This is a genomic window from Desulfogranum japonicum DSM 18378 (assembly GCF_000429945.1).
GTDB lineage: Bacteria > Desulfobacterota > Desulfobulbia > Desulfobulbales > Desulfobulbaceae > Desulfogranum > Desulfogranum japonicum.
In genome coordinates, this window is record NZ_AUCV01000002.1 from 1 (window position 1) to 57,671 (window position 57,671).

Genomic DNA, 57,671 nt, shown 5'->3' on the forward strand with positions numbered 1-57,671 from the left:
CGGCTCTCCGACTCTGAGGACGGACGATGTTTCCTTACGATGCGCTACCATGTGTAGTCTCCTTTCCTCCAGCAGCATTACCTGCCTTCATTGGTACTATGAGGCTATCCGACTCCCTGTGCCACATTTGCCTTCCTACCTCTTCAGTTGTCCGGCATACTCTTTGACTTCAAAAGAAGCACAGGGCCTCCCGGGTTGCCGTGTATTCACTATGTCAGACATGCCATGGTCTCTGACCCCGAGGAAGCAGATGGCAACTTGCCATAGCGCTGGCACCTGTGTTGATTTCCACTTTTATTACAGTGTGATCCTTCCTGACGCGACAATTTCGGGGCTCAATCCCTTCAACCTTACGGCTTACGGCCTATCTGCTCGATGTCTTACGCTTAAAACACTATGTTACCACGGTGCCTCCAAAGACTTGCTACCCGGTGGCTGGCCAACCTTCCGGGGCGGGGGTCACACCCGCTGAAATACACGACCTGGCCCGGCCGCACAATAAATCTGTCCCCTTTTTTTCACAAGCTTGTTTTGCCCCAAACAGGTATCAAAAAGAGATCATGGTGTCTTGGCAAGCTTAGAAAAATTAATCTGTCGCCCGTGTTGCAAGCAAAGTTGCCACCCGTTCTACCAGTTTGCGGAAATCTGTGATGAAAGTGGGCTGGGCGTTATTTCCTCAAAAAATAATCTATCGCCTTCTTCGTTATCAGTGCGAGGAAATAGTTCTGTCCCCTTTTTCCCTTTTCGTTGTTTAGGTCGACTCCTTTTTCGTTCTTGTGATATAGTCTCGAATATATGGGCGAACATTATAGATCCATACTGTAAAGAAAAATGAGTACCCCCCTCCAAGACCTATAATCGACTGCAATATAATAAGCAAATAAGAGTTCCAATTTGGATGTGCATATTGGACTGATATGCGAATGTGTAATATTAAGATAGTCCAAAGGATAGAAATTATAAGCGCAGCCCATGTTGCCAATCGTTGAAAACCTTTTCCGTTAAATTTTTTCCAGATTCTTATTTTTTCATGATCAGGCAAGTCAGCCAATTCTGGAATAGCTTTTGGGGAAACGATAAATTTGATTTTCATTGCTTTGCCCTTATCCATTCCATATATTGAAAAAAACGATCAAGTCGGAATCGCAAGTTGAAGCAAAAGAAACCGCTCATTGGGCTAATTATTTTGAAATTGAGGTTTATTTTGATTAGCCTTTCCGCTTCTGGATGCGATAAGTAAGTTTACCCTTTTTAGAGGGTAAACTCATATCCCGCTTTACTTAGAGCATTTGTTATTACACCCTTCATTTGATAAAATCATGCAACCAATATCAAAGGGAACTGTATACCCTATCCCTATCCCAGTTGCTGCTACTGCGTAACCCGCTGCTATGCAGGCAGCGCCACCAGCATAACTACAGCCTGTGGAGCATCCTTGGTTAAGTGAATTTATATAATCAGGATTTACAGGTACATTGGAAACAGGGGTATAGTCATAGTGTCTATAATGTTCCATTCGGTCTTCCACTCCAAAAAGATTATCCCAAAATCCATCGTAGGTCTTGAGCCCCCATGGATCGATCCAATTAACAGGATTCCCCCCAACAAACCCATACAGATTAATCCCACCTTCTTCCCCAAGCGGGTCCCGATTCAGCCACCGTTCCTGAGCAGGATAATAAAACCTATATCCATAATACACCAGTCCCAGCCCACTGTCATATCGTTTAGTAGAAAAGGTAAAGGGTTGTTCAAAGTCTCCGCTCTGACTGACCAGTTGGCCGAAGGTATTATACCGATACTGAGCAACCTGTTGCTGATTTGCATCCAGCACAGCAATAATATTGCCTTTGCCATCATACAATGGGTGATAATTCTCCCCACCGCTGGCAATATTGATCAATCCACCGATACCACCGCCAAAGTTTTTACCCCAGGTATATTCACGGAGCACTGTGTTGTTGGTATCTCTATCCTGTAGGGCAAGCCTGCCATGGCGAACAATGTGGGTTTCATCAACCAGGTTATGGCCCTCAAACTTCTGGATTTTGGCCAGAAAGGAATCAAAGCGATAGGTGTAGACGGTTCGGTGCCGGATATTGTCCGCATCAGTATAGCTGATTTCATGGAGCCGGTTAAAGGCATCATATTCTGCCTGGAAGCGGTATCCTTCCCTGGTATAGCCTTCAACCAGGTTGCCGTCGTAATCATAGACAAAGTCCTGGTCAGGATTGGTGGTGGCAAGCAGCTGGTTGACCATGTTAAAGGAACCTTCTGTTACCAGATCCTGCTGGGAAGGTAAGGGGAGGCCACCGGTCAGGGTTTCTGAATCTCGTTGATCCTGGTTGTTGTAGGTAAAGGTGGTTGCGTTGAATACGCCTGCAGTGCCGGTGTTTTCCACACCTGTCAAACGATGCATGGCATCGTAGCTGTAGGTGGTAGTTGCATCGCCTGGTCTGGTCAGCGATTCAATCAGGGAAGTATTACCTTTGTACCCATAGCTGAACACTTGGCTATCGGTCTGAATCTGTTCTAAACGACCAAGTGTATCGTAGCCAACCTGCTGTGTCTGCCCTCCCTGGGGAGTAAGGCTTTGCAGACGACCAAGCTCGTCATAGGTATAGGTGATGGTGTCGTCTTCCCAAGGGCCATCCACGGTGGCAAGCTGGGAAGCATCATTATAGGTGAGGGTAGTGGTACCGGAACCGTCCACAATAGTGGTGAGCCGATTATAGGTGTCATAGGTAAAACTCACATCAGGGGTCTGGTCCTGATGATCAATGGTGAGCAGATTACCCATCCTGTTATAATAATAGCGGGTATTAATCCCCCGTGCATTGGTGGATGTCTCCACCAGCCCACGGTTATTGTAGGTGTATTGCTGGGAGTGGCCATCAGCATAGGTTTTGCTGACCAGATTCCCGGTAGTATCATACTCAAAACTGGTCTGATTGCTGTTGGGGTCAATAAAGGCTGCCAGGGTTGAGCAGGATTTGCCGTACAGGAATCTTTCAATTCCGCCTTCATTATTAACAGCACGTTCCACCAGTTTCTGGCCGTTATAGATGTAGTCTGTAGTGATACCTGAACGTTCTGTAGATTTGGTCAGCAGGTGCGGATAGATAAGAGAATTGTATTCATACTCCGCCTTTTTGCCATCCGGGTAGGTGACAGAAGTCAGGTGATCCAGGTTATCGTAGGTATAGCTTAGGGCCATTCCATCGATCTCACTGGAAGTCAGTCTGCCTTTTGCATCATAGCTGTATTCTGCCAGTACTTGACTATCCCGTTCAACACGGGCCAGGCGGTTATCAGAACCATAAATAAAGCTGGTGACCTGGTTGAGCGCATTAGTAATGGAGCGGATCTGGCCATTGCCATTATAGCTGGCGGTGGTTCTGTTACCTGCCAGGTCGGTATATTTGGTGACATCGTGGGTAGTGTTATACTCCAGGATGATTTCACCAAGGCCGTTGGAAACATTCACCACATCAACCCCATTATCTGCATAGGTAAGGGTGGTGACTTGGTTGTCTGGTTCCTTGATGGTAGCCATACGGCCTTTGTCTGTATAGGTGAAGGTATAGCGACTGCCTGAGGCGTCGGATTCAGAAAGTTTTTGGCCTGTGGTGGAATCATAGGTAAACTGTCTTCGTTCCCCGTTAGGGTAGGTGATACTGCTAATTTCACGACCTTGATTGGTATTGGTGAAATAATAGAGAGTTTTGGGCACTGAGGTTGAGCTGTTGTTCAGGCTTGGCGTGTACTCCTGGTAATGCTCGGGTAAAACCCTCCAGGCATAGGCACCTATGGCTACATAATGGAATTCCTCTTTTCCTCCATCCGGATGGGTGATGGTGAGCCTCTTATTAAAACTCATTTCAGCCCCTGGAGCTGGGTAGTTGGTCTGCGGGTAGCTGCTATTTGTATTTCGCTCCAGATTGAATTCTGTACGGCTCCCAGCATTAACCAGGGCGCTGAGATAGCCGTTACTGTCATACTCCATCTGGGTTTTGAACCCGCCCATGTCAGTGATGGAGGTCATATACTGATCGCTGTTATAGGTGAACCTGACGTTACGGCCAAAAGGGTCGTTCACTTGCTCCAGCAGGTTTTCCTCATTGTATTGCAGGGTAGTGGTATTGCCATCCTCATCGGTCAGGCTGGTGAGCAGGTCACCGGTATAATCAAGGGTTAAATGGTGACCGTATTGATCTGTTATAGCAGAGAGAAAGATGTTGCTGTTGGCAGTGACAGACTGATAATGATAGATTATTCCTGATTGAAGGGTGAGTTTGTATTGGTTTTTCGCCTGTTGGGTGAGAGTGTCAAAACGTTGGTACGCGTATTGAAAAGTCCCATCATCATTTTTCGTGTAGGTGTCTTTTCTTCCTCCCGGCATAATGATGGTGACATTGCCGGTGTCATCTACAGTAACATAAGAGCGATAGCCCAGGTTCCACTTGTTCCCTAATATGGAATCCGTACGCACGACGCGTTTGTTGCTGTAGTTAAGGGTCAGGTTGACTGAGGGTCCAAGAGCTGGATCGTAACGCAGAGGAAGATCCCTGACGTAGAGGTTAAGGTCCACAGGGTTTACCGCCCATACCGGGGAACCATTACCACAGTTACAACATGCAGTATTTCCCTTTGGACATTTGTCATCATCTGGCTTGGGGCTATTGGAATCACCGACAGGAGTAGCAGAAGCATGCCCGCCCATAATTGTCGCAGCTGATTGTCGAGAAAGTATTGGCAATCCTGCTGTGATATCAGTGCTGAGTGCAATATTATTGTACTCTCCTCTGAAATTTGCCAGGGCCATGGCAGTTATGTGCTCTGTGCTGCCATCATACAGTTGCACTGTATCCTGCTCTATTTTCTGGAGCACAGTAAAGTGACCAACTGGTTTGCCTTTCAGGTGCACGATTACCGGCAGGTCAAGTTCTGCAAGTTGCTCGGAGGTCACCTGGTAGGCTTGCAGGGGCAGGGATACTGTCTCTGCAATTCGGAGCAAATCACTGACTGACTGTCCCTTGCTGAGTTGCCCACGCATTTCCAGGACAGCTTGCGCCTGTTTTTCACTTCCCTGCAGCTTGAGTAGATGGGCAAGGGATTGCAGGCCGCAGTCATTGACAGAGGCCAGGGCATGGGAACAGGTAAAGAGAAGCAGCAGGGTAAGGCGAAGAATAGTGTGCAGCATGGTTCGTTGTGATGGTGTTTTCATATGCATCATGACGGCGGCCCCTTAGCGAAAGGTAACAGGAAGCGACCAGGAGGCAGCGCGGTCGTCCGAGGTGATCAGGTTAACGGTGAAGATATGTTTTCCGGCCGGGATTTCCGAGGCATCAAAGGTAATAGTTGCCGGGGTTTTGGTGGTCTGGTATTCCGCAGCAAACGTATGATCGATAAAGACCATGGTTTCCGAAAGATTGGTGTCGGGAATACCTTGTTTGAGGCTAACAGTGAATTTGACCTTCTTGCCGAGCGCGGCTTTATCTGTAGCATTCTTGAAGCTCACCTCAAAAGCAGGTTCTGGCAGCAATGGCTCACTGTAGAGCGCATAGTAACTGGGCTGGTTGCTGTTAGCGGCTTGCAGCGGGTACTGGGGGTAGTGCTTCTGGCTGATCTCCATAGGTCCGTCGATAACAATGGCATTGGCGGGTAAGGAAAACCCGTCAAATACCAGGTACAAGTCATCTCGATTGGTTAAATCGATCCTTCCTGTGGTATCCTTCCCATCCCAGGAAAGTGAATGGCTGCCAGGTTCAAAGATCTGCCAGGGTGCCAACGTGATATAAATAGGTCCCCCATCAAGGATTCCGACACGTACACGGCCATACGCCTTGGTATGCAGGGTGAAATCAAGCGTTTTTTGATTGTACTGCATGTCCTGGGCAAAGACTTCTTTCCCCCAATTGTCATCGGTGGCGCTATAGGTATTGCTCCCCTTACGGGCCGTATTTGCCTCGATCACAGGAACATACACCCCGCCAGGGCAAGGCTCGCCATCATCATCCAGGCCATCCCAGGTCTGGCTGTATTCGCCTCTATCCATCTGCGTATTGGCAACCAGAGTTCGAACGATATTTCCCCTGAGATCGCAGATAAGTACAGTTGTCTCTGCAGCATCGAGTAACTCAAAGGAGACAGTGGCAGCATCTGCAGCATCATCAGATTTAGCAGCTTGAGCAGTTCGCAGCTTCTTTTGCTTACTGGCTATAACCTGATTATCAAGACTGACCCGGGAGACGACCTCTTGCCCGGCAAATGCTGTCGGAGAGACGCCTATGGTAATGGCGAGTACGAGAAAGAAGAACTGTTTCATAGTTGTACCTTATATGGCTGTTCTGGTGATATTGCCCGATTATGTGACAGCGTGTGCTTTTGTGTGGAAAAAAACTCCCTGGCAGGGGCCAGTGTTTTCAGTCGTCCCTGATTCAGCACTGCAACCCGATCTGCCATGTAGGCGGCTTCCCGCATATCGTGGGTGACATAGATCGTTGTTATGCCCAGTTGATCAAGCAGGGTACGTACTTCCTGTAGGAGGGTATTTCGCAGATCAGTATCCAGTGAAGAAAATGGCTCATCCATTAACAATATATCCGGGGCCTGAGCCAGGGCGCGTGCCAGGGCCAGGCGTTGTTGCTCCCCTCCGGAGAGTTGGCCTGGATATTTGTCCGGGTACGGGAGATGTACCAGGTTGAGCAGGTGCATGATTTTTTCTTGCCGTTGTCTGCGTTTCACGGATTTGGGCAGGACAAAAGCAAGGTGTTGCCTGGCGGTCATGTGGGGCCAGAGCGCTAGGTCCTGAAAAACCATGGCGATCTTTCGTTTATATGGAGGAACCAATTTGTTTGCTGCACTGACAGTGGCACCACCCATTTGGATGGTGCCTGACTCAGGTTGCTCAAATCCGGCGATGAGGCGAAGGGTGGTAGTCTTGCCGCAACCTGAAGGGCCGATGAGTGCCAATTTCTCTTTTGGAGCCAGGCTCAACGAAAGTTTTTCCACAATCCCGAAGCAGATATTACTCAAGCAGATTGCAGGCACAGGTCTTTTTAAATGGATAAGCGAGGTCATGCGGCACCTCTGGCAGTGGTAAGAAAAAGCATGGTGGAAATACAGAGTGTGGTGAACATGAGTATCAGGGAGAGGGCGGCCACCAAGGAGCCGGCTCCGTAATGCATAAGCGTATATATTTTTAAAGAAGCAGTAGATAGCCCAGGTGGAATGACCAGCAGGGTCGCCCCCAGTTCTCCCATGGAAAAAATAAAAACAATGCACCAGCAGGTGCAGAGCGGTTTCAGCAACAGGGGGAGTTCAATCCTGGTTAATCGTCTCCACAGGGAAGATTCACAGAGCAGAGCAGCCTCAAGCTGATGGGGATGCACCTGCTTCAGCCCTGCAGACAGAATGCGAACGGCAAATGGTATAAAACGACCCATACAGGCTAACAGAAGTATGGCTGTTGTGGTGTATATCATCTGTGTTGCCGATGTATTCCAGGTATAAATCAAGCCGATACCAAACAGCGTGGCTGGAAAGGCAAAGGGCAGATAGGTTACAAAGCCCTGTACAGAAGTGTTTCGCGACGACTCAACATGCCTGGCAACCAGATAGGCCAGGATAGTAGTAGCAGTTGCTGCCAGGGACGCTGTGAGGAGGCTGGCTCCGATTTCCTTATAAGAAGTTTTCAAGGCCATGAGATAATTTGACCAGCTACCAGCCTGTTGCACGAGGGCAGCAACGGGCAGCAATACTGTAAGGCAAAGTATCAACAGGCAGAAGATTGCTGCTGCTGTTTTGACAATCAGCCGGGAGTGATATTCACTGTGCTGTCTGGCATGGCTGATGGCAACGAATTCTTTCCCTGCAAGCATCCATTGCTGCCAACCAAGCAGGAGGACTGCAAGCAGGATGGTTGGAGCACAAAGGGCTGCTGCTCCGGCTTCGTCGTAGAAGGCGGAAAATCGTGCCATGATTTCAACCGGAAAGGTTGATATCCGAAACATGGAGCTGACGCCATAATTAAAAAAACTGAAGATGAAAACAAACACTCCACCACTGATGCAATAGGGTTTGAGCAGCGGCAGGGTAATCTTTAAGAGAGCGGCCAGGGGATGTCGCGACAAAACTGCAGCTTCTTCCATGGAGTGTTGCATTGTCTGCAGGCCGGTTATCACAGGCAGGATAACCAGCGGCAGGTAACATAACCCCAGCACCAGGGCAACGCATGGTACTGTGTACAACTCAAAAGGGAGCATGCAGCAGGGCAGGTGGGTTGCAAAAAATCCCTTTTCCCCCCAGAGTGCAATCCAGGCAAGGCCATGCACATGGGGTGGAATAAACAGGGGCACAAGATAGAGCATTCGGCACAACGTATTGCCTGGAAAGGATATGCGGGAGACAGCCAGAGCAAAAGGAATCCCCAACACACATGCGACCAGGGTCGCACCGCAGGCTATGCCACCACTACGTGCCAGGAGAATCCAGGTACGCAGATCGCCGAAGACTGCCTGGTAATGGCCAAACGACAACTGGCCTTCCTGGATCAGGCTCTTGACCAGCATAATCCCCGGCGGCAGCAAGGCTACAACCGAAAACAGGAGTATACCTGCAATGGTCAGGGGCGTTGGCAGGCCTGGTATTCTGCCCTGTCTGTGACTCGCAAATGCCATCGTTTCAGCGCATAAAAAGTTTCTGCACTGCCTGTACAGATTCTTCCATCATGTCTGTGGTTCTGCCAAAATCCACCTGCGCAGCCTTGATGTCTTCCTGTCGGAATTGTCCTTTGGGCACGGTTATGCCAGGACGCAGGGGAATCTGGGCAGACTCGGAACTGCAGAGTTTGCTTTCAACCTCTCTACTGAGCATATAGTCGATGAGCTGTTTAGCTTCAACAGCGTGGGGTGCTCCCTTGATCATGGCAATGGTATTGGGGATAAGCAGTGTCCCAGAACCGTCCTGGTCAGGAAGGATAGGTTTGATTGGTTTTCCATTCAGAACACCAACATTCACATCATCGGTATCTGTGATACCCCATGGCGCAGTCCCCTCGGCCACCATATCGCGGACCACGGAGTTACCGTCAACGATACGCACTTCATTGGCGATGAGATCCTGGAGAAACTGCTCAGCAGGTGCAGCGCCCCACATATCGAACAGTGTTGCCACATGGGTGGAGGTGGTTCCAAACATGGGGTTGGCCATGACTGGTTTGCCTTTCCACTTGGTATCCACCAGATCATGAATGGATGTCGGGTACTGGTCTGGCTGCAGGATATTCGTGTTCACTACCAGAACCCTGGCGCGGGCTGCAAAGCCTGCCCAATAGTGATCAGGATCTTGAAATTGAGCGGGAATATCATCTGCAGAAGGGGACGCATAGGGTGCCAGAACTCCTTCACGCTGCAGTTTGATGGTTCGCATGATCTCGTTATTCCAGAACACGTCGCATTGAGGGTGTTTTTTTTCAGCAAGCAGGCGATTAACCAGGCCTGTGGTTTTTACAGCTTCAATGTCATAGACAGCTTTTACGGTAATACCGGTCTGTTGCTCAAATTCTTTCAGTATGGGTTCTGCAAAGATCTGGTCCATGGCAGTGTAGACTACCACTTGCTTATCTTTTGCATGGGCAACGGTGGCCAGGAACAAGGCCAGTATGCATAAGGTGTATTGGATCGTTTTCATTGCATTATTTTGTAGTTGTTTGTGTTGTAAAAGTATCCAAATATTGGAAGCAGCGTTGGTAGCTTTCTTCATTGTCAGCGCTTTCGTGGAATAGCTTTCGCAAGTCTGTTTCCAGTGTTCTGGCATCCTGTGTATTTTGGCCAAAAAAATTGAGTTCAATCAACCGAACCAATTTGCCTATCTCTATGGATTTCTGGTCTTGTATATTGTATTTCGCAAGAATAGATTCATAGGTCGAACGTTTGTGGTCCCGTCGTAGTTCAGCAACCGGCAGATCAAAAGGGGTTGCCTGCTTTGGCGGTAATTGATTATCTTCCAGGAATATGAATTCTGCTGTGGTATCCACCTTCCTGGCAATGAGCCAGGCAGCGGCACAGCGGTCGACTTCCACAGCTTTCCCGGTTGCCCAGGTACCGGCGAGCCCTTCACTGGTGAGAAGGGACGCCAGCAACAGGCCAGGCAGGCAAAAGATACATGGTTTCCAACAATTCATGGGTAATCGGCCTGCTATGGATGGGATGCTGCACTGGCTGGGTTGGTACCTGATTGGATTTCCACACCATCGAGCACACCATCACTATCACTGTCAGGATCAAGGATGTTTATGAGACTGTCATTATCGGCATCACTGTTCCATTGCTCCTGCCAGTATTCCAACTCATCACCATCGCCTATACCGTCTCCATCGGAGTCGGCAAAATATGGATGGGTATGGAGTTGTTCAATTTCCGTAACGTCTGAAATGCCATCGTTATCGGAATCCAGGTCTCCAGGAAGAACACTCATGGTTTGTATGTCATCCACTGAGCAATTGCCGCGTACAAGGAACCCTAGAACGGCTTCCAACTCATTGCCTGGTTGGGCTTCCTTGAGGTCAAAGGCAAGATCTCTGGTAAAGGAACGCCATTGACCGCCTTTTGCATCAATACCCAGTCCATGGTCGATAACTTCACCACTGCCCAAGGAGTCCTCATCAACTGGTTGATACTGCAGGTACCGTATACCTGAAGATGTTTGGACAACAGCTGTAACGATGAATGTGTCTGCAGCGTTGATGGACCATTGCAGGATGGAATGATCATTATTCTCCCACCAGGTGCCGTCAGCATTGCGGAATCGATAACCGTTGGCTGTTTCCGCACCAAAAAGTTTGATAATCTGGCTCTTTTTCTCAGCATCATAGAAGTTATCAATGCTGGCACCGACAGGATCATTATCAAAGATATCCCAACCTTCCAGCAGGCCATCCTCAGCATTTTCGTACAGCATCACAGGAGGCAATGAGGAGCTGGTGGATGCAGTAGCAGTCACGTTTTTTGTAGCAGTGCCCTTGCTGGACATGGCCATTTTCAACGCCAATACTGCTTCTTCCTGATTATCAGGAATTCCATCATTGTCAGTATCGACCAGATTCGGATCTGTGCCATAGATGTTCACTTCATCATAATCAGTAAGTCCGTCCAGGTCGGTATCCACCTGACTGATGGTTAACCATGGCTCATAATCAACATGGTCGCTGACACAGGCACCTGATCCATCAGGATTATATAAACCGCCATTGGCTGTGTCGTCAGAGTTATCCAATGGACCGCTGGCGTCGCCAAACCAGTTGTTTTCAGCCTGTATCATGGTGGAACTGCTGTTGGTGATTGCACAACCGCCAAGATTGACGAAATTGCTGGCTGTAATTGTAGGCTCACCACCTTGAACTCGAATACCTGTGTATTTGGTGTGAGCTATGGTGAGGTGATCGATGATTGGCGAAGCATTGTACGCATATACAGCCCCACTGCCTGAACCTCCTGCATAGCGGATGGTGGTCCAGTTGAGGGAACTCATATCAGAACTTACTGGATTGAAAGTCACTCCATACCAGTCACCAGCGGCCTTCTCTGCCTGGGCAGAGGTGAAGAGAACCTGGCTTTCTTCAGTTCCCTGGGTAATAAGTGCCCCTGGGGTTGTGCTGTATCCCACAGCTATTTGCGTGTTTCTTGCGAAACGTACTTCAACATCGGGGTCAATGGTGAGCGTTGTGACCCCATCATCGCCATCAGTCCCGCGGATAGTCATACTGCCCATCATTTGATAGGGTGCAACAGGTTTCCAGGTGGTATCTTTACTGAGAATACCTCCCGCAATCTGCACTGCACTGGTGTCATTGAGTCCAGTAACTGAGCTGGTAGCGCTGAATGTGCCGACCACATCAGGAATCAGGTAGATTGGGTGGGCATCATCCTGAATCATTGTGTTTGCTGTAAACTCAGCAAAATTACCAGACGAAATATATAGACCGTTCTGAATGGTACTGTTGGTTATGGTTGGCGAACCGTTACTGATGTTTATTCCATAATATTTGGAGTTCTGTAGTGTAACATGGTCAAGGGTTGGAGATGCGTTATTCACATATACAGTCCCGCTGCCAGAGCCACCTGCATATTGAATGGTTGTCCAGGCGATGGAACTCATATCGCTACTTACAGGATAAAAATAGAGACCATACCAGTCACCAGCGGCCTTCTCTGCCTGTGCAGAGGTGAAGAGAACCTGGTGCTCTTCAGTTCCCTGGGTAATAAGTGCCCCTGGGATTGTGCTGTATCCCATTGCTATTTGCGTGTTCCTTGCGAAACGTACTTCAACATCTGGGTTGATGGTGAGCGTTGTAACGCCATCATCGCCATCAGTACCGCGGATGGTCATACTGCCCATCATCTGGAACGGGGCAATGGGGTTCCAGGTAGCGTCTTTTATCAAAATACCCCCTGGGATTTGGACTACGGTGTTTTCGTTCGTATCAGTTATCGTGCTGCTTTCACTGAAGAGCCCGACTGCATCTGTGGCTATATAGAATGGGTGTGCATCATCCTGAACCAGTGTGTTTGCAACAAACTGAGTAAATGTGCCAGAGGACATGTAGATACCGTTAGTAATGGTACTGTTGGTAACAGATGGAGCTCCGCCATTTACTCTAAGTGCATAATTTTTGGAATACTGAAGTGTTACATGATCCAGGAGTGGAGAAGCCTGGTTACTGTAAAATGTGCCGTTGCCTGATCCTCCGGCGTATTCAACAGTAGTCCATTTGAATGCACTCAAATCGCTGCTTCTAGAATTTACATTCAAACCATACCAATCTCCCGGAGCAGGTTCAGCTTGGCCCGAGGTGAAGAGAATTGGTTTTTCTTCTGTTCCTTCAGCTATTACGGCCCCAGGTGCGCTGTAAGCGACGCTTATTTGGGTGTTTTGGTTGAAACGTACAGTAACACCAGGCTCGATGCGGAGCGTGGTTACCTGATCATCACCATCGGTACCCTGAACAGTTAAACTTCCTCGTACTCTATACGGCGCCACAGGCTTCCAGGTTGCATCTTGAGACAGAGTGCCACCATTAATAAAAATCTCACTGTTTTCAGTCAGTCCCGTGATGGTGGAGCCCGTACTGAATGGGCCTACAGCGTTTGCACTCAGATAAACTGGATGATTGTCATCCTGAATGAGGGTGTTTCCGCTGTAGTTGCTGAAACTTACAGAGGCTGAATAAATGCCATTATAAATGGTGTTGCCGGTAAGTGAAGGATTACCTGAGCTGATATAAATTCCGTAACCGTTCGCAGAAGCAAAGGCACCATCGGTGATAACAGGTGTACCTCCGGAGATGTTTACTGCAGCATACTTTGAATCTAAGACGGTTACATGGTCCAGGGTTGGCGATGCTCCTTGGATATATAAAGAACCGTAGCTTGAATATCCGGCATATTGGATGTTTGTCCATGCAAGTGTGCTGAAATCAGCAGCACCAGAATAGAAATACAGCCCAGACCAGTCACCAGAGGATGGGGTAGCTTGAGCCGAGGTAAATAGAATTTGAGATTGTTCTGTACCATTGGCTATAAGTGCACCAGGGGTAGATGAATATCCAATAGCAATTTGGGTATTCCTTGCAAATCGCAACTCGGCTCCAGAATCAATGGTCAAGCTTGTAACCCCGTCTTCACCGTCAGTACCCCGAATAGCTATAGAAGCGAGCATATGGTATGGGGCAACCGCTTTCCAAGTAGCATCCTGGGAGATGATTCCACCTGCCACTTGGATAACGCTTGTATCAGTAAGTCCGGTAATAGTACTGCTGTCACAGAACATTCCTACAGCATTCGGGTGCAGGTAGATGGGATGGGCATCATCCTGAACAAAGGTATTCGAGTTGAGTGCCACAAAGGTTGTTGCTGGAGCGTATAAACCGTTATTGATGGTATTTTCAATAAGTGTTGGCGTACCACCAGTGAGATTTACACCGTATCCAAGGCTTGATTCAAAGTAACTCTTTCTTAACACTGGCAAACCACTGATGATACTTACAGCTGCATATTTAGAGTTTGCTATGGTCACATGGTTAAAGCTTGGTGAGGCGCCATTGATATAAGCTGCACCGTAGGATGGTGATGTCCCTGCATATTGAATATCAGTCCATCTCAGAGAACTGTAGTCACCTGCACCGGGGTAAAAATATAAACCAAGCCAATCACCAGGAGATGGTTCTGCCTGATCCGAGGTAAACACAACCTTTTCTTCCTCGGTACCGTTGATTATCACTGCACCAGGAGTGGTTGAATATCCAATTATCATCTGGGTATTTCTGGCAAATTGAAGCTCAGCTGCAGGATCAATGGTCAAGCTAGTTACTCCATCTTCACCGTCAGTGCCCTGAATAGTAATAGAACCGAGCATATGGTATGGGGTAATCGCTTTCCAAGAGGCGTCCTGAGAGATGCTTCCACCAGCCACTTGGATAATGCTTGTGTCTGTGAGTCCGGTGAGAGTATTGCTGTCACAGAACATTCCTACAGCATTCGGATGCAGATAGATGGGATGGGCATCATCCTGAACAAAGCTATTCGAGCTAAGTGCGGTAAAGTTTATTGCTGGAGCATACAAACCGTTATTGATGGTGTTGCTTATAAGAGTTGGCGAACCACCCGTGATATTGACACCATATCCGAGGCTTGATTCAAAATCACAGTTGCTGAATACAGGCAACCCACTATGGATATACGTTGCAGCATATTTTGAGTCTGTAATGGTCACATGATTAAAGGCAGGTGAGGCACCCTGAATGTATACCGACCCGTAGGAGGGAGACATTCCTGCGTAGGAGATGGTTGCCCATTGTATAGTGCTGAAATCAGCAGCACTGGGATAGAAAGACAACCCTGTCCAGTCACCAGAGGTGGGGGTATCCTGTGCTGAAGTAAAGCGGATCCGTTTATTTTCAGTACCTTCAGCCTTCAGTGCTCCGGGCGTAGTGGAGTAGCCAATGTACATGGCTGTATTCTTTGCAAAACGGAGTTCAGTATCTGGTTGCAAAGTAAGTGTGGTGACAGCATCATCTCCATCGTTCCCCTGGACGGTTACAGTACCCAGTATCTGATATGGAGCAACAGGACGCCAGGTTGTGTCTTTTGAAATAGTGCCTCCAGATACTTGAATAACACTGGTAGAGGTAAGACCGGTAATCGAGCTGTTTGCAGAAAACTCTCCAACAGTTTCAGCATTCAGGTAAATTGGATGGGCATCGTCTTGCACAATTGTGTTACCTGTGTATCCTGCAAAATTTATGGTTGGAGAGTAGATTCCATTGTAAATGGTATTCCCGCTGAGTGTAGGTGTTCCAGCACTTATATAAAGGCCATAACCTATCGTTGAAGAAAAGCTACTGTTGGTAATGGAAGGTGCACCTCCATTGGCGTTAATAGCAGAGTATTTTGAGTCAGTCACAGTGATATGATCAAAAGCTGGAGAGGCATTTTGAATATATATGGAGCCGGCATTTGAATTTCCTGCATATTCAATGGTAGCCCATTTAATAGAGCTGAAGTCAGCCGCTCCAGGGTAGAAGTATAGTCCACCCCAGTCTCCGGCTGCGGGTTCAGCCTTTGCGGAGGTAAACAGGATGGGTTGCATTTCTGTACCTACAGCTATGAGCGCTCCCGGAGTCGTGCTGTAACCGACGTACATCGTTGTATTGGTAGCAAATTGCAATTCAACTGCAGGATCGATAGAAAGAGTTGTTACACCGTCGTCACCATCGGTCCCTCTAATATAGAGTGTCCCGCGTATATAATAGGTTGCGATAGGGGCCCAGGACGCATCCTTGGAAATTGTACCACCTGCTATTTGGATATTACTGGCATCGTCAAGGTTGGTTATTACGCTGTTATTGCTAACTATACCGACTGATTCAGGATGTATATAAATAGGGTGTGCGTTATCCTGGGTAAAGCTATTGGACTCAAATCCTGTGAATATCGTTGATGGAGCATACAGTCCATTGTGTATTGTGTTTCCATGAAGAGAAGGGGTTCCAGATTGGATATACATCCCATAGGCAGTTGTTGATGCGAGAGAGGTATTGGTAAATATTGGAGTACCCCCATTAATATACACAGCTGCATACTTTGAATCTCTTACCCTTATGTTGTCAAAGGCAGGTGACGCATTTAAAACATAAACAGATCCTTGAGAAGAATATCCACCATTTTCAATGGTTGTCCATTTAAGGGAGCTGAAATCAGCAGCACCAGAATAAAAATAAATTCCCGCCCAGTCACCAGGGGCTGGCTCATCCATGGCAGAGGTCAAACGAATCTGATGTTGTTCGGTACCGTCAGCAATGATTGCGCCTGGGATATTGGTAGAGCCCACGGTGAGTTGACTGTTTTTGGCAAATTTCAGTTCAACTTCCGGCTGCAAGGTCAGCGTGGTATGGCCATCCTCACCATCCTCACCCATAATGGTAATACTACCCATCAAGTGATATGGGATGATGTGTTTCCATGACGCGTCTTTTGATAGCGTACCCCCGGCAATTTGTATGAAAGATTGAGTACCCCAGCCTTTCACCTCTGAATTTGCCGAAAATATGCCAACAACATCGGGATGCAGGTAAAGAGAATGTGTATCATCCTGTACAAAGGTATTAGCGGTTAATGCTGTAAAAGTGCTTACACCTGGAGCATAAAGGCCATTATGGATTGTATTTTCAGTGAGAATTGGCGAACCGGAAACGATGTACATTCCGTAGCCGGAATCAGAGGAGATGTTGCTATTTTTGACGGTCGGGATTCCACCCTTGATATATACACCGTGATTACCTGACCTGGAGACAGCTACATGCTCAAGCTTGGGGCTTGCATTTTGAGTGTAAATTGCACCTGTAGAGTAGGGGTGTAGCCGGTCTTCCTAAAAAAACAGGGAGAAAAGAAAATAAGAAAAATTAGCACGATACACAACATCGTTTTCCTATAATTTGTCAATAACTGTGTTTTAATGCCAAAAATCGCCATTTTTGACAAATTGTTGAAAATGCCTTTTTTCAAAATTTCGCAATTATAGTCAGATAGAAAAGTGTTTTTTTAATATAGACCGGCTGCACCCGTAGAGTAGCCTGCATATTCGATGTTGCACCACTTCAGGGAGCTTGTTTCAACTGCAGTGGGGTAAAAACTGATACCATACCAATCGCCGGGAGCTGCAAAACTCTCTGCTGTGGTAAATACGATGGGCAGATTTTCTGTTCCTTCTGCAATGAGGCCACCAGGGAGGTTTGAGGCTTCTCCTACTGAAAGGAAAGTGTTTCTGGCAAACCTGAGTTGTGTTCCAGGCTGGATGGTGAGGGTGGTTACGCCGTCATCTCCATCTGTTCCTTTGATGGTGATAGACCCTGTAACAAGGTAGGGTGCAATAGGTTTCCATGTTGCATCTTTTGATAGTATCCCACCAGAAACTTTGATGATAGCGCTCTCCTCTGAAAAGCTATTGTTCGAGGAGAAGTCACCAACACTGTCAGCAGGAAGAAGTACTTCTGTTTCAGCACCAGTAAAAGTATTTCCGGACACATCAGGTTGACCGGTCATCGCACTGGTAGTGATACCTTCTGATAGTGTATTTCCAGCAATTACTGGGGCTGAAGCACCCTGGATGTAAATGCTGGCCGTTCCGGAATTGATAATGGTTGAATATTCAATGGTTGGAGAACTGTCTCGAATGTAAATGGCCCCAGCTGAACCACCGGCATAGTTAATTTTGCAATGGCTGAGGACTGTTGAGCTCCCTGAGGTACTGTAAATATAAAAGCCGTACCAATCACCTGGCTGAGGTGTGGTTGCCGTTCCGTCACCATTGGTATCGCCATATACCTGGTCATCTTTTGAGGAGGTGAACGTTATTGGATTATCTGAGGTTCCCTGCGCTAAAAGGGTTCCATTCACAGTGATAGCAGTGTTTGGAGCCATTTTGAAAATGGTCCCAGGCTCAATGGTAAGTGTTACGCCTTCTGCAACTGTTATGCTCGAAGAAACCAGGTATGGGCCTGCTGCTGCTGTAAGAGTGGTATCTTCTGAAATTCTTGTCGTTGTTAAGGCAGTCGGCAGGCTGGCAGTAGTTGTGAATGTCCAGGTTTCACTTTCCCAGGAAGCGCCATGGTTATCCTTGGCAATGATTTTCCATACGTAACGAGTTGCAGGATCAAGCTAACCTAATTCATAGTTAGTGGTAAGTTGATTTTCTGACACCAGTGCAACAGAGCCGGATTTACCAAAATAGACATCGTAGGTTACAGTATCAACGCTGTTTGGATCAATTGCTTCCTGCCATTGAAGGTATGCATTTGAGTAAACCACTGTTGATTCAAGGGCAGGAAAAATCGGTGCACTTGCTTCTGGAGTTTCATTGCCGGTGGTGAAAGACCATGTCGGGCTTTCTGTTTCCTGGTTAAAATTATCTTTTGCAACGACTTTCCAATAATAGGTAGTTAGAGGATTGAGATCAGGCAATTGGAAAGAAGATGATGGTATACCGCTGGTATAAAGTTCGGGCGTTTCAGACGTTCCGATGAAAAGAATATACGTAAGATGTTGAGAGGGGTCAGCTGTTTCTGGTTGCCATGAAATGAGGGTGGTAGTGGGCACATTCGTGGCTGCATTGACAGGAATTGGTGTGTGAGGTGTTACTGGAGGATCAGCAATTCCTGACCCACCCTGTACGGTGGTAATCAGTTTGTTGCCCAACGTATCATAACTACGTATGGTTTGCGTACCATCTGGGCGGGCAACATTTACAACCCGCTGCATGGCATCGTATGAATACTGTATTGTCCCTGCGACGCTTATTGACGGCAAGATGAACAGGATAGCACCACATGTTAAAAAATATAGTGTTTGCAGTAGCCAGAAGGATTTTGTCTGGGTATTGATCATATTGTACTCTCGTTCATCTGTAATGATTCACAACAGGATATTTCCAGGAGTGAAAAACAACACGCATTCAACCGTTAACTTAATTTGGACTATGTGACTTTACGTAAAACTGTATGAAAAAAGAAAATAGACATAGGCCGTTCTACAAATTTCTCGCAAGAGAACTGTAGACTTTGAGCGACAGAAAACTAAGGGAAAATGTTTGTGATGTCAAATGAAAAGAAAGGTGAATTTTATTCTTGAGATTCAAGTGTTATAAAAAGCTATTGTGTAGCAATGGCTTTCCCGGAATTTTTAAGAATAATTTTTTATAAAAAATAATTTTCAGTAAATTTTTTATTGATGAGCTGCTTTCTTCTTCTATAGGCAATTGTATTGGTTCAGTAGAAATACATAGTCAAGGGCAATCTGAAATTGTCGCTGGACAGACGGTTTGAAAATGCGAGGTCGTCTTTTCTCAAAGACCCATATTCTAAAGATATTTTGTCACGCCGCTGAAAAAAAAACTTGCACTTTTTTAGGTTCGCGTTTATAAACCCGGCCTCATCAACCCAACGTTTTTTCAATCTTAACTGATAAGGAGGTAGCCATGATTTTAGATATTTTTCAGTGCGCACAGAGCCTCCGTATATTCGGTTAACCGTATTACTCGGCCCGGCCCCGGGCTCTTTTCCTACAGGTCAAAGAGATTCATTATTTCTACATGAGCATAGCTGTGGCTTTGTGTGCTTGGTTTATTTGTATTTCATTGTTGTAACTTCTCACAGGAGAAGGCCGTTAACTTCGAGTAACTCCTGTATGTGTAACTGGTTGTAAGGAGCCTGATATTTCTGCAAGCAGGCTGGTGCAGCGTATTGGATTGTATGTAAGCCAGGCTGATCGATAAATGATCAGGTGCACATGTAAGCAGTTACCCGTTATTTATGATTAAAACTGCATATGACTCGCCATATATCTGTACGTGTATATTACAGGTCTGTCTTAGGTGATGATGTGCAGATCGTATGTATACAGTATGACAACAACTAGAGAAAATAATTGTAAAATTCAGCTAATTGCTGATGAATCTTCTGCCGTTGATGGAGAAGCCATGGCACAGTTGCGGAAAACCTCTTCGTTACCAGGTATGCAAGTCGTTGTGGGATTACCAGATTTGCATCCAGGCAGAGGGTATCCTGTTGGTGTTGCCTGCCTGAGCAGGGGATTCATCTATCCTCAGATAATAGGCAGTGACATTGGCTGTGGTATAGGTTTGTGGGGCTTGGAATGTATTGCTGCAAACGTTAAACAAAGTAAATGGGTTAAACGTTTGCAATCCATGCATCACCATTGCCATGATAATTCGTCTTTATCGCATGAGGGCAGAGATGAACAACATAACAATACTGATGTTCTTCTTGGTACTATTGGTTCAGGGAACCATTTTGCAGAGATTCAACGTGTTGAGTCTGTCCATTGTCCTGAACGGTTTCGAGCATTGGGCCTCCAGAGAGAGCAGGCCTTGTTGCTCGTACATAGTGGATCCAGGGGGATGGGTGATGTCTTGCTGAGAAAACATCAACAGGTTTATGGTATACATGGAGTACAGGAAGGTACTACAGATTGTACTGATTATCTCTCTCTGCATGATGCCTGCGTGCAATGGGCAAAGCGTAACCGTTCTGTTTTAGCTGAGCGAATCGCTGAGCGGTTGCATGTCAAAAGTTACCCGGTAATCGACATTGTCCATAACTGCGTGGAACAGCTTGATATGGGATCCTATACTGGTTGGTTGCATAGAAAAGGCGCAGCTACTTCAAGTAATGGGCCAATCGTTATTCCTGGTACTCGAGGGACGTACAGTTACCTTGTTGAACCAATTGGAGAACAACGCAGGAACCTGTTTTCTCTGGCCCATGGTGCCGGCCGAAAATGGAATCGGAAAAGCTGCAAAGAGCGTCTCTACAAAAGATATTCAGCTGATAGTCTTCGTCGCACAGCCATGGGAAGCATAGTGATCTGTGATGATCGTGCCTTGTTGTACGAGGAGGCACCACAGGCATACAAGGACATTGAGGCAGTTATTAAAACGCTGGAAAAGCAAGGTCTTATCCAAATTATTGCCGTGCTGAAACCATATATTACCTTGAAACAGTCACTATAACACTAATGAAAATAGTCCAAATTAGCTCCGGAAGGGGACCTGAAGAATGTCGATGGGTGGTACGTCAACTTGCAGAGTATCTTATTGAAGAGGCAGAATATTTACACATCCAAGCTGATGTTTTGGAAACTGTTCCCGGCAAATTTAAAGGAACTCTGCATTCTATGCTATTGAGTTTTTCCGGGAGCATGCGAGTGACAGCCTTTGTCAAAAAATGGGAAGGGACTGTGCAATGGATAGGTACCAGTATGTTTCGACCCAATCATAAAAGAAAAAACTGGTTTGTTCAGGTAACAGTTCATGACCCTGCGGAGAGTGAATCGTTGCTTGCCAGTGATATTCGTATAGAAACCATGCGCTCATCCGGACCAGGTGGACAGCATGTGAACAAGACAGATTCAGCTGTGAGGATAACACATGTACCAACCGGCATGCAGGTTATTGCCAGGGAAGGACGTTCGCAGCGGCAGAACAAAAAAATTGCCTTGATACGACTTCAGACAGCGTTAGAGGCACGAGCAAACCAAAACAGGGAGGTGATGAATCATGAGCGTTGGAATAATCACAATACGCTTGAACGGGGAAATGCCAAACATGTTTTTACAGGTAAGCGGTTCAAACTGAAAGGGTGAATCAGGCTGCATAGATTTGCAGCGGATAGCTATCGCCCAAAATTTCAAGTATCTGCAACAACAGAAATTCACATATTCCAGGAGGCAATATGATTAATACCACAATACTTCTACATACGACACAACAAGGAATGCACACACAGAAAAACTACGTGGAGTTTACCCGTTATGGAACGGAAAGAAGTAGAAGAAATAATCGCCTGCCTCTCACAGGAGCGGGATAAATTTTATTATTTTAAAGATCGCTATGCCCTGATGCTGCTTACCTATAGCATCGGGAAAGGTATGGATATACAGGCAATACGTAAGAGCCCTTCCAGCAGACTGTTAGAGAGGCCGGCTGTAAGAGAGGTTCTACAAAAAACAGGGTCCAGGCAGCTCAAGCCGGAACAGCTTGCTTCATATTGGCCCCGGAAATATCACTGCTACAGACTAAGTCTTGGTGCCTGGGGAAATAAAAAACAAGGTGCAAGATTTTATAACCAGACATCCAGAACAGGCTGGAATCTGGTATTACGCCTGAATTTTTCAGCAGAGCATGATACGGCGTATAGAAATGTCATTCAACCTCAACGGCTGCAGCCGTTCCAATGTTTAAGTCATCCGATTTCCAGGAAAAAAGGGGAAAATACCCTTGCCTGGGCTCGTATTGATCTGGACATGGAACGCGATGAAGCTTTGATCGAAGAAATACAGAATGACTGGATACGCATGGCTATGTGGAGTAGGCAATATATTGCTCAATACGGTGATCCTTTCAGGCTCCGGGAAGAGAAGCAATGGATGCCAAGCTATGTCAGATGGCTTGGGTGTACTGGAGATGCCCTGAACAGGTATCTGGAAGAGGTGCTGAAGCCTCATATTCCTTTATGGGATGAGGCTATGCTGATGGCTGCTGTTCAGTTCCTCAAACAGGAGATCGGCATAAAAAACATCTATTACCATACCTTTGATTTTGGGTGTAGGTTGAAACGTATCGGTGAGAAATATCAGCCGCCGCGTTCCATCTATACGCAATTGCCTGCAAGGTTCTGTTTCAAAAAAACTACGCAGGTTCCTGCCTTTCTGCTGCGGAATCTCAACCGAACTGCAACAGAGTGGTTGAAAGAAACTGACAAACCCTTTTACAGGCTTGCTGTCTGATGCACAGCATACTGCCTGCAACCGGTTGTCTGCGGTGACTATCGGTTGCAGGATGCATTATGTACTCCTTGTAACTGCTAACAGAGAAAGGGCAGAGGTTGGCAGTTACTCCAGTATTTCTCAATGGTAACCATCATTCGAAAGCCAGTTGCACCTTTACAGCCTTGGAGCGATCAGTGGCAGTGTCCAGTGCTTGCTGCACAGCATCCATGGGAAATACTTCTGAGATCATAGGCGTAACGTCTATATTTCCACGGCTGATCAGTTTAATCGCTTCTTTGTATTCATAGTGGAACCTGTGACTGCCCATCCATTTTATCTCTTTGCCTACCAGGCTGCTCAAGGGAATGTTGAGTTCACCGGTTACCCCAACCTGAATAATCATACCCTGAGGGCGAATTACTTTAAATATGTTGGCCATGGCTGCCTGGGCTGCCGAACATTCAAACACCAGATCAAAATACCCTTTATCTGCTGCATAGTTGTTAAGCTGCTCCGGTCCTTGGCTGAGATTTATGGCTTTATCTGCGCCCATCTGCATTGCCACATCCAGGGTTTTGGTAAACAAGTCGGCAACTACGATTTCCTGCGCATGGAAGTGTCTGGCAACAGCCACGCACAAAGCTCCGATGGGGCCGGCACCATTGACCAGGATTTTTTGCCCTCGCAGATCACCTGCCTTTCTGGCTGCATGGAGACAAACAGCCAGCGGTTCTGCACTTGCCAGTTTTGCAAAATCAGTATCCTGACCACCTTGAACGCATTGCTCGGCTTTGATGGTTAATCGTTCTCTGAATCCCCCCTGTTCGTGGGGGAGGGCAAAGGCTGACCCGATAAAACGCATATTCAGGCAATGCTGTGGGGTGTCTTGTTCACAATATTTGCAGCTGCCACATGGTTGACTGGGATTGATCCCAACTCGGTCGCCGACGGCAAGGTCTGAGACATCAGGGCCAACCTGTTCTATATAGCCTGCAAATTCGTGCCCCATAATGATGGGTTCACGAACTCGAATCGGACCAAAGCCACCGTGTAAAAAGTAGTGCAGGTCTGAACCGCATATTCCGCCACGCATAACGCGGACCAGTACCTCTCCCGGACCTGGGGGGGAAACGGAATCTGTTTCAATTCGGACATCGCCTTGACCATACAGACGACAAACACGTGTTTCCATGGGAACCTCTTTATTGCATGAGAAGTCTTGGCAGCCAGGTAGATATCTGGGGGATATAGGATACCAGCAACAAGACAATGATATTAGTAAGTAAATAAGGAGTGATTGCCCGAATTACTGCTGAAAGCGGTAGCTCTGCAATATTGGCGCATACAAACAGACACACACCGACAGGCGGGGTGGTCAGCCCGATCATCAGGTTCAGGACGGCAAAAGTGGCAAAATGCAATGGATCAACTCCGACGCTTTGGGCCAATGTCAAAAGGGGTACAAACAGAATGATCAGAGCTGCAATGGTTTCCATGAACATGCCCACAAAGAGCAGCAACAGGTTAATAAGCAGAATAACCAGATATGTATTCTCTGTAACAGAGAGCACTGCAGAGGCTATCATCTGGGGGATACGTTCTGAGACCAGAATCCAACCAAAAACATTGGCAAAACCAACCAGCGCCAGGATGGCAGCAGAAGAAATCGCACTGTCGACAACAATTCTTGGGATAGCCTTGACAGGTAGTTCTCTGTAAAAGAATACACCTACAATTATGGCGTATATACAGGCGATTACTGCTGTCTCTGTTGGCGTCATCAGGCCGCTGATCATGCCGACAATAATTAAGGTTGACATGGCAAGGGCCCAGAAAGCTCCCAGAAAAGCTTTCAGAACCTCACCGAACCCCTGCCAGCGTTGACGGGGAAAATTGTTGCGGGAAGCTATCAGGTAGGTCGTTACGAGCATGGCTCCGCCAAGGAGAAAACCTGGTATTGCTCCGGCAATGAACATCTGGCCAACAGAAATGCCAGACAGGGCGCCGACAATAATCATGGGCACTGAAGGCGGAATAATAGGCCCAACGGTTGATGAGGCGGCTGTCACTGCGGCTGAAAATCCAGCAGGGTATCCGGCTTTTTTCATGCCGGGGATCATTACCCCACCAATGGAAGCTGAATCGGCTACAGCCGTTCCGGAAATCCCGCCAAAAAGCATGGATGCGGCTACGTTGGTCAATCCTAGTCCACCGCGCACCCAGCCTACCAGGGCGTTGGCAAACCGTATAATACGCTCTGTAATGCCTCCATTGTTCATTAGATTACCAGCAAGTATGAAACCGGGAATGCAGAGCAATACAAAGACATCTATACCGGCATACATTTTCTGTGGCATTACCACCAGGGGGATGCCCGCCGCAAGCAGGTAGCAGAATGAGGAAAAACCAAGGGTAACGGCAACGGGGAGACCGATGACAAGTCCGCCTATAAAGGTACCTATGAGTATAGCCAGGTTCATGTGTGTGCCTCCTTGTCTTGCACATCGTTGCCGGTAAGTTCCATAAACAGTGTCGTTATCCGGATAAGGGCAAAAACAAGCAGAAAGGCCAGTAACACAAGAACACTTGCATGAATAAAATCCATGCGCCATCCCAGGGCAGGGGAGGTCTGGAACTTACCTATGCTTGTAAAGGTATATGCCGGTGATATCAATACGCTGCTCAGTCCTGCAACTATAATCGCCGAGATAAGCCGTAAAATCCAGGGCAGGGGACGGGGCAGTGCTTCGCAAATGATATCTACATTAACCAGATCTCCACGAATAAAGGAAAGTCCCACACCAAAGGCGGTGAGATAAAGCAAGGCAAAGCGGGTAAGTTCCTCAGTCCACACAGGGCTGTCAAACAAGGAGGAACGTCCTAAAACCTGAATGGTTACCGCGACGATAAGAACCAGGAACGATGTACCTACCAGAACCTCTGCCATGCGCGTCAGCAGCGTATTTATTGAGCGAACGAAATTTTTCACCATGTTACTACCTTTTCAATATACGCTCTCACAGGCAGGTCCTTTTTACCCTGACCCGTTTCCATGACGAGGCCAAAATACTGTGTATAAACTGATATACCTGTGAAAGCATAGAGATGTACTTATTTGATTCTACAAAATAAAGAACCCTTGTACGGCTTAGTTTGAAAAAATATTGAAGCTGCACAACCTGCTTTGTGCAGCCTGTATTCAGTGTTTACTCGTTGAACAGTTTTTCAACGATTGGGCGGATTTCAGCTTTTACATTGGCAAGAACAGCATCTTTTGCTTTGGCGGCAAAAGCATCATTGTCAACGTCAACAAAGGTCATGCCTTTTGCTTCAAGTTCAGCGACCAGTTTTTGCTCGTCGGCGTTAAACAGTTCACGTTCGTAGGCCTGCGCACGTTTTCCTGCCTCCAGAACAGCCTTCTGGTCAGCCTCTGAAAGCTTGGACCAGGTGAGTTCTGAAATGGTCAGATAAATCCAGGAACGTACATGCTCGGTTTTGTTGATATATTTCTGTACTTCAAAGAAACTTGCAGATTTAATCAGGGCCAGAGGATTTTCCTGTGCGCCGATGGTGCCGTTCTGCAGCGAAGTAAACACTTCGGAAAATGCCATGGGAGTCGGCTGTGCACCAAGCGCTTTCCATACATCGACGAACAGGGGGACATTGGGAACACGCATTTTCAGGCCATTCAGGTCTGCAGGGGATTTTACAGGACGGTTGGAAGTAAGATTCCGCGGTCCGCGGGCAAAGTAGGCAACCGGACGGATACGAGCATTTGTGATGATCTGGGCTTCTATCTGTTTTCCAATTTCACCGCCGGCAACAGAGTCCATGTGCTCAATGGATTTGTATGCATAGGGAACTGCCAAAAGAGCAGCCATGGGAGCCCAGTTTTGCAGGCTTTCTCCTGTGATGGTCATGTCAGCGGTACCCAACTGCATGCCGTTAATGAGGTCCATTTCCTTACCAAGGGATTCGTTGGGGTATACCTCAACTGTGATGCGCCCGTTAGTTAATGCGGAAAGTTCTTCACCGAATTTGAGAGATGCTTTGTGCCAGATATTGTCCTCATTGGCCAGATGTCCGAGCTTCAGAGTCATCTCCGCAGCTGAAGCAGGCGTGGAAATAAGTACTACAGCGCACAGGGTCAGCAGCATTTTACCAGAACTTTGCAATAACTTCATAATTCCTCCTCGTGAAAAGTACAGTTGATGGGATAAGGCTTTTAGGATCGTAGAAAAATAGTATCCAATTCTGTTTTGGAGGGTATAATTTCCCTCGCCCTTTACCTTTCAATGCAGACAGAAGGACGAACCGGCAGGGGTACGTTGTACAGCGGCTGTCGCTTTTTAGTCTGCGGTTAACGCCCTCCTTTATCGATAAAGATTTCAGGTTGTTGTGAAATCAATACCGGTAAATCCTGTAAAACCACCTGCAAGTGTGAACGTATTGCTTTCCTCGCAAGGGTAGTGTCTCTCTCAGCAATGGCCTCAACAATGGATTCATGTTGATCAACCAGGGGCTGAATTGGTTTATGGTTGGATGCCAGGTAGCGGACACGGTCAAAATGGGCTTTGGTGCCGGCAATAAATTTCCAGACATTTCCTTTTCCGGCTAATTCTGAAAGGGTGCGATGAAACAGTTCATCGAGTTGTAGAAATTCTTCAAGTTGCTTTTCCTGTAAAAGGCGTTGCTGCTTAATTTGCGCCCGAAGAATGTCCACCATTTCATGAGACCTGTTTTTCACAAGCAGCTTAATGATATCCGCTTCAACAGCTTCCCTGATGAATCTGGCATCGTTCACTGCCTCTATGGAAATTTTTGTCACATATGTGCCACGCTGCGGGCGGACTTCAACCAACCCCTCATCGCGTAGTTTTATGAACGCCTCTCGAACCGGCTGACGACTTATTTTAAGGGTGCGAGATACCTCTGCTTCAGAAATCCTCATACCAGGTGCGAAATAACCGTGGATAATCTGATTTCTGATCAATTCATATGTCTGCAGGCCAACGCTTTTCCCTTCAGTTAAGAACCACTGTGTATTGTCTGTTAATATCACTTGACGACCTCCTTGTTGCGTTTTATAACATACTACCATACTAGTCAACAGAAAATCGGTTGTCTTGCTTTCTTCCTGAGGTATTTCATTTCGCTTCTGAGACGTTCAGGGATTTACGACCAGCTTTGTGTACATACCAAACCGATACTTGCTAATGTTCGTGTTGACTGGCTCCAGCTTAGAGCTGGAAGATTAATTCGGGCGCTCGCCCGTAATGCAAAAGAGCTCTAATGAGGTTATCCAATGAAACAAACATGGAGATGGTTTGGTCCCCCTGACAGGACATCGATAAATGACATTTTGCAGGCCGGTGCCGAGGGCATAGTTTCAGCTTTGCATCACATTGCACCAGGCGTTGTCTGGACCGTTGAGGAAATTGACAAACGTATTGAAGAAATAGGGCACATGGATGATGGCGAGCCATCAGGTTTACACTGGGATGTGGTCGAAAGCCTGCCTGTTTCAGAAGATATCAAGAAGCAGGCTGGTGACTGGCGTGAGCACATTGAAAATTACAAAATCAGCCTCAGAAATCTTGCTCAACGCAATATCGAGGTAATATGTTATAATTTCATGCCTGTGCTTGACTGGACACGTACCGATCTGAAGTATCGTATGTCCCATGGTGGGACTACCATGCGTTTTGATCTGATAGATTTTGCGGCGTTTGATATCCATCTGCTGCAACGGGATGGTGCGGTTGAAGCTTTTTCCAGTGAAATAGCAGAACATGCAGGCCGCCGTTTTAACCTCATGAGTGAACAAAAAAAACATGAGATCAGCAATAATGTTGCTTGCGGCCTGCCAGGCTCAACAGAATCTTTGACCTTGGAAGATATTCGACAGCATCTCGCTGAATACAACAACATCAGTTCAGATCAGTTGCGCCGCCATTTCATTGATTTTCTGTCAGAGGTGGCTCCGGTGGCAGAAGAGTTAGGCATGCGTTTGTGTTGTCATCCAGATGATCCTCCATTTCCCTTATTGGGATTACCGCGCATCATGTCAACGGAAGAGGATTACAAAACCATTATCCAAGCCGTTGATATGCCTGCTAACGGCATTACCCTTTGTGCCGGTTCTCTCGGAGCGCGTCCTGACAATGATCTCCCTGGTATGGTCGATAGATTGGGAGACCGGCTGCATTTTGTTCACCTGCGCAATGTGAAAAGAGAAACCCAGGGTATTCCTGCTTCCTTTCACGAGGCGGAGCATTTGGCTGGTGACACGGATATGGTAGCATTAACCAAAGCCGTGTTACAGGAGGAAAAACGTCGCAGGGAAATGGGTCGAAAAGATTGGAGTATTCCCATTCGCCCCGATCATGGCATGGACATTCTCGACGATCTTAAACGAAGTGGTCAGCCAGGATATCCCTCCATTGGAAGGCTGAAAGGGCTGGCTGAGTTGCGTGGTTTGATAACTGCGCTTTCATCCCTGGAAGACAAAGGTAACAGGTGAGGTGTGTTCCATGGATCGTCTAAAAGATACTATTGATATTCCTGCTAATGTGCAGGTTCCAGGTTACCAGAGGGAACAGCATGGTATAGGTATTGTTCACTTTGGTTTGGGTGCCTTTCATCGAGGACACATGGCCGTGTATACCGACGATGTTTTAGCCGATAAAGGTGGTGATTGGAGTATTGTCGGTGTCAGTCTGCGTAGCCCTGGTGCACGCGATCGTCTCTTGCCGCAACACTGTCTCTATACACTGGTCGAACGTGGTGTAGAGGGTGAAAAGCATCGTATTATAGGGAGTGTGAAAAACGTGCTTGTTGCCCCTGAAAATCCTGAGGCCGTATTGCAGCAGCTCTGTGATCCCAAGGTGCATATTATTTCATTTACCATTACGGAAAAAGGGTATTTGCGGGATGCTGCAACCGGAGAGCTGCTCCGTGGGCATCCTGATATCCAACATGATCTCGTCCACCCGGAACAGCCACGCACCATGCATGGATTTATCACCGAAGCCCTGGCCAGGCGCAAACAGGCAGGTTTTGCACCTGTAACTTTGCTGTGCTGTGATAATCTTCCGGAAAATGGGGTATCATTACGGAAGGCTGTATGTGGCTTTGCACGGTTACGTGATCAGAAGCTGGCAGACTGGATCGAAGCTTCCATTGCTTTTCCCTGCACCATGGTAGATCGCATTGTTCCTGCAACCACAGCATCCGACATTGAGCAGACATCGCTTGCGCTTGGCAGGTATGATGCCGCACCTGTTATCTGTGAACCATTCTGCCAATGGGTAATAGAGAACAATTTTTCTTCACCCAGACCTGTCTGGGAAGCGTTTGGAGCAACCCTGGTGCAGGATGTGGCGCCATATGAAGACATGAAACTGCGCCTGCTGAACTGTTCCCATTCCGCCATGGCTTACTTGGGATATTTAAGTGGTATAGAAACCATAGACCAAGTTATCATCACTCCTGTATTTAAAAATTTTGTAGTGCAGTTAATGCAGGAAGTGTTACCGACATTGGATATGCCTGAAGGCGTTGATCTTCAAGAATATTGTGCAGCTTTGATTGAGCGGTTCCGTAATCCAAGCCTGAAACATCGGACCTGGCAGATAGCCATGGATGGTTCCCAGAAAATTCCCCAAAGGATATTGAGCACCATCAGGGCGTTAAAGGCTGCAGGAAAGCCATACACCTGCCTGGCTATGTCGGTTGCCGGTTGGCTTCGCTATGTGACAGCAATTGATGAACACGGAAACTCCATTGAGGTCAGCGACCCAATGGCTGAACAACTGTGCCGCATCGCTGAACAAAACAAAGATAATCTTCAAAACTATGTGCAGGAGATAGTGAAGATGGCAGATATCTTTGGCCCTGATCTGGCCAGTGACGCTGCCTTTCAAGATACCATTCACAATTGTCTGCAAACCATTTACGATCTGGGTGCTCAGGGCGCAGTTGGTTCGCTTCTTTAGGGAGGGGATATGTATTTAAAAGGCATTATTCTCCCATTTTTAATCTAATTCTCATCAATCCAGGCCAGCCCGAAAGAGTAAAGGAGGGGATTACCGAATACCGATGCAACGGACTTTAATATAGTTCCTATAAATAGGAAACATGTTAAGGCCGGGCTTGGTAAGCATGATTATGACTGCTAGGAATAAGGTTAAGTCATCAGCAATTGTACTCTTCGTAATTCTTTTTTTAAGGTATCCCCTATTCAGATATGGGTTACCAATCCTGAAAGAACGTTTATGATTTGAAAAGCATCAAGATTGCCGGGAACAATATCAAGCGAGTCAGGCATCGGCAACTACTCAGGATTTTCCTAGTGACAAATGACAGACTATCTTTTAGGAGGTAAATTGAACTAAGTAAGAACCGCTCAGTTCAACTGTCTAAATACTATTGAGTAAAAAAAAGAGAATACAAATGCGAATATTTCTGACGGGTGTCAGTTGCGTTGGGAAGACGACAATTGGCAATAAAATGGCGAAACTCTTGGGCGTTAACTTCTTCGATTTGGATGAAGAGATAGAGAATTTTTTCAATACAAGCATTGAACGACTTCAGCATAAATTCCTTACGATTTGTTCTTTTCGCAATGAGGCTGCAAAAGCTTTGTTGGATTTATTGAACAGACCTGAGAGTAAAAGATGTGTAGTGGCATTGCCGCCAAGCGGATTAATGGGGGGATACTTGAGGGTGGTAAAGAAAGTCGGGTGTACCACAGTGGTGCTAACTGACAAGCCGGAGAATATATTGGATAGAATTAGCTTCTATGACTTGGACTCCCGCCTTATTGAGAAAAAACTGACGCCCAAAGAGAAAAAATTGTATTTGAAAGAGATTAAGAAAGACATTACTTACTTCGGTAAAAGCTACCATCGTGCCAACCTTCAGGTTGATATTTCTGGCTTTGATGCAGAGCATGCAGCAAGTAAAGTCATAGAGGTTATTAAAAAGTTTGATAATACAATAATATCAGATACATAAAAAGTAAAATCGCGAAATCAGCTGAACACTGATGAAGCGTAGCATCGGTTTGCGCATCGTTCGATGAAAAAACAGGGTCTTTGTCATAGTTGCGGAACAATGCATCTTCCCAAGCCTTGGCGGAAAAATGATTTCATTTCGCCCAAACCCTTCTCGTTATGGGCAAAAGGGATTTGGGTGAAATGAAATCATATACCAAGATATAGCACCAGGTATTCTCAAGAAATACATCATGAAGAAATCGCGACCTAACTTGTTGGCTTATCGTTTATAAACATCAATACGAGTAGGTGCCCTTTCTGCAACTATGATAAAGACCCAAAATTTAGTGGACGCAAAGACCGAGCCCCTTGTTTTTGCATATCGAGGTACAAAATGTACACTGAATTGACTTCTCTTAAAGCAGATTACATCAAGAGCATGGTGAGTAAAATCCCTGATGATCTACCGGAACTGAAGAACGAGATAGCAGAGTTCGTTACTTATCCAGACGTGGCGACATGGGGTGTCAATTGGTCAGGGGATAACATAAATTTATTACCAGAGGAGTCAGATCCTGAATACATCTATATCGGGTTTAACAATTATGGCGACAGGATCGCAGTGGTGAAAGCAAACGGCAACGTGGTATATATCAACCATGATTACGATAACCCTCTCAAATACATGAATCGGGACGCGGTCTCTCTGTTCAGGTCGATTTGTGCATACACATCGGAGAGACTTACTCATGATAAGCGCTTGGCAAAGTCAATGGGCGTGATCGATCCGGAAGCTTATCGGCAAGGTTACTGGTGGCACCAAGAGCATGTTGCTTTGTCTGCGGACAAAGGCTAAGGTTGCCACTTTTAATCTCAATTATTGGTTTGCTTCCCCCAGCCTTAGATTACTCCGCACCTCTGCTATTGCTGAATTCATTGTTCTTATTGGGAATTGGTTCCTGGTGTATCGCTTATTGTGCTACTCCGTTTATCTTTATTTCGCGATTAACCTCTTTACACTCTCTAAGCCAAGCCTTCCTCACCTCTCGGTCTGATGACAGCATTTGGGTATTGTCTTTGCAATCAATTTTTGGAGCACAAGCCGATAATAAAGAGAGAAATGCTGTGAAAATAATCAGGTGGTTTATGGTAAATATGTTCATTGGACCTATTTGGGTATCCTGGCGATTGTGAATTGTTGGATGAAAAAACTATTCCTAAGAGACGAAATGATTCTGTAAAAGCTAGAATCGTGTTGAGTTACAGACCAATGGAAAATATCTTCAGGATTGTGTTGGAAGAGACAATCAAGCAGAAGTAGAATTTGCAGAAAATCATTGAAGCCCGTAACCTGATATTACTTCTGATATCATCTTAATGCCACTGAATCAGGCATGCAGCAAATAAAAGAAGAGGGAATCATGAAAACTACCGAGGGAGACCTGATACAGAAAGCCATTAAAAGGGATTTCGATCTCATCGATCATGGGGTAATGGCTTCTGAGTAATGGGGTGGGAATCAGGGAATCGCATGGGTAATATCAGCCAAACAATATCTTAGATCGTAAGGGCTGTTTTATGCGGCAGTGACGGAAGGTATGGCTATTTCATTATCTCGCAGTATCTAAAACTCTCAGAAAGAAGGAGATTGGCAGAGCTTTAGTTGTGAGGAGTGCATTCATTTTTTACAACGTAGGCATGTCCTGATTATGGTTCGTGAGAACAACGAGATCGGTAATGCATTTTGGAGTCACTTGGAGTTTCAGAATGCAGACTGGGTTGCGGTTAAATTTTTCAAGGCCAAATGAAAGGTTAGCCTGGAGGTAAAACACACCTTGGTTTAGAGCGATGAGAACAAGTGCATCATACTATGCAGCATCACCTTATGAGGAAATCTAACAAGTAAAAATGGCGTACTGGTACTTAAGACCTGCCACAGAGCAAGATATTGATTTTATATATGATTTGAGAATCAAAACAATGAAATCATATTTTGAGGGAACAATTGGTTGGAAAGCTGGGGATCAATATAAATTTGCTTCTGATTATTTAGCTGAAGCAAGCATTATTTGCTATGAAAAGAAAATGATCGGTGTGATGAAAGTGCTGAAACATAATGATTATATCGAGTTGCATCAAATTCAAATTCTTCCAGAACATCAGAACAATGGCATAGGGAAGGCGTTGATTCAAAGTGTGATTACATCTTCAGATAATTGCAACTTACCGATAAAACTCATGGTATTAAAAAATAGTCCTGCGCGTAGATTATATGAAAATTTGGGTTTTAAGACCACCAAAGTGTTTAAATATAATCAGGAAATGACAAGGCTATCATCAGAAATATTGTGAAAAACATGACGGGAGTGGAGAGAATCGTCACAGATTGCTATTCCATAGTCCCTGACATATTGAGTAAATTGGAAATTAACAGAACGAAACGAAAGGAGGCGAATGTCTGAAATCTTGATTGTTTATGCAACAACAGACGGACATACATTTGATATTGCTCTTCGAATTCGGCAGTTGAGCGAACAGCAAGGTCATCGAGTAACAATGGCTTCTATTAGAGATGAGGCCAATATTAACCTGAATTTATTTGATAAAATAGTTGTTGGGGCAAGTATCCGCTACGGAAAACATGGTGTTCAGGTTTATAGATTTGTGAAAAAATATCAGGGCATTCTGGAAAACAAACAGAGCGCCTTCTTTTCGGTAAATCTAGTTGCCCGCAAGCCAGAGAAAAGCCAACCTGAAACAAATCCATATGTACAAAAGTTTCTAAAGCAAATTCAGTGGGTACCGCAGGAGTTAGCAGTCTTCGCTGGAAAGTTAGATTATCCTAGATATCGTTTTTGGGACAGGCAGATGATAAGGTTAATAATGTGGATGACAAAAGGGCCTACCACCCCTCAGGCAGTGATTGATTTTACTGATTGGAAACAGGTTGAGGCCTTTGGGCTTCTCGTGGGCAAAATGAAAAACGTATAACAAATACAAGGGTAACTGCATGTAGCGCACTTAATTTTGCCACGAGTATGCTGGTTTACGTATGATTTGATCTTCTACGAACGCCACAGGCAATCTGTAATCAGTTATACATTCTGAAGACCTTCAAGGTTATCCGTCTAGCCGTTGAGTAGTTAGATCAGTGAAATTGTTGTATCCATTTTGACTGTAAAAGGAACTGTTTGGATTTAGAATTTTCCTCTGGCAAAGAAGCCTCTCTGCCACAGAGTTTTTTCTCTACTCTCAGAATTCTCGAATTTCTTTGTGTTTTGCGCTATTCTGAATACAGAAACCGGGTGTGAAGGTTGTGAGAGCTGGAAAAAATTATGCTAGGAATCTGTCGGAGAAAGCTCTTTTTCCCCGATAGCTTTGTTGTCTTTTAAAATTTTATCCTCGGAGGTAGCGAAGACTCCAATATCAGGCATATGCCTATGGGAAAATCTTGAAGACACCTCGGAATCTTCGCTTATCTGCTTTCAGACGAAAATCATCATGTGTTGATAGGCGTTATATTAATCATTGGATAGAGCTGGGAGGGATATACGCTTTTCAGATCGAATTTACCAGGGACCATCAATTATCTCTTCAGGAAGTACTGCATGGGGAACCAGAACACCTTTTTATCTACATTAGATCGATTGATCTCCTCCGAACAGCTCAGTTTGCCTGCATTCAGTCCCGTCTTATTACGGGTTCAGCAGGAACTCGTAAAAAAGGATCCGGATCTCCAGAAAGTTTCCAAGCTTATAAGTGGTGATCAGGCGCTTTCTGGAAATGTTATCAAAATCGCCAATTCAGCAATGTACAGAGGATTTTCTCCTGTAACCAATACAAAGGCCGCAGTTGTTCGGTTGGGACTGTCAGAGGTTGGCAGGATTGTTTTTACTGATATCAATCAAAAAATGTTTCGCTCCAGGGATCCTAAACTAAATATACTTATGAAAAAATTATGGCAGCATTCCCTTGGGTGCGCCTTTGCAGCCGGAATGCTTTCCCAGAGCCTTGATTTCGGGGTAATGCAGAATCAGGCTTTTTCAGCCGGATTATTTCATGATATAGGCAAATTAATCATTTTGAGGGTAATTGATGAAAAGAAACGAAAAAATAAGGCACTTGTCGTTCCGCAAGATCTTGTTATTGAAGCCATGCAGAAACTGCATATGAAATATGGAGCTAACCTGCTGCAGAACATACAACTTCCAGAAGTCTTTGCTGTAATAGCTCGAGATCATCATCATGAAGAGTTCGATGCTCAAAACTACACCCTTGTTCTAGTACGTATGGCAAACCATATCTGCCATGCTATGGGAATCGGGCTGGTGCATAACCCTTCGCTCCTTTTGCTTCACCAGCCTGAAGCGAAGGTTTTGGAGGTAAGTCATGCTGAGTTGGATCAGGTGCAAAAATTTTTGGAAACAGCTACAGGTGTTTTTGAGTAATGAAAGGGCTGTTCTGCTGATATCCACCTATTTCACGACTAAGCAGATATTTTCGCTATTTTTTTAGCTTATACTTAATTATCCTTAAAAATTTCAATCCTATAACTCCATCGGATTTCAACTTATCAGAAAGCTATTCAGGCAGCCTTGTACGATTCAAAACCGAATCATTTTTTATATACAGGTATTTTGCTTCTTGTTGAATTTTGGATTCCTTGGTAGTTTGTCCCAGATTTTTCCCCTTTTAGCCCGCATCTCTCATGCTTTTTTGAAAATTATGCAAACAGATTGCGTGTCCATGGCATGTTGTCTACGTGAAGGGTCGTTTTTTCATATTCAAAAAAGTCAGCTTTTAGGGTGAGTGCATTTTGCTGTATCAGCATAGTTAATGTGCACACATAGCTATTACGGTTTTCATACCCGGTGGCTTATGTATTACAGCAAATATGCCAATGTGAGAAATACTGGCTAGATTTCAGACATCCATCCAGACCACCATCAATGCCGTATCGTTTGACCTGTAGAAGCTCTCTTCACTGCATTTCAGCGATGTAACGTTGTAATGGTTTCAAAGATCTACCGAAATTATCGGGAAGAATTGCGCCGTTTAAGTGTTATGGTTCAACGTGCTGATAATGCAGATGTTTTTTATTTTACGTAAGATCTGTATTATTTTGAGAATATAGAGGAGTGACCTATGCCGGGACAATCAACAGATTCATCTCTTATTTCTTTACTGGCAGAGTATGGCAAGGAAAGGGAAAATCTGATTCCGTTACTGCAGGAAGTGCAGGAACGTTTTCAATTTCTTTCTCCTGAAGCCGTACGTGCTGTTGCAGATCACCTGGATCTTTCTGAAAACGATGTATATGGCGTAGCTACATTTTATGCCCAGTTTCGTTTTGTTCCTCCAGGTTTGCATCATATTAAAGTGTGCGAAGGAACAGCTTGCCATGTCCGTGGAAGCGATCACATTTTGGAAGCTGTGGAGCGCAGTATCGGTATTAAACCAGGCCAGACAAGCGAAGACGGGTCTTACAGTCTGGAGAGGGTTGCCTGTTTTGGTTCATGTGCCTTGGCTCCTGTTGTTGTGGTTGACGATAAGGTTCATGGACGCATGACAGGCAACAAAACACAAAAGCTCATTGAGGAAGAAGAATGAGTTTCCAGACCATACAACAGCAGGCAAAAACAGAGTGGGAATTATTTGATCGTCCCGACCGGTTTCGTATCCTTGTTGGCTCTGCAACCTGTGGCAGGGCAGCCGGCTCCCAGGAAGTTATTGAGAAGTTCAGAGAAGAGCTTGCCAATCGACATCTTCTGGCGGAAACAGACATTTATGAAGTGGGCTGTCTTGGCCTTTGTTACGCTGAAGTGCTTGTCGAAATACAGGGAAAAGATGGCAGGCGTATTCTATATCAAAGCGTGGAACCCAGGCGCGTGGCTGATCTGATAGATGCACAGCTTGTTCAGGGCGGAATATATGAACCCCTTGCCATGGCATGTACTCAGAGCGAAACAGATACGAGCATTCCAGCATTTTCAGATCTGGAAATCATGCAATCGCAGGTTCGTATTGTGTTACGAAACTGTGGTATTATCGACCCGACCAATGTTGAACATTACATCGCACGTGGCGGTTATAGTGGTTTAGCCAGAGCCTTGCAGATGTCAGCAGATCAGGTGATTGAAGAAATTCAGCAGTCCGGTTTACGTGGTCGAGGAGGTGCAGGATTTCCCACTGGCATGAAATGGAGTTTTGCCCGGCGTACTGAAAGTGATCGGAAATATGTAATCTGTAACGCAGATGAGGGCGACCCGGGTGCTTTTATGGATCGTTCCGTACTTGAGGGTGATCCCCATGCTGTCCTTGAAGGCTTGCTCGTTGCCGGATATGCCATCGGAGCTGATACTGGCTACGTCTACTGTCGGGCTGAGTACCCTCTTGCCATTGAACGGCTGCAGCAGGCCATAGTCCAGATGCATGAAAAAGGTTTGCTTGGTGCAAATATTCTTGGCTCAAACTTTTCATTCAGCATCAAAATCAAAAAGGGCGCAGGAGCTTTTGTCTGTGGTGAAGAAACGTCCCTTATGCAGTCCATTGAAGGGAAACGTGGGATGCCCAGATCAAAACCACCGTTTCCTGCTGTTTCCGGTTTATTTGAAAAGCCTACAAATATTAATAATGTGGAAACACTGGCTGCGGTATCTGCCATCATGGAAAAAGGCGCAGCCTGGTATGCAGGATATGGTACTGAAAAGAGCCGGGGTACAAAAACATTCGCCCTGGCAGGCAAAATTACGCGTACCGGACTTATAGAAGTACCCATGGGCATATCTTTGCGAACAATTATCGAAGATATTGGCGGTGGAGTATTGGATGGAAAGACGTTCAAGGCTGTGCAGACAGGGGGCCCGTCCGGTGGATGTATCCCCGCACAGTACATTGATCTTCCCGTGGACTATGAGCATCTTGCAGAGGTCGGATCTATTATGGGGTCCGGCGGTATGATTGTTATTGATGAAGCATCCTGTATGGTCGATATGGCCCGCTATTTTCTGACATTTACGGAAAATGAATCCTGTGGGAAGTGTGTGCCTTGCCGTATGGGGACCCAACATCTGCTTAACATCCTTACTGATATAACCCAGGGAAAAGGTAAACCTGAACATCTGGATACGTTACGAAAGATTGGCGCAACCATGAAAAACGGTTCGCTGTGCGGACTCGGTCAGACAGCGGCAAATCCAGTACTGACCACTCTGACCCATTATGAGGATGAATACCTAGAACACATTGACAATTTAAAATGCCCGGCTGGAGCCTGCAGATCATTGATTCATTTTTCCATTGATGCAGCACAGTGTACCGGTTGCGGGGCATGTTCCCGTGCGTGTCCTGTAGATGCCATCAGCGGAACAAGGAAAGAACCGCATGCTATTGATCAGCAGACCTGTATCTGTTGCGGTTCCTGTAGAGATGCCTGTAAATTTGAGGCAGTGCTCGTCAGCTGACAGTGATGAAGCGCTCGTGTGTATCAAGGAGATGAAATGAGTATAATCAGTTTGACCATAGATGGCCTCGATATCGAGGTTCAGGAAGGCACTACAGTTCTCCAGGCTGCCCGTAAAGCAGGTCTTTCCATACCCACCATATGCGACCACAAAGATTTGAGTCCTTACGGAGCCTGTCGTATGTGTGTGGTGGAAATAGAAGGGGTGCGTGGCTTTCCAACTTCCTGTACGACTCCGGTTACGCCTGGCATGCAGGTTACAACACAGTCCGAGCAGTTAAGCACCTTACGGAACTGTACTCTTGAATTGATGTTTTCAGGGCATCCTAACAGCTGTCTGAAATGTCCCCATCGTGAATTATGCGAGGAGGAACGTCCTCAGGCAACTAAAGCCGCCCGCACCACCAGGTGTGGTTTTTGTGCAAACAGGGATGAGTGTGAACTGCGTGAAATGGCTCTTGACTCAGGTCTGAATGAATTAGATCTTCCAACCATATATTCTGCGCATAAGCTGGAGCGTGACGATCCGTTTATGGACAGAGATTATAACCTCTGTGTGCTTTGCGGCAGGTGCTGGAGGATTTGTGAGAAAATTCACGGCAAACCTGCAATAAACATTATACATCGAGGGAAATGGGCAAGAATTGGTACGGCATTTGACAAAAGTCATCTGGATTCTGGATGCGTCTTCTGCGGTGCCTGTGTCGATATTTGCCCCACCGGTACCCTGACAGACCGTTTTGCCCGCTGGCAGGGTAAACCTGATCAGAGTGTGGCAACAACCTGTCAGTTATGTCCCCAGGGGTGTTCAGTGCAGGCACAAAGTAAAGACGGACAGTTGCAGGCCTATACCATGCCAGGGTTTGATAAGGAAGATCGTTTGTGTCTGTTAGGCCGTTTTGGTGCTGCTCAGATTCTCAGCTCCAGTAAACGGATTACTCGGCCGCTGGTACGTGAAGGAGATGATCTCATTCCTGTTGACTGGGATTATGCATATCAAACAATCTCTCAAGGACTGCTCGACGCCAATGGCACAACCGTGTTCCTGATCAGTGAAACCACTTCCAGGGAAGAGAGGTACCTGTATGCTCGACTTGCTTCCAGTGTTCAAGGTCTGCTACTTTCCTGTACTACAGAAGCTGGCCCTGATGATCCCAAAATTCAAGAGCTGGCGGCATCCATTGAACAGGGTAAAGTCAAGGCCGTGGTTACCAACGGCTTTTTCATCAGCAAGGAAATTCTGAACAAGACTGCTTTTTCACTGGTCATTGACTGCATGGAGTCAGAATTACTGGAAACGGCACAGGCCGTACTTCCTGCTGCAGTTCTTTGCGAAACCCAGGGCTCTTATCGCTCTGCCGATGGAACAGTGAAACAATTGCGTCAATGTTCACAAGCTCCTGGGGATGCCCGGCCGGAATGGCAGATTGTCTGTTCACTTGCTCAAAGCCTTGGCAAAGAGGGTTTTGAATTTGATGTACTTGATGCTGTTACACGGTTAGTAGACAATGATGCGCCACCAGCTGCATTGGAAAAAGATCCGCGTGAAAACAGCCGCGAAATAGTTACTCGTTTCAGAGGGCATTACGTAGCTGATATTGTTCCAAGCCTTGCTGCTTTCGATGTACCGGTAACACTTGCCAACGATGCAGGCGACGGACGTAAGAAAGGATTTGCCCTCCTTGAAAAACAGGAGATTGTACCCAATATGCATTTTCTTACCATAGAGGCCCCGCAGGTTGCCAGGTTTGCCCAGCCCGGTCAATTTGCAATTCTCATGGCACGGGAAACTTCTGAACGCTCTCCTTTTACACTGGTCGACTGGGATAAGGAACAAGGAACCATTTCCCTGGTCATTGAGGAGGTCGGTCGCTCCAGCCGAGAACTCGCATCGCTTCGCGCAGGCGAACACATCGCCCATGTGAGCGGTCCTCTCGGGTTACCCATGACCATAGAAAATACAGGTACTGTCTTTCTTGGCGGAGGCTGTTATGGCATAGGCGCCATATATCCTCTGGCCAGGGCCTTCAAGGAGGCCGGCAATAGAGTGATCTGTGCAATTGAGGCAGCATCGTCCTATCTGCTGTATCGCCAGGATGAACTGGCTGAGGTGTGTGACCATCTCCTTGTCGGCACTAAAGACGGTAGCCTCGGGATTCACGGAGGAATAGCGGAAATTGTGTCAGCTATTTCTAAACAGGAACAGATTGATCAATGTGTCATTATTGGCTGTACGTTTATGATGCGCATGGTCACGAAGCTTACCAAATCCCTGAACATTCCCACCCAGGTCGCTTTAAACCCCATTATGGTCGATGGTACTGGCATGTGTGGCGCCTGTCGTGTGTCCATTGATAATCAGACCCAATTCGCATGCGTTGATGGCCCGATATTTGATGGCCACAGCGTAGATTGGGATGAACTGGCCTTACGTCGTTCTGCTTATCGACGTCAGGAAGTTCAGGCGCTTCCCCAGACTGTGGATTTAAATGCCCTCATGCATTCCCATTCCGGTGGGTGCGGGTGTGGCCGAAAAAACGATTAATGTATGCTCTAAAAAATGGTTTCCCTGTCTGATTCCAGGAGAGGTTCATGCAACGTATCGTTATGCAGGCTGTATAAAACGATACGTTGCATGTCAGTCCTGAACAGACTGGCCATTTTTTTAAAGATACTAACTTGCGGAGTTTTTGATGAAATCAACCAACGAATCCGTATCTGAAGTACCTCAAAAAGCAAAAGGCAGGGTGAAAATACCCCGTCAGCCCATGCCGGAACAGGATCCCCGTCGTCGCCGAACGAATTTTGAAGAAGTACCACGGGGATATAGTGAGGAAGTTGCCATGCTTGAGGCTTCCAGATGTATTCAATGCAAGAAACCTGGTTGTGTGCAGGGATGTCCGGTCAATATTAACATACCAGCATTTATCAAAGAGATTGCAGAAGGGCGTTTTGTTCAGGCTCTTGGAAAGCTCAAAGAGTATACAGCACTACCTGCTGTTTGCGGACGGGTCTGTCCCCAGGAAAGTCAATGTGAATCGCGTTGTATTCTCGGTAAAAAAGGCGAACCCGTAGCCATTGGCCGCTTGGAACGTTTTGCTGCTGATTATGCCCGCCAGAATAATGGTGTTCCTGAGAACAGGCATGCATCTCCAACCGGTAAAAAAATAGCGGTGGTGGGTGCCGGACCAGCAGGTATAACCGTAGCAGGTGAACTGGTAAGCCGAGGGCATGAGGTTGTCATGTATGAGGCCCTGCATCTGGCTGGAGGTGTCTTGATGTACGGCATTCCCCAATTCAGACTCCCAAAAGAAATTGTGCAGTATGAGATCAATAGTCTAAAAAATCAAGGGGTCACCATCCATACAGACTATGTAATCGGCAAAAGTGAAACGGTTGATCAGCTACTTGCAATGGGCTTTGACGCTGTATTTATTGGAACCGGTGCTGGCCTGCCTTCCTTTCTCGGAATTGAAGGTGAGAATGCCACAGGCGTATTTTCAGCCAATGAATTTCTTACCAGGGCAAATCTGATGCGAGCCATTGATTTCCCTCGATTTGCCACCTCTCCGGTGCAGGCTCATCGGGCTGTAACTGTTGGAGGGGGAAATGTGGCCATGGATGCCGCACGAACTGCTTTACGTATGGGGGCAGAATCTACCATTGTGTATCGTCGAAGCAGGGAGGAGATGCCAGCCAGGGGAGAAGAAATACATCATGCTGAAGAGGAAGGCGTTAACTTTCATCTACTGACCAATCCGGTTCGCATTGTCACCGATGAAAACAATCAGGTTACAGGTGTTGAATGTTTGCAAATGGAGCTTGGTGAGCCGGATTCCTCCGGAAGAAGACGCCCTGTACCTGTGGAGGGGAGTGAATTTATTGTACCTGCTGACACGGTTATCATTGCCATAGGTAACAAGCCAAATCCCCTGGTGCCGCAGACATCTCCTGAAATTCAAACAAGTAAATGGGGCACCATTCTTGCCAATGAAGAGACTATGATGACTTCAAAACCAGGAGTTTTTGCAGCAGGCGATATCGTTTCCGGTGCTGCTACAGTTATCAGCGCAATGGGGCAGGGAAAAATCGCTGCAGGCGCCATCCACAGTTATCTCTCCAAGTAACTGTTATCATCACCTTATAAAACAGCCCTGTTTTCCATGGAACGACATGGGAAACAGGGCTGTTTTTATATCCCCTTTCTGCCTGTCTGCAAAGGGGATATTCTGCCTTTTTTACAGCAATATAACAACGAGCAGTATAACCTCGTTATATACTTTCAGGTTGCGGATCATCTGCTAGAGTTTCTTCAGGACGAGCATAGATCAAAAATATAACGAATACTGCAAAGGCGATTACTACGCTGGCAATATTGGAAGGCATGGCAGGCAGACCAAATCCGATTTTTGCCTGGAGGATAAACGCAGCATCAACCGCGGTCATAAAGGTGGCAGGAATGGAGCATATCCAGTGCAGTTTGTTCTTCTTGGCCAGGTAGATAGCTGCACTCCACAGAACCAGCATGGAAAGCATCTGGTTGGACCAGCCAAAATAGCGCCAGATGATTTTGAAATCAACCTGGGTGATGAGAAAGGCAATGATAAAAAGGGGAATGGCAATCAGCAGACGTTTTGCAATTTTAGACTGATCCATTTTAAAAGTTTCAGCAATAATGAGACGAGTGGAACGGAAGGCTGTATCACCGCTGGAGATAGGCAGGATAACCACGCCCATTATTGCAAGGAATCCGCCAAGTGGGCCAAGTAATGTGTTACATGCTTCATTAACAACTGCAGACGGTGTTCCTGATGCAATAACAGCATTCATGGCTTCAGGGCCACTGTAAAAGCTCATACCTACGGTGGCCCAGATAAGAGCAATGATGCCTTCAATGATCATTGAACCATAAAAGACCTGACGCCCATGGTTCTCGTTACGAATGCATCGTGCCATAAGTGGGGATTGGGTTGAATGAAATCCACTGATAGCACCGCAGGACAGGGTGATAAAAAGAAGTGGCCAGATAGCTTTATTACCAGGATGAGTATTGGTGGCGAAATCCAGATTTGGAAGAATATCATAGCCGTGATAAATCAGCCCTCCCATGATACCGATGGTCATAAAGAGTAGCAATGCGCCAAAAACAGGATATAACCGACCTATAATCTTATCGATGGGAAGCACAGTTGCAATGAAGTAATAGAAAAAAATACAACCTATCAACAACTGTACATTGAATCCGGTCAGATTACTCAGCAGTTTTGCTGGGCCAAGAATAAAGACAACGCCTACAAGCATGAGGAGAATAATAGAAAATATACGTAGCACCTGCCGAGCTGTCATACCCATGTTATCTCCAACAACTTCTGGTATGGATTTCCCCCCGCTGCGAATGGAAAGCATGCCACTGAAATAATCGTGCACACCTCCGGCAAAGATACTGCCCACCACAATCCAGATCAGAGCCGAAGGACCATACAATGCTCCGAGAATTGGACCAAATATCGGTCCCAGACCAGCAATATCAAGAAGCTGGATAAAAAATACCTTCCACGTCGGCATGGATATATAATCCACACCATCTTCCTGCACCATACATGGTGTTTTTCTATTGGCATCAATTCCAAAAATTTTTTCGACAAAAACGCCGTAGGTAAAATAGCCGAGTATAAGTAACCCGACACAGGTAAAAAAAAACGCCATGGGACAACCTCCTTTTGTGTAATGGCTTAACCTGCGGTAACTCGATTTGCTGTGTCCTTCATGTAGGAGAATGGTGTACATATCAGAGATATAGTGTCTGTTATCTGCCAGAATACACCTTCGAGTTGCCTGCAGAGAAACGTGGCATTGCTTATCAATATGACCACTGAAAATAAAGCAAGCAGGTTGAGACAACCATTATTTGTAGCTGAGAGGTATAAACGCAGGGTTAAAATGCGCACAGATAGCGTTGAAATGCATCAGGCGGAGATGTTCTTTGTTGAAAAGATGGTGTCTGTCATTGCCAATTTCTCCTGATCTCTTACAATATACGTAACTGGTTATAAAAACAAGTTTACGGGTTGCTGATACAGGTGAAATATATACAGGAGGGTAGGCGTATGACGAAGCAAATGTCGTATACAAAAATTGAGAATGACATCCTTCCAAAATTCAGAAAAAACATGAACCTTGCTGAATCCACTGAAGATGTAAAAAAATTTTTCAGCTATGCTATGCAGGAGTTGCTTGGTAGAGTGTTTTCTGATGATTTTATGCCAACCTATGATGATATTCAATTGCAGCCAGGTCACAGTCCCCCGTATCTTTTAAGTGATGCGATATGTCAGCTTGAGAAATATACTGCCATTTGGGACCATTCAGATCTGGCAGAAATTTTACTGCGTTTTGCAAAGATGGCGAACCATCGCTATGATCATCTCGAGAAAAAGCCTGAAAAAACCGAAGCGAAGATAAGAATGTGAATAACGTTCAATGGCAACATACAGGCTGTTGACGCAACAATTTGGCTGCCCGAAGAACAGGCAAAATTGGATGTTATATTTTACAATTGGACCTTTAAAAGAGCAGCAACGCTGCTCTATATAAATTTTCAATGCTACCCGTGCTCAAAAAACATACAGGGTAACTTGTTTTTCTTTGCGTATAATCAATAATATGAACCAGTGTGATTACACTCCTAGGGCTTCAGCAGCTCTATCGTAATCATCTGCTTTAACATAAATAAGGTAACCATAACTTCCTCTTCCATCGGTTACCCCACTGGTAGCATAAACATTAATATTTGCTTCATACAATTGCTGATGCAACTTTGCCAGAGCCCCTAACTCATCGTCCCCCTGAATAAGTAAAGCATGATGTGGACCGTCCATATTCATTCCTGACAGTTCTGCCTCACGGATCAATTTCGCTGGTTCCTCTGGGAAAAGGGCCAACTGTGTAGAATTGGGACCAATAGGGACTGCGGAAAACGCCAGTTGATTTATTCCCCTGTCAGCGAGCATATTCAGCAACGTATAGGCCTCTCCGGGTTGATCTGGCAGTGTTACATAAAAATATTGAACCCTCTTAATAGTTAGCGACATATTTCTTCCTCCTTTATTTCAGGATAAGAATTTTGTTTCTCTCCTAATAATAGGCCGTTATCCCAGACACTGTCAATGTTAGTTGCCTGTCCCTGCTTGGGTAAGGGTCACTGAAAAAATAAATTATCCAATCTTGGTGGATCTATGATTACTTGCTGTTGACTGTGTAGCATAGGTGATTAACCCTATTGATATGTTTGTCTTTTATCTCTTGGATATTAACATGGGGGTATTCAATCATGTCAATGCAGAGGAGTGTATTTCTTTTTAAAAGCGGGCGGCTTCTTAACCATAATTGTAGAGGATAAACCTATGAGTACATATGGATTTCTTGGCCTTGGTATTATGGGTACAGCTATGGCCACCAACCTGATTCAAGCTGGTTTTGATGTGACAGTATGGAACAGAACAAACACAAAATGTGCCCCTTTGGTTGAACTGGGGGCCAAACAGGGAGAATCTGCTGCAGCTGTTGTTGCAGGATGCGACATAACTTTTGGGATGGTCTCAGATCCTGAGGCTGCCCTTTCTCTATGTTTTGAGAAGGGTGGGGTTCTTGAAGGAATTACTGAAGGAAAATCGTATATTGATGTTTCAACTGTCGACCCTGACACTGCTTCCACAGTTTACAAAGCAATACAGAATAAAGGTGGCAGATACCTTGAAGCTCCGGTTTCGGGTAGCAAGCAACCGGCAGAAGATGGAACATTGGTTTTTCTCTGCTCAGGTGATGAATCCCTGTATAGCGATGCTCAGGAAGCCTTGGATGTAATGGGAAAAAAATCCTTTTATTTTCCCTTAATCGGGCAGGGTGCCCAGATGAAATTAATCATTAATATGGTCATGGGGACTATGATGACCGCATTTGCCGAGGGGCTTTCGCTTGGGCAAAAAGTTGGACTTCAGCCAAACGATATTATTGATGTTATTGCACAGGGGGCGATCAATAATCCGATGTTCCAGCTTAAAGGCCCTCGTATGACCGAGGGGATGTTTGCCACCGCATTTCCTTTGAAGCATATGCAGAAAGATATGCGCCTGGCCTTGTTATTAGGAGATGCACACAATCAGCCTCTCCACACAAGTAGTGCGGCAAACAACGCTTACATCAGGGCTAAGCAAAACGGGTATGGTGAGGAAGATTTCTCTGCAGTAATAAAAAATATTGAAAAATAGTAAAGAGTTACAGGCTAACACTCTTTATCGCTAAGGATTTCTCTCTAACGTTTCAGGTGGCGGTAAGCAAATCTTGTCTATGAGGAATACAAAAAGAAATGGTTGTTCCCTTGTTCGGGAAACTTTCTATATGTATACCGTATTGTGGTCCATAGATGTGTTCGAGTCTGAAATGGGAGTTGCGTAAACCAATACCACATGTGCTGGAATCCATTTCCCGGCGATCGAGCAGTGTTTCCAGGACTTTTTCTGATATTCCTGCTCCATTATCCTGGACAGTGACGTGTAATTCATTGTGAAGATTTTGAATATTCATGCCTACGGTCCCTCCACTTTCACGGACTTTCAAGCCATGTTTGATGGCATTTTCAATCAATGGCTGAATGATAAGTGAAGGGATCGGCCACTGTTCACAACCTGGTTCAACCTGTATATCGACCTTTATGAGTTCACCAAAACGCGCCTTCTCTATGGCGAGGTAGGCGTGTATCTGCTCCAGTTCATCGGCAAGGGAAATAAAACCACGACTGGAATCAAGGTTCTGGCGCATGTAAAAAGACAAGTCGAGGATAAGTTCTCTGGCTTTGTCTGGGGCTGTGCGACAGAATGAAGCGATGGTATTCAGTGAATTAAAAAGAAAATGTGGATTGATCTGTGCCTGGAGATGTCGTATTTCGGCATGGGCAAGTAACTTATCTTTAATCTGAATGTCTTCAAGTTCAAGTTGAATGGAAAACAGATCTGCCAGGCCTCGGGCAACCTCAAAAAGAATGGTATTCAACGCAACTGTTGCTGAACCGTAAAATTTTACTGTCCCTACAATTTTCCCACTTTTTTTAAGGGGAACAATAATCGCAGAATGGAAAGGGCAGTCTTCATGCTGACATCCAATGAGTTCTTTCTGTTTAAGGAATATAGCTGAACCTGAGTCAATCACCCGCCCTGTAGCCCGCGTGGAAATGGGATTTTCCGGCAGGTGATGGTCGTTTCCCTCTCCTACATGGGCAAGAACATGGGTTGCGTCGGTTACAGAGACCGCGACCACCGGCAGTTTATCATAAATGACCTGTGCCATGGCCTTGGCACTTTCAACATTTAATCCTGCACGCAGGTAACCCACAGTAGTATTTGCAATGTCAAAAATTTTCTGGGTCTGGTCTGAGTCTCGACGTTCCCGATATCCTTTAAGGGTGTTCAGGACATGTACAAATAAAGTCGCCCCCAGACTGTTGCCAATAATCATGGGCCAGGCAATGACATGAACCAGTTCTCTGGCATCATCTATGGGCCGGGAGAACAACAGCACTAACCCCATGTGCATTATTTCCGCAGCAAAAGTCAGAATAAAGGCAATTCTCCAATCCATGGACCTGTCTTTAAGATAAGCATGGACGAGCCCTGCGAGAATCCCTTCGAGAACAGTGGCCAGGGAACAGGCGAGGGTGCTGAATCCCCATGGGTCAATGAGAAATCGATGGGCACCTGCTATGAAGCCCGCGCCAAAACCAACAACCGGGCCGCCAAAAAGACCGGCTGTTATAACGGCCATGGCCCGTAGGTTGGCAATGGAATTAAATATGGCATTCCCACTATATGTGCCGAGTATTCCGATAAAACCGAAAAAAATAATCAGAAAAACTCGGTTATATGCGGAGTCACGACGAAAATTCAGCTCCTGGACAGGGGAGAGTGTCAGTACGACAAAGGCACCGGCAATCAGCAGACCAACGTGTTTGAGCAACAGGGTGATGAGGGCTGTAATAGTCATTGAATCAAACTTGCGTGAAATACATGCATGAAAAAACTGAAAAATCAGGATGAACATCAGAGCCCAAGTTTCATTTTGAACTCTCTGACCCGGGAACGGCTGACTGCCAGTTCTGTCGCAAAACGATCATCCATGATGAGATTATATTTACCATGAAACCAGGGGCTGAATTCTTTGATAGCGTTGAGATTCACGAGAATTGCACGGTGGACGCGGAAAAAAGACGAGCCGGCAAGATGCTCTTCCAGCTTATCCATGGTAGTGATGCCATGAATTGGCAGTGCTTCGTTGGAGGTGTGGACAAGGATATGATTGTCCGCATAGCTGCAGAAGACTATCTCTTCGGGCGAAAGCAGTCGCATTTTGCCTTTCTTTTCAACGGAAATTTTAATCAGTTCTCTGACCGGTGGAGATACTTTGTCCAGCAGAACTTGCAACTGTTGTTCAATAAAGCTGTTATTTTTCTGGGCAATAAGAGTTCTGACTTTTTCCAGGGTTTGCGCAAGGCGGCGGGAAGACAACGGTTTCAGAATATAATCTACCGCACTGGCTTCAAATGCCTGTATGGCGTAATTATCAAAGGCTGTAGCAAATACATAATGTGGCTTTGGGGCTGTCTCAGATGCGAGTGCTTTGATGACCTCGAAACCATTGCGGCCCGGCATTTGAATATCCAGAAAAACAAGATCCGGTTTCAGCTCTTCAATTTTAGCTATGGCTGCTGTAGCAGAATCAGCTTCATCAATGATGTCTATTCCCTCATAGGCGGAAAGCAAGAAGCGTAATTCATCGCGGGCTGGGGCTTCATCATCAACAATGATACATCGGATATGCATAATTAATACAGTGTGCAACTTAAATGATTGTGGAACGTGTCCTGTACCTCATCAATGTACCGATAAAATTAAGGAGAAACAAGAAGTATTACCAGCGATGCCGTGTCCCATTATGGCCCCTGCAAAGCAAAGGTGGAGCAAAAATGACACAAAACTGTTTGGGGTATAAATTGAATGCCAGAAAAAGACACTGTTGTTAAATCTTTTCCTGATTATGTTATCTCCCCTATCCCGTGTCTTTATTCAGGTAAAAAAGCATTCAGTGATGTTGCAGAACTCATATCGAGTTGAACAAAAATCGATCTTGTGTGTGTATTTTGCACTATACAAATAGCTATTCTGTTCTATTTTTATTCTCTACATGAGTTCGTTCGGATTCAAGACTGTGCAAGGGGATTGCTCCGAGAATGATCACCTGTAATCAAATCTCACTATGTCACAGTGCAGTCCTCTCTTTCTGGCGTATATAATGTGTCGTTGAGAAATCCGAAATCTATGTGGTTACGTTTTTGCACCACCGCAATGTTGTGTAAATCAGTTTTTCACCAAAACCCTTTGACTGGATGGATACTTACCATGAAAAGGGAATTTATTAAGGAGTGTTGGCAGAATGAAAGTACAAAAAGTGGTTGACGATATCTATCGTCTTGCAGTCAATATTGAAGATGAGAACTACCTCTTTGAAGGAATTTGGCCTATTCCAAATGGAATCAGCATTAACAGCTACCTGATCAAAGGGGAAAAGAATGTGCTCATCGATTTGACCCAGGATATTATGGACTTCCCTAAAGCAATTGCTGAACAGATGGAAGACGCATCCCTGACAGTCGAAGATATTGACATCATAGTCGTTAACCACATGGAGCCTGATCATTCCGGCTGGTTGCGTGAGTTTTGTAAGAAAAACAGCAAAGGTGTTATTTATTGCACCAAAAAGGCAATTCCTTTACTCCAAGCTTTTGGCGATGTTCCGCCAGAAAGGGCCATTGCCATTACAGATGGCATGACTTTGGAAATTGGTGATTATGAACTCCAGTTTTTTGATACCCCAAATATTCACTGGCCAGAGACTATGATGACCTATGAAAAGAAACGCGGGATTCTTTTTGCCTGTGATGCGTTTGGGTCATATGGAAAGGTTGAAGATGATACCATCTTCGACGACCAGCTATCTCAGGAAAAACATCAGTTTTTTGAAAAGGAAGCGTTGCGCTATTATGCAAATATCGTGGCGACATTTTCTCCTTTTGTCCTCAAGGGACTTACCAAACTTTCAGGGTTGGACATAAAGGTAATCTGCCCCTCCCATGGTATCATCTGGAGAGACAATCCCGGTGTCATTATTGATCATTACAAACGCTACGCTGAGTACAGCAAAGGACCGGCAGAGAGAGAAGTCACTCTGGTCTGCTCAAGTATGTACGGTAATACCAAGTCCATGATGAACCTGGTTGTTGAAACGCTGAAAAAACGGCAGATACCGGTACATGTCTACCAGGTACCCGGTGACGATATCGGCTATATTCTTGCAAGTGCCTGGAAGTCCGCCGGCCTGATTTTCGGAATGCCTACCTATGAGTACAAGGTCTTTCCGCCTATGTCCCACGTTATAGAAGAATTGCTGGTGAAAAAAGTCACCAATAAGAAGGTTTTTCGTTATGGCTCTTATGGCTGGGTAGGTGGAGCACAACGTGACTTTCAATCCAAAATTGAAAAATCAGGTTGGGACCTGCTCAGTTTTTACGAATGGCAGGGAGCACCCACAGAGGAAGATAAGGAAAATATGGTCAAAGCCCTTGATTCATACTGTGATGAACTGATTAAATTTACAGAATAAATTGTATATCAAGCGGCCACGTACCCAACGTGGCCGCTTGATTTTTTATGCCTCATATCAAGTTGATGAACAACAACTCGAAAAGTTTTGAGAATGACGGATTAGTCCTGTTTGGTCAAGGCCACCAGAAGTGGACAATCAATACTCACAGACTCACCTTTACGATATCTGTTGAGCACTTGCTGTGATTTTTCAGCAAGTTCCCTACGAACCTCTCTTCTCTTCCCTTTGATGCGAGCTATGCGCATACTGTCATACAGGGTTGTTTGATGTCGCATCCAGGCAATAACAGCAGCCGCAACCTTGCGCTCAATGGGTAGCCTGGAAGTCCTGGCGACTGTTCCAGATCCCACAGGCGTGGCATGTTTAGTTACGGCCAGGGCTAATTTTTCTGCGATTGGTGCATGTTGGGCAGGAAACCGAAGGTAGTCAAGGGTGGCCTGATAAAATTCTTCAACATATGCTTCATGCTTTTTCTGCCTGCGTTTTTGCTCAGCTTCTCTGCGTTTGCTGTATTCAGGAGCATTACGTTTCTCTTCAATTTCTTTCTGTCCTGCTGTAATGTGCTCTTTTTGTATCCATATTCCCATAGAGATGTCCCTTTTTCTCTTCTTAACCTGAACCTGCCAGTGCGGACCTCTTTTTTTCACATTTCTAGTCAGCGGTCCATCGCCAGCAGGTAAAAAAGCCCAGTTATCTGGTGGGATAAGGAGCTGATTATCTTCAGTAAGTACAGTACCCTCTTTATGGCCGGGCTTTACTATTCGAGTAGTATCTGGCATATTTTAGTATCTCTCAGGCTTTCATTCTATTTGCTATTAGGGGCGCGGAAAATAATAAATATCCAAAAATTGCGTAGTATATCGGTTTGGTGACGTCGTCGCCTCAATGGTTACATATTGGCCGTATTGACCTATTGAGGCGACGACGTTACCGAGTTGAGATATAAGCAAGATCCGATAATTTATTTTTCCGTGACCCTTACGTATAAGAAAGGGCTCTTGTTCAGGTGGCCGGCTTGCAGGCCTCATATTCCCGTTTCAGAAAAAAAAGAGCGGACTATATGCCAGCCGGATGATACGCGCAATTTTTTTCTCTTGTTATATACCATCTCCATTTCTTATCTTCTCAAGCTGCTATATTCCTTCCTGGTTACAGTGGAGTTTGCGATTTGATTTGTTCAGATATGTCAAGAGCGTAGTAATGAAGTTTTTTTTACGGTATATTGCACCGTGTCTTTTCCGTTGGATATAAGGACTTCCCTGGTTGAATCTGAAATGCTTGTGATTCAGTATTTAGCTGTACCAGCAAAACGCACACCTGCAGTATGCAAATGAACCGATCATTTTGTTGCGATTATTCACACCCTATTATGTTTCTCGTGACAGCTAAACAGAAAAAGCGATCCATCATCTCCCGTGGGATGCGTATATTGGCGTTGGCACTCCTAGGGGTTGTGTGTATTTTCAGTGTGACAGGTTATGGAGCTGAGGATATCAAAAATTTCAGCTTTAATATCCAGGGCCTTGAAGATTCATTACAACAAAATGTTTCTGCCTCACTGTCATTGCAGGAATTTCAATATACTGAGCATTATACCCCGGAACTTCTTGACAATCTGCTCAGCAATGCGCCTGATAAAATTCGAAATGCGCTTCAGCCTTTCGGTTATTACTCTCCCAAAATTTCGATTTCCCAATCTCAGCAGAATGGTCACACGACAGTGCTTATTCATATAGACAAGGGGGAGCCGATTCTTGTGCAATCAGTTGTCATAGACTGCATTGGTAAAGGATGCGAAAATCAACGTATACAAAAAGTTGTCAGTCAATTTCCATTGAGATCAGGTGATATTTTTAATCATCAGGTCTATTCCCGGGGCAAACAGCAGCTCATCACCAAGACGCTTGACCTTGGGTTCCAGAAGGCTTTTTTTGAGAAGAAGCAAGTAGCTGTCAATGAGGGAAATAAAACTGCTGATATCACATTACATCTTGATGTCGGGTTACAATACTATTTTGGTGCTATCACCTATAAATGCGGCTTTATCAAGGAACGTATTCTGAAAAGAATCACTGGATACAGGCAGGGAGATCCTTTTTCACCCAGGGCACTGACAACAATGCGGCAGGCTTTGCTGGCTACAGAGTACTTTGATACAGCTGAGGTTGAATATGACCTGAGCAAAGCTGACCAGGACGGCAATGTACCGGTCACAATCACATTGACACGCGGCAAAAGAAATCGCTACGGTATCGGTATGGGGTACGGTACAGACACCGGTATTCGTGGTTCTCTAGAATGGTATAACCATCGTTTGAACAAGTACGGCCATCAACTTGATCTGCAATGGCAGCCTTCGGAGCGGAAAAGTTATTTTGGAGGTATCTACACTATTCCCATAAGCGATCCCAATAAAGAGCGGGTTACAGTATTGGGTAAATGGGAAAATGAAAACTATGACAATACTGATACAGAAAGCCTGTCAACGGCAGTAAGCTATGATCACCTTCGTAAAAACGGTGAATATAGTATATATCTCCGTTATATCGATGAAGATTATACAATAGGCGGTGAAGATGGACAAAGTGCTGTTCTTGCGCCTGGGGCTAAAATTTCGTGGAGATGGGTTGATAATCGTATTAAAGCCAATCAGGGATTAAGTGTCACAGCAGAATTCTGTGGTGGCAACAAAAATTTTTTATCTGATACCACTTTTATTCAGGGATCAGTCAGTTCTAAAATTATTTTACGTTTTTTAGATCGATACCGTTTCATTGGTTTTGGTAAAGCTGGAGCTACCATTGCTGATACGTTTTACGATCTTCCCCCTACACTTCGATTTTATGCAGGTGGAGACCAAAGCGTTCGTGGATACGGCTACAAGCGTATAGGTCCTGAAGACAGTGAAGGCAATATCATAGGTGGTAAATACCTGTTGACCTATTCTGCTGAAATTGAGCGACAATTGTCAGACACCTGGGGCGTTGCCATGTTTCTTGACAGCGGTACAGCCACCAACGAATGGGACCACCTGGAAATGAAACATGGCGCTGGAGCAGGTCTTCGCTGGTACGCCTCGTTCGGGCAACTGCGCTTTGATGTGGCCAGGACCCTGGATGATGGTAATAATTGGAGAGTGCATTTTACATTAGGTGCAGACTTTTGAGAAGAATTGTACTGAGAACATGTCTCTATATTCTGCTGTTGATCGGGGTGCTACTGGTACTCGGCAGTACCACGACCCCAGGTTTGCGCATTCTGTATACAGTCGCCTCTTGTATTGCACCGGGGACTCTGGAAGCCTCTGCCATCCATGGAACTCTACTGAATAAAAGTGTTTTTGAAAATGTGCATTATCACTGGAAAGATGTGGATGTTACCATTTCAACGGTGAGTCTGGAACCTGTACTTTCCAGCTTATTTTCTCTTTCTCCCAAAGTCACAGCAGTACATATCGGAGACATGGTTATTGTTTCTGAAGAAACAGAAGAACCTTCCGACACTCACCTTGCGCTGCCTTTTGTATTACAAGTGGATAAGGCGTCCATGAACTCCCTGGTACTGTATAACACCGACGAAACAGAACCATATTTTATTTTGCGTAAAGCGGCCTTCAGCCAAGCTGAATGGCACAATGAGAAAATCACCTTTACCCACCTGGAAGGGGTGTATGCTGACGTTTCAGTTACCTTAACCGGTCAGATAGAATTATGGAAAAAATTTCCTCTGGAAGTCACGGGGGCATACTCAACTGATGTGCCTGGAATTGGGTATCTCCAGGGAACCGGCTCTGTAACAGGAGACTTTGCCTTGCTGAAGGCGCAAACCAGCCTGGAACTGCCAGTTAAAATGGATATGGAAGGTGAAATCGTATTCAGTGAACTTCAGGAGAATACGTGGAAGCTCCAGGCCATTGGCAAAGATATTTCTTTACAGAATATAAACGCTGACTGGCCGGCTGTAGAACTGCATGAACTGGACTGGAACGGCTATGGAACCTTTAAGGCTTTCCAGGCAGACTTCGACACATCTGTTACCTATGGGGATGTCCTCAATGCTACGGATATAACCGGCACTTTTGAGTTGGATGCAACGGGGTTACACGTTTCCTCCTGTCGTGCCCGTCAGGAAAATACAGAGTTTTCCGGAACAGGAAGTCTGCAATGGGAGAAAGGACTTCGCTGGGATATTGTTGTAAATGGTGAATCCATCGACCCCGGTATATGGTTTGCTCAGTGGCCAGGTAACCTCCATGGAAAACTTGCTCTGTCTGGTTCGTATGCCAAACAACTGTTGACTTCAGAGATATCTCTGAGTGAGCTCAGGGGTGTTTTGCGAAATTTTCCTGTTGATGCTTCTGCTGCTGTGAGTATCAAAGGTAATCAAATTGACGTTCATCAGGCACATCTGTACAGTGGTGATACCCATGTTACGGTGCAGGGAAGTCTAAATGGGCAAACAAATCTGGATGTTACACTGCAATCTCAAAACCTGAATGAACTTTGGCCCGGTATACACGGTAGACTGCACATAAAGGGCAACATGCAGGGCAGCATGCATCAGCCACTCATTGATGTGCAGGCATCAGGTAACGAAATAGCCTATTCTGAATTACAAATACAATCATTACAGTTGGCTGCCAAGGGTACCCCTTTTTCCCAAGAGGATTTTTCAGGAACTTTACATATTAGAGATATGAATATGAACGATTATCACCTGGATATCGTTCAATGTAAACTGCAGGGGGTGCATGGGAATTCAGTTTTGGATCTTTCTTTCAATAACGATGTGTCTAATGGAGAAATTGTACTTCAGGGACAGTATAAAGATACAGCTGTGAAAGGAAATATCCGCTCCTTTCATATCACTGATAAAAACTTTGGTGCATGGCAACTCTCGAGAGAAACAGAATTTATGCTCTCTACCGAAGCAAGTCATGTTGCCCCCTTCTGTCTTGCAAGTGAAGAGCAGGACAGAATTTGTCTGACAGCAGACAGCACCCTTGCTGCATGGCAGGTTGAATTGCAACAACTTCACCTTTCTTTACGTAACGTAGAAGAGGTACTTGACAGACCTATCCCACTTGAAGGCGCTCTTGTTGGGAAGGGTTCTTTCAAGGGTAAAGGTTCTGTCTTAGAGCAAGCACAAATGGAACTGTTTTCAGAAAAGGCGAACCTTACAGGCTTTATGGCCGATGAAATTGAAATTTTCAGAGAGGTTGGCGCGATTAGCAGGTTGGAATTTATTGAAAAACAGTTGATTGCGGACCTTGATATTCATTTTCAGAACGATGATTCCCTCAAAGGCAAACTGCTCTTAAACAATTTTGACCCCGGTAATTTCAAGCCGGCGGATACTCTGCTTAATGGACAGATTATTGTGTCTTTGCACGATATTTCAGTGATTAATCCGATCACTGAAGGGTACGCGATTTTACAAGGCACTCTGCAGGGGGAGCTTCACCTGGAAGGGACCCTGGCTGACCCTTTAGTATCCGGGCAGCTCGGTCTTGAAAATGGAGTTGCGGACATTGTTCCTTTGGGTATCACTCTTGATCCTGTTGTTGCCTCTGTGACAGGGGATATGAAGGAGGTCGAGCTGTCAGCTCAGGCCCATTCAGGTAAAGGTGATATAACCGTTACAGGCTCGTTCTCTCCT

The 57,671-nt window shown here is 45.6% G+C and carries 40 protein-coding genes (1 of these 40 running past the window's edge); 21 read left to right on the forward strand and 19 right to left on the reverse strand.

The window, feature by feature from the left end:
• Positions 1-1,276: 1,276 nt before the first annotated feature.
• The 8 genes from G493_RS0101995 to G493_RS0102030 all read right to left on the reverse strand — a co-directional run bounded on the left by G493_RS0101995 (position 1,277) and on the right by G493_RS0102030 (position 17,978).
• On the reverse strand, positions 1,277-5,227 hold the full coding sequence (locus tag G493_RS0101995) for an RHS repeat-associated core domain-containing protein (protein WP_161629778.1): 3,951 nt from the start codon (positions 5,225-5,227) through the stop codon (positions 1,277-1,279).
• A 21-nt stretch (positions 5,228-5,248) separates the two neighbouring features.
• Positions 5,249-6,328: a FlgD immunoglobulin-like domain containing protein gene (locus G493_RS0102000; protein WP_028579022.1), complete on the reverse strand. Its 1,080-nt coding sequence runs from the start codon at positions 6,326-6,328 to the stop codon at positions 5,249-5,251.
• Complete coding sequence (locus tag G493_RS27410; RefSeq protein ID WP_051308941.1) at positions 6,325-7,083, reverse strand: ABC transporter ATP-binding protein; 759 nt, start codon at positions 7,081-7,083, stop codon at positions 6,325-6,327. Before G493_RS27410 ends, G493_RS0102000 begins: the two co-directional genes overlap by 4 nt.
• The gene (locus G493_RS0102010) at positions 7,080-8,681 is read right to left on the reverse strand and encodes an ABC transporter permease (RefSeq protein ID WP_028579023.1); all 1,602 of its coding nucleotides are present in this window, start codon (positions 8,679-8,681) and stop codon (positions 7,080-7,082) included. The genes G493_RS27410 and G493_RS0102010 overlap by 4 nt, the downstream gene beginning before the upstream one ends.
• A gap of 4 nt (positions 8,682-8,685) precedes the next feature.
• Positions 8,686-9,693 (reverse strand): extracellular solute-binding protein, encoded by a 1,008-nt coding sequence (locus G493_RS0102015; protein ID WP_035273235.1) that lies wholly within the window; start codon positions 9,691-9,693, stop codon positions 8,686-8,688.
• 4 nt (positions 9,694-9,697) lie between these two features.
• The gene (locus G493_RS31680) at positions 9,698-10,186 is read right to left on the reverse strand and encodes a chromate resistance protein ChrB domain-containing protein (protein WP_051308942.1); all 489 of its coding nucleotides are present in this window, start codon (positions 10,184-10,186) and stop codon (positions 9,698-9,700) included.
• A gap of 14 nt (positions 10,187-10,200) precedes the next feature.
• Positions 10,201-16,761, reverse strand: coding sequence for a thrombospondin type 3 repeat-containing protein (locus G493_RS0102025; protein WP_028579025.1), 6,561 nt, complete (start codon positions 16,759-16,761; stop codon positions 10,201-10,203).
• Positions 16,762-17,099: 338 nt separating this feature from the next.
• Positions 17,100-17,978 carry a right-handed parallel beta-helix repeat-containing protein gene (locus G493_RS0102030; protein ID WP_028579026.1) on the reverse strand — a complete coding sequence of 293 codons (879 nt, stop codon included), beginning with the start codon at positions 17,976-17,978 and terminating at the stop codon, positions 17,100-17,102.
• A 1-nt stretch (position 17,979) separates the two neighbouring features.
• Between G493_RS0102030 and G493_RS0102035 the strand changes: the two genes are divergently transcribed.
• Positions 17,980-18,198 (forward strand): hypothetical protein, encoded by a 219-nt coding sequence (locus tag G493_RS0102035; protein ID WP_035273237.1) that lies wholly within the window; start codon positions 17,980-17,982, stop codon positions 18,196-18,198.
• A gap of 17 nt (positions 18,199-18,215) precedes the next feature.
• Here G493_RS0102035 and G493_RS0102040 read toward each other — a convergent pair whose 3' ends face one another.
• A complete protein-coding gene (locus G493_RS0102040) occupies positions 18,216-18,941 on the reverse strand; it encodes a fibronectin type III domain-containing protein (protein WP_028579028.1) in 726 nt (241 codons plus the stop codon).
• Positions 18,942-19,956: 1,015 nt separating this feature from the next.
• Here G493_RS0102040 and G493_RS0102050 point away from each other — a divergent pair.
• The 3 genes from G493_RS0102050 to G493_RS27420 all read left to right on the forward strand — a co-directional run bounded on the left by G493_RS0102050 (position 19,957) and on the right by G493_RS27420 (position 22,859).
• A complete protein-coding gene (locus G493_RS0102050; RefSeq protein WP_028579030.1) occupies positions 19,957-21,084 on the forward strand; it encodes an RNA ligase RtcB family protein in 1,128 nt (375 codons plus the stop codon).
• A gap of 5 nt (positions 21,085-21,089) precedes the next feature.
• Positions 21,090-21,716 (forward strand): peptide chain release factor H, encoded by a 627-nt coding sequence (gene prfH / locus G493_RS0102055; RefSeq protein ID WP_035273240.1) that lies wholly within the window; start codon positions 21,090-21,092, stop codon positions 21,714-21,716.
• 168 nt (positions 21,717-21,884) lie between these two features.
• Positions 21,885-22,859: a hypothetical protein gene (locus G493_RS27420; RefSeq protein ID WP_051308943.1), complete on the forward strand. Its 975-nt coding sequence runs from the start codon at positions 21,885-21,887 to the stop codon at positions 22,857-22,859.
• A gap of 133 nt (positions 22,860-22,992) precedes the next feature.
• Here the strand turns inward: G493_RS27420 and G493_RS0102065 are convergent, their stop codons facing one another.
• From G493_RS0102065 to G493_RS0102085, 5 genes are all read right to left on the reverse strand, one after another.
• Positions 22,993-24,033 (reverse strand): L-idonate 5-dehydrogenase, encoded by a 1,041-nt coding sequence (locus G493_RS0102065; protein ID WP_028579032.1) that lies wholly within the window; start codon positions 24,031-24,033, stop codon positions 22,993-22,995.
• Positions 24,034-24,043: 10 nt separating this feature from the next.
• Positions 24,044-25,321: a TRAP transporter large permease gene (locus tag G493_RS0102070; RefSeq protein WP_028579033.1), complete on the reverse strand. Its 1,278-nt coding sequence runs from the start codon at positions 25,319-25,321 to the stop codon at positions 24,044-24,046.
• On the reverse strand, positions 25,318-25,833 hold the full coding sequence (locus tag G493_RS0102075) for a TRAP transporter small permease (protein WP_035273243.1): 516 nt from the start codon (positions 25,831-25,833) through the stop codon (positions 25,318-25,320). The genes G493_RS0102070 and G493_RS0102075 overlap by 4 nt, the downstream gene beginning before the upstream one ends.
• A gap of 214 nt (positions 25,834-26,047) precedes the next feature.
• Entirely contained in the window at positions 26,048-26,998 is a 951-nt protein-coding gene (locus G493_RS0102080; RefSeq protein WP_028579035.1) for a TRAP transporter substrate-binding protein, read from the reverse strand.
• A 203-nt stretch (positions 26,999-27,201) separates the two neighbouring features.
• Positions 27,202-27,903 carry a GntR family transcriptional regulator gene (locus G493_RS0102085; protein ID WP_205623622.1) on the reverse strand — a complete coding sequence of 234 codons (702 nt, stop codon included), beginning with the start codon at positions 27,901-27,903 and terminating at the stop codon, positions 27,202-27,204.
• A gap of 243 nt (positions 27,904-28,146) precedes the next feature.
• Between G493_RS0102085 and uxuA the strand changes: the two genes are divergently transcribed.
• The 11 genes from uxuA (at position 28,147) to gltA (ending at position 43,429) form a co-directional block, all read left to right on the forward strand.
• Positions 28,147-29,364: a mannonate dehydratase gene (gene uxuA, locus G493_RS0102090; protein WP_028579037.1), complete on the forward strand. Its 1,218-nt coding sequence runs from the start codon at positions 28,147-28,149 to the stop codon at positions 29,362-29,364.
• Between the two features lie 10 nt (positions 29,365-29,374).
• Entirely contained in the window at positions 29,375-30,838 is a 1,464-nt protein-coding gene (locus G493_RS0102095; protein ID WP_028579038.1) for a mannitol dehydrogenase family protein, read from the forward strand.
• A 457-nt stretch (positions 30,839-31,295) separates the two neighbouring features.
• Positions 31,296-31,859, forward strand: a complete 564-nt coding sequence (locus G493_RS0102105; RefSeq protein WP_028579039.1) for a shikimate kinase — start codon at positions 31,296-31,298, stop codon at positions 31,857-31,859.
• A gap of 375 nt (positions 31,860-32,234) precedes the next feature.
• Complete coding sequence (locus G493_RS0102110) at positions 32,235-32,696, forward strand: hypothetical protein (protein ID WP_028579040.1); 462 nt, start codon at positions 32,235-32,237, stop codon at positions 32,694-32,696.
• A 1,052-nt stretch (positions 32,697-33,748) separates the two neighbouring features.
• Positions 33,749-34,192 (forward strand): GNAT family N-acetyltransferase, encoded by a 444-nt coding sequence (locus G493_RS27425; RefSeq protein WP_051308944.1) that lies wholly within the window; start codon positions 33,749-33,751, stop codon positions 34,190-34,192.
• 102 nt (positions 34,193-34,294) lie between these two features.
• Positions 34,295-34,831: a menaquinone-dependent protoporphyrinogen IX dehydrogenase gene (gene hemG, locus G493_RS0102125; protein ID WP_028579041.1), complete on the forward strand. Its 537-nt coding sequence runs from the start codon at positions 34,295-34,297 to the stop codon at positions 34,829-34,831.
• 617 nt (positions 34,832-35,448) lie between these two features.
• Positions 35,449-36,288, forward strand: a complete 840-nt coding sequence (locus tag G493_RS0102130; RefSeq protein ID WP_028579042.1) for an HDOD domain-containing protein — start codon at positions 35,449-35,451, stop codon at positions 36,286-36,288.
• Positions 36,289-36,985: 697 nt separating this feature from the next.
• On the forward strand, positions 36,986-37,450 hold the full coding sequence (gene nuoE, locus G493_RS0102140; RefSeq protein WP_084813383.1) for an NADH-quinone oxidoreductase subunit NuoE: 465 nt from the start codon (positions 36,986-36,988) through the stop codon (positions 37,448-37,450).
• Complete coding sequence (nuoF, locus tag G493_RS0102145) at positions 37,447-39,303, forward strand: NADH-quinone oxidoreductase subunit NuoF (RefSeq protein WP_028579044.1); 1,857 nt, start codon at positions 37,447-37,449, stop codon at positions 39,301-39,303. Before nuoE ends, nuoF begins: the two co-directional genes overlap by 4 nt.
• 36 nt (positions 39,304-39,339) lie before the next feature.
• Positions 39,340-41,847, forward strand: coding sequence for a sulfide/dihydroorotate dehydrogenase-like FAD/NAD-binding protein (locus tag G493_RS31685; RefSeq protein ID WP_051308945.1), 2,508 nt, complete (start codon positions 39,340-39,342; stop codon positions 41,845-41,847).
• A 148-nt stretch (positions 41,848-41,995) separates the two neighbouring features.
• Entirely contained in the window at positions 41,996-43,429 is a 1,434-nt protein-coding gene (gene gltA / locus G493_RS0102160; protein ID WP_051308946.1) for an NADPH-dependent glutamate synthase, read from the forward strand.
• Positions 43,430-43,574: 145 nt separating this feature from the next.
• On the opposite strand, the gene G493_RS0102165 is transcribed toward gltA, so the two are convergent.
• Positions 43,575-45,008: a carbon starvation CstA family protein gene (locus G493_RS0102165; RefSeq protein ID WP_028579046.1), complete on the reverse strand. Its 1,434-nt coding sequence runs from the start codon at positions 45,006-45,008 to the stop codon at positions 43,575-43,577.
• A gap of 141 nt (positions 45,009-45,149) precedes the next feature.
• Between G493_RS0102165 and G493_RS33295 the strand changes: the two genes are divergently transcribed.
• The gene (locus G493_RS33295) at positions 45,150-45,326 is read left to right on the forward strand and encodes a hypothetical protein (RefSeq protein ID WP_153306411.1); all 177 of its coding nucleotides are present in this window, start codon (positions 45,150-45,152) and stop codon (positions 45,324-45,326) included.
• A gap of 83 nt (positions 45,327-45,409) precedes the next feature.
• Positions 45,410-45,772: a hypothetical protein gene (locus G493_RS0102175; RefSeq protein WP_028579047.1), complete on the forward strand. Its 363-nt coding sequence runs from the start codon at positions 45,410-45,412 to the stop codon at positions 45,770-45,772.
• A 207-nt stretch (positions 45,773-45,979) separates the two neighbouring features.
• On the opposite strand, the gene G493_RS0102180 is transcribed toward G493_RS0102175, so the two are convergent.
• Positions 45,980-46,393, reverse strand: a complete 414-nt coding sequence (locus tag G493_RS0102180; protein WP_028579048.1) for a hypothetical protein — start codon at positions 46,391-46,393, stop codon at positions 45,980-45,982.
• A gap of 312 nt (positions 46,394-46,705) precedes the next feature.
• Here G493_RS0102180 and G493_RS0102185 point away from each other — a divergent pair, with 312 nt between their 5' ends.
• The gene (locus tag G493_RS0102185; RefSeq protein WP_028579049.1) at positions 46,706-47,569 is read left to right on the forward strand and encodes an NAD(P)-dependent oxidoreductase; all 864 of its coding nucleotides are present in this window, start codon (positions 46,706-46,708) and stop codon (positions 47,567-47,569) included.
• Positions 47,570-47,621: 52 nt separating this feature from the next.
• Here the strand turns inward: G493_RS0102185 and G493_RS0102190 are convergent, their stop codons facing one another.
• Positions 47,622-49,337: a LytS/YhcK type 5TM receptor domain-containing protein gene (locus tag G493_RS0102190; protein ID WP_028579050.1), complete on the reverse strand. Its 1,716-nt coding sequence runs from the start codon at positions 49,335-49,337 to the stop codon at positions 47,622-47,624.
• 56 nt (positions 49,338-49,393) lie between these two features.
• Entirely contained in the window at positions 49,394-50,173 is a 780-nt protein-coding gene (locus tag G493_RS0102195; RefSeq protein WP_028579051.1) for a LytR/AlgR family response regulator transcription factor, read from the reverse strand.
• A gap of 610 nt (positions 50,174-50,783) precedes the next feature.
• Here G493_RS0102195 and G493_RS0102205 point away from each other — a divergent pair.
• Entirely contained in the window at positions 50,784-52,010 is a 1,227-nt protein-coding gene (locus tag G493_RS0102205) for an FprA family A-type flavoprotein (protein WP_028579052.1), read from the forward strand.
• Between the two features lie 101 nt (positions 52,011-52,111).
• On the opposite strand, the gene G493_RS0102210 is transcribed toward G493_RS0102205, so the two are convergent.
• Positions 52,112-52,792 carry a DUF2293 domain-containing protein gene (locus tag G493_RS0102210; RefSeq protein ID WP_028579053.1) on the reverse strand — a complete coding sequence of 227 codons (681 nt, stop codon included), beginning with the start codon at positions 52,790-52,792 and terminating at the stop codon, positions 52,112-52,114.
• A 551-nt stretch (positions 52,793-53,343) separates the two neighbouring features.
• Between G493_RS0102210 and G493_RS0102215 the strand changes: the two genes are divergently transcribed.
• Positions 53,344-55,179, forward strand: a complete 1,836-nt coding sequence (locus tag G493_RS0102215) for an autotransporter assembly complex protein TamA (protein WP_161629779.1) — start codon at positions 53,344-53,346, stop codon at positions 55,177-55,179.
• Positions 55,176-57,671, forward strand: partial view of a translocation/assembly module TamB domain-containing protein gene (locus tag G493_RS0102220; protein WP_028579055.1) — the 5' portion only. Its footprint extends 960 nt past the window's final position; the window shows 2,496 of its 3,456 coding nt (coding positions 1-2,496); it begins with the start codon at positions 55,176-55,178; the stop codon falls past the right edge of the window. The genes G493_RS0102215 and G493_RS0102220 overlap by 4 nt, the downstream gene beginning before the upstream one ends.

Excerpts from the sequence above, each read along its gene's own strand:
- G493_RS27425 (WP_051308944.1), top strand. The coding sequence starts at position 33,749 with ATGGCGTACTGGTACTTAAGACCTGCCACAGAGCAAGATATTGATTTT.
- G493_RS0102070 (WP_028579033.1), bottom strand. The coding sequence starts at position 25,321 with ATGAACCTGGCTATACTCATAGGTACCTTTATAGGCGGACTTGTCATC.
- G493_RS0102185 (WP_028579049.1), top strand. The coding sequence starts at position 46,706 with ATGAGTACATATGGATTTCTTGGCCTTGGTATTATGGGTACAGCTATG.
- uxuA (WP_028579037.1), top strand. The coding sequence starts at position 28,147 with ATGAAACAAACATGGAGATGGTTTGGTCCCCCTGACAGGACATCGATA.
- G493_RS0102180 (WP_028579048.1), bottom strand. The coding sequence starts at position 46,393 with ATGTCGCTAACTATTAAGAGGGTTCAATATTTTTATGTAACACTGCCA.
- G493_RS0102025 (WP_028579025.1), bottom strand. The coding sequence starts at position 16,761 with ATGTACATCGTTTCCGGTTCGCCAATTCTCACTGAAAATACAATCCAT.
- G493_RS0102165 (WP_028579046.1), bottom strand. The coding sequence starts at position 45,008 with ATGGCGTTTTTTTTTACCTGTGTCGGGTTACTTATACTCGGCTATTTT.
- G493_RS27410 (WP_051308941.1), bottom strand. The coding sequence starts at position 7,083 with ATGACCTCGCTTATCCATTTAAAAAGACCTGTGCCTGCAATCTGCTTG.
- nuoE (WP_084813383.1), top strand. The coding sequence starts at position 36,986 with ATGCCGGGACAATCAACAGATTCATCTCTTATTTCTTTACTGGCAGAG.
- G493_RS0102010 (WP_028579023.1), bottom strand. The coding sequence starts at position 8,681 with ATGGCATTTGCGAGTCACAGACAGGGCAGAATACCAGGCCTGCCAACG.
- G493_RS0102205 (WP_028579052.1), top strand. The coding sequence starts at position 50,784 with ATGAAAGTACAAAAAGTGGTTGACGATATCTATCGTCTTGCAGTCAAT.
- G493_RS31680 (WP_051308942.1), bottom strand. The coding sequence starts at position 10,186 with ATGAATTGTTGGAAACCATGTATCTTTTGCCTGCCTGGCCTGTTGCTG.
- G493_RS0102210 (WP_028579053.1), bottom strand. The coding sequence starts at position 52,792 with ATGCCAGATACTACTCGAATAGTAAAGCCCGGCCATAAAGAGGGTACT.
- prfH (WP_035273240.1), top strand. The coding sequence starts at position 21,090 with ATGAAAATAGTCCAAATTAGCTCCGGAAGGGGACCTGAAGAATGTCGA.
- G493_RS0102030 (WP_028579026.1), bottom strand. The coding sequence starts at position 17,978 with ATGGCTCCAAACACTGCTATCACTGTGAATGGAACCCTTTTAGCGCAG.
- hemG (WP_028579041.1), top strand. The coding sequence starts at position 34,295 with ATGTCTGAAATCTTGATTGTTTATGCAACAACAGACGGACATACATTT.
- G493_RS27420 (WP_051308943.1), top strand. The coding sequence starts at position 21,885 with ATGGAACGGAAAGAAGTAGAAGAAATAATCGCCTGCCTCTCACAGGAG.
- G493_RS0102110 (WP_028579040.1), top strand. The coding sequence starts at position 32,235 with ATGTACACTGAATTGACTTCTCTTAAAGCAGATTACATCAAGAGCATG.
- G493_RS0102130 (WP_028579042.1), top strand. The coding sequence starts at position 35,449 with ATGGGGAACCAGAACACCTTTTTATCTACATTAGATCGATTGATCTCC.
- G493_RS0101995 (WP_161629778.1), bottom strand. The coding sequence starts at position 5,227 with ATGAAAACACCATCACAACGAACCATGCTGCACACTATTCTTCGCCTT.
- G493_RS31685 (WP_051308945.1), top strand. The coding sequence starts at position 39,340 with ATGAGTATAATCAGTTTGACCATAGATGGCCTCGATATCGAGGTTCAG.
- G493_RS0102080 (WP_028579035.1), bottom strand. The coding sequence starts at position 26,998 with ATGCTGCTGACCCTGTGCGCTGTAGTACTTATTTCCACGCCTGCTTCA.
- G493_RS0102175 (WP_028579047.1), top strand. The coding sequence starts at position 45,410 with ATGACGAAGCAAATGTCGTATACAAAAATTGAGAATGACATCCTTCCA.
- G493_RS0102015 (WP_035273235.1), bottom strand. The coding sequence starts at position 9,693 with ATGAAAACGATCCAATACACCTTATGCATACTGGCCTTGTTCCTGGCC.
- G493_RS0102040 (WP_028579028.1), bottom strand. The coding sequence starts at position 18,941 with ATGATCAATACCCAGACAAAATCCTTCTGGCTACTGCAAACACTATAT.
- G493_RS0102105 (WP_028579039.1), top strand. The coding sequence starts at position 31,296 with ATGCGAATATTTCTGACGGGTGTCAGTTGCGTTGGGAAGACGACAATT.
- G493_RS0102195 (WP_028579051.1), bottom strand. The coding sequence starts at position 50,173 with ATGCATATCCGATGTATCATTGTTGATGATGAAGCCCCAGCCCGCGAT.
- G493_RS0102215 (WP_161629779.1), top strand. The coding sequence starts at position 53,344 with ATGAACCGATCATTTTGTTGCGATTATTCACACCCTATTATGTTTCTC.
- gltA (WP_051308946.1), top strand. The coding sequence starts at position 41,996 with ATGAAATCAACCAACGAATCCGTATCTGAAGTACCTCAAAAAGCAAAA.
- G493_RS0102000 (WP_028579022.1), bottom strand. The coding sequence starts at position 6,328 with ATGAAACAGTTCTTCTTTCTCGTACTCGCCATTACCATAGGCGTCTCT.
- G493_RS0102065 (WP_028579032.1), bottom strand. The coding sequence starts at position 24,033 with ATGGAAACACGTGTTTGTCGTCTGTATGGTCAAGGCGATGTCCGAATT.
- G493_RS0102190 (WP_028579050.1), bottom strand. The coding sequence starts at position 49,337 with ATGACTATTACAGCCCTCATCACCCTGTTGCTCAAACACGTTGGTCTG.
- G493_RS0102075 (WP_035273243.1), bottom strand. The coding sequence starts at position 25,833 with ATGGTGAAAAATTTCGTTCGCTCAATAAATACGCTGCTGACGCGCATG.
- nuoF (WP_028579044.1), top strand. The coding sequence starts at position 37,447 with ATGAGTTTCCAGACCATACAACAGCAGGCAAAAACAGAGTGGGAATTA.
- G493_RS0102050 (WP_028579030.1), top strand. The coding sequence starts at position 19,957 with ATGACAACAACTAGAGAAAATAATTGTAAAATTCAGCTAATTGCTGAT.
- G493_RS0102095 (WP_028579038.1), top strand. The coding sequence starts at position 29,375 with ATGGATCGTCTAAAAGATACTATTGATATTCCTGCTAATGTGCAGGTT.